At 72.2% G+C, this 55099-nt stretch carries 55 protein-coding genes, 2 tRNA genes and 1 riboswitch (2 of these 58 running past the window's edge); of the genes, 25 read left to right on the forward strand and 32 right to left on the reverse strand.

From position 1 onward, the window contains the following. Positions 1 to 184 carry the end of an amidase gene (locus P2424_RS10775; RefSeq protein WP_276475547.1) on the forward strand. Its footprint begins 1229 nt before the window's first position, so only the last 184 of its 1413 coding nucleotides appear in the window; the start codon falls outside the window, past its left edge; the stop codon is at positions 182 to 184. A gap of 52 nt (positions 185 to 236) precedes the next feature. On the opposite strand, the gene P2424_RS10780 is transcribed toward P2424_RS10775, so the two are convergent. Next, the gene (locus tag P2424_RS10780) at positions 237 to 758 is read right to left on the reverse strand and encodes a DUF3830 family protein (protein ID WP_276475548.1); all 522 of its coding nucleotides are present in this window, start codon (positions 756 to 758) and stop codon (positions 237 to 239) included. Positions 759 to 882: 124 nt separating this feature from the next. Here P2424_RS10780 and ehuB point away from each other — a divergent pair, with 124 nt between their 5' ends. The 5 genes from ehuB to P2424_RS10805 all read left to right on the forward strand — a co-directional run bounded on the left by ehuB (position 883) and on the right by P2424_RS10805 (position 5140). Then, positions 883 to 1809: an ectoine/hydroxyectoine ABC transporter substrate-binding protein EhuB gene (ehuB, locus tag P2424_RS10785; RefSeq protein ID WP_276478917.1), complete on the forward strand. Its 927-nt coding sequence runs from the start codon at positions 883 to 885 to the stop codon at positions 1807 to 1809. Next, positions 1806 to 2561, forward strand: coding sequence for an ectoine/hydroxyectoine ABC transporter permease subunit EhuC (gene ehuC / locus P2424_RS10790; protein WP_276475549.1), 756 nt, complete (start codon positions 1806 to 1808; stop codon positions 2559 to 2561). Before ehuB ends, ehuC begins: the two co-directional genes overlap by 4 nt. Beyond that, positions 2558 to 3208, forward strand: a complete 651-nt coding sequence (ehuD, locus tag P2424_RS10795; RefSeq protein WP_276475550.1) for an ectoine/hydroxyectoine ABC transporter permease subunit EhuD — start codon at positions 2558 to 2560, stop codon at positions 3206 to 3208. Before ehuC ends, ehuD begins: the two co-directional genes overlap by 4 nt. Next, the gene (ehuA, locus tag P2424_RS10800) at positions 3198 to 4022 is read left to right on the forward strand and encodes an ectoine/hydroxyectoine ABC transporter ATP-binding protein EhuA (RefSeq protein WP_276475551.1); all 825 of its coding nucleotides are present in this window, start codon (positions 3198 to 3200) and stop codon (positions 4020 to 4022) included. Before ehuD ends, ehuA begins: the two co-directional genes overlap by 11 nt. Positions 4023 to 4432: 410 nt before the next feature. Continuing rightward, positions 4433 to 5140 carry an IclR family transcriptional regulator C-terminal domain-containing protein gene (locus P2424_RS10805; protein ID WP_276478918.1) on the forward strand — a complete coding sequence of 236 codons (708 nt, stop codon included), beginning with the start codon at positions 4433 to 4435 and terminating at the stop codon, positions 5138 to 5140. 97 nt (positions 5141 to 5237) lie between these two features. Here P2424_RS10805 and P2424_RS10810 read toward each other — a convergent pair. Together P2424_RS10810 and P2424_RS10815 are read right to left on the reverse strand one after the other, a co-directional pair. Next, positions 5238 to 5311: transfer RNA gene (locus P2424_RS10810), tRNA-Lys, on the reverse strand. Positions 5312 to 5414: 103 nt separating this feature from the next. Then, positions 5415 to 6425: a DUF3533 domain-containing protein gene (locus tag P2424_RS10815; protein WP_276475552.1), complete on the reverse strand. Its 1011-nt coding sequence runs from the start codon at positions 6423 to 6425 to the stop codon at positions 5415 to 5417. A 146-nt stretch (positions 6426 to 6571) separates the two neighbouring features. Between P2424_RS10815 and P2424_RS10820 the strand changes: the two genes are divergently transcribed. From P2424_RS10820 to P2424_RS10830, 3 genes are all read left to right on the forward strand, one after another. Next, the gene (locus P2424_RS10820; RefSeq protein WP_276475553.1) at positions 6572 to 7702 is read left to right on the forward strand and encodes a winged helix DNA-binding domain-containing protein; all 1131 of its coding nucleotides are present in this window, start codon (positions 6572 to 6574) and stop codon (positions 7700 to 7702) included. 250 nt (positions 7703 to 7952) lie between these two features. Then, positions 7953 to 9971, forward strand: coding sequence for a glycosyltransferase family 2 protein (locus tag P2424_RS10825; RefSeq protein WP_276475554.1), 2019 nt, complete (start codon positions 7953 to 7955; stop codon positions 9969 to 9971). After that, on the forward strand, positions 9968 to 11992 hold the full coding sequence (locus P2424_RS10830; RefSeq protein ID WP_276475555.1) for a kelch motif-containing protein: 2025 nt from the start codon (positions 9968 to 9970) through the stop codon (positions 11990 to 11992). Before P2424_RS10825 ends, P2424_RS10830 begins: the two co-directional genes overlap by 4 nt. 15 nt (positions 11993 to 12007) lie before the next feature. Here the strand turns inward: P2424_RS10830 and P2424_RS10835 are convergent, their stop codons facing one another. Together P2424_RS10835 and P2424_RS10840 are read right to left on the reverse strand one after the other, a co-directional pair. Then, positions 12008 to 13063: a glycoside hydrolase family 6 protein gene (locus tag P2424_RS10835; protein WP_276475556.1), complete on the reverse strand. Its 1056-nt coding sequence runs from the start codon at positions 13061 to 13063 to the stop codon at positions 12008 to 12010. 142 nt (positions 13064 to 13205) lie between these two features. Further along, positions 13206 to 13985: an HAD-IIA family hydrolase gene (locus tag P2424_RS10840; protein WP_276475557.1), complete on the reverse strand. Its 780-nt coding sequence runs from the start codon at positions 13983 to 13985 to the stop codon at positions 13206 to 13208. A 225-nt stretch (positions 13986 to 14210) separates the two neighbouring features. Between P2424_RS10840 and P2424_RS10845 the strand changes: the two genes are divergently transcribed. Then, positions 14211 to 15287, forward strand: a complete 1077-nt coding sequence (locus P2424_RS10845) for a Gfo/Idh/MocA family oxidoreductase (protein WP_276475558.1) — start codon at positions 14211 to 14213, stop codon at positions 15285 to 15287. A gap of 79 nt (positions 15288 to 15366) precedes the next feature. Here the strand turns inward: P2424_RS10845 and P2424_RS10850 are convergent, their stop codons facing one another. From P2424_RS10850 to P2424_RS10860, 3 genes are all read right to left on the reverse strand, one after another. Further along, the gene (locus tag P2424_RS10850; protein WP_276475559.1) at positions 15367 to 17091 is read right to left on the reverse strand and encodes a protein kinase; all 1725 of its coding nucleotides are present in this window, start codon (positions 17089 to 17091) and stop codon (positions 15367 to 15369) included. Between the two features lie 211 nt (positions 17092 to 17302). After that, positions 17303 to 18169, reverse strand: a complete 867-nt coding sequence (locus P2424_RS10855) for a fumarylacetoacetate hydrolase family protein (RefSeq protein ID WP_276475560.1) — start codon at positions 18167 to 18169, stop codon at positions 17303 to 17305. A 206-nt stretch (positions 18170 to 18375) separates the two neighbouring features. Then, the gene (locus P2424_RS10860; RefSeq protein WP_276475561.1) at positions 18376 to 19836 is read right to left on the reverse strand and encodes a DUF445 domain-containing protein; all 1461 of its coding nucleotides are present in this window, start codon (positions 19834 to 19836) and stop codon (positions 18376 to 18378) included. Between the two features lie 354 nt (positions 19837 to 20190). Between P2424_RS10860 and P2424_RS10865 the strand changes: the two genes are divergently transcribed. Beyond that, a complete protein-coding gene (locus P2424_RS10865) occupies positions 20191 to 21489 on the forward strand; it encodes an SGNH/GDSL hydrolase family protein (RefSeq protein WP_276478919.1) in 1299 nt (432 codons plus the stop codon). A 37-nt stretch (positions 21490 to 21526) separates the two neighbouring features. On the opposite strand, the gene P2424_RS10870 is transcribed toward P2424_RS10865, so the two are convergent. From P2424_RS10870 to P2424_RS10880, 3 genes are all read right to left on the reverse strand, one after another. Further along, positions 21527 to 22468 carry an ATP-binding cassette domain-containing protein gene (locus P2424_RS10870; RefSeq protein WP_276478920.1) on the reverse strand — a complete coding sequence of 314 codons (942 nt, stop codon included), beginning with the start codon at positions 22466 to 22468 and terminating at the stop codon, positions 21527 to 21529. Positions 22469 to 22605: 137 nt separating this feature from the next. Continuing rightward, entirely contained in the window at positions 22606 to 23370 is a 765-nt protein-coding gene (locus P2424_RS10875; protein WP_276478921.1) for an ABC transporter permease, read from the reverse strand. A gap of 103 nt (positions 23371 to 23473) precedes the next feature. Then, positions 23474 to 24280: an ABC-2 family transporter protein gene (locus P2424_RS10880; RefSeq protein WP_276475562.1), complete on the reverse strand. Its 807-nt coding sequence runs from the start codon at positions 24278 to 24280 to the stop codon at positions 23474 to 23476. A 218-nt stretch (positions 24281 to 24498) separates the two neighbouring features. Between P2424_RS10880 and P2424_RS10885 the strand changes: the two genes are divergently transcribed. Then, positions 24499 to 27384, forward strand: coding sequence for a transglycosylase domain-containing protein (locus tag P2424_RS10885; RefSeq protein WP_276475563.1), 2886 nt, complete (start codon positions 24499 to 24501; stop codon positions 27382 to 27384). Between the two features lie 167 nt (positions 27385 to 27551). Next, positions 27552 to 27620, forward strand: a riboswitch (guanidine-III (ykkC-III) riboswitch). Between the two features lie 29 nt (positions 27621 to 27649). After that, positions 27650 to 27970: a multidrug efflux SMR transporter gene (locus P2424_RS10890; protein WP_276475564.1), complete on the forward strand. Its 321-nt coding sequence runs from the start codon at positions 27650 to 27652 to the stop codon at positions 27968 to 27970. Between the two features lie 76 nt (positions 27971 to 28046). Here the strand turns inward: P2424_RS10890 and P2424_RS10895 are convergent, their stop codons facing one another. After that, positions 28047 to 28349, reverse strand: coding sequence for a co-chaperone GroES (locus tag P2424_RS10895; RefSeq protein ID WP_051271644.1), 303 nt, complete (start codon positions 28347 to 28349; stop codon positions 28047 to 28049). A gap of 73 nt (positions 28350 to 28422) precedes the next feature. After that, positions 28423 to 28773 (reverse strand): DUF3618 domain-containing protein, encoded by a 351-nt coding sequence (locus tag P2424_RS10900; protein ID WP_276475565.1) that lies wholly within the window; start codon positions 28771 to 28773, stop codon positions 28423 to 28425. Positions 28774 to 28990: 217 nt separating this feature from the next. On the opposite strand from P2424_RS10900, the gene bcp reads away from it, so the two are divergent. The 3 genes from bcp to P2424_RS10915 all read left to right on the forward strand — a co-directional run bounded on the left by bcp (position 28991) and on the right by P2424_RS10915 (position 31210). Then, entirely contained in the window at positions 28991 to 29467 is a 477-nt protein-coding gene (bcp, locus tag P2424_RS10905; RefSeq protein ID WP_276475566.1) for a thioredoxin-dependent thiol peroxidase, read from the forward strand. Positions 29468 to 29528: 61 nt separating this feature from the next. Continuing rightward, on the forward strand, positions 29529 to 31037 hold the full coding sequence (locus P2424_RS10910) for an MFS transporter (RefSeq protein ID WP_276475567.1): 1509 nt from the start codon (positions 29529 to 29531) through the stop codon (positions 31035 to 31037). A 91-nt stretch (positions 31038 to 31128) separates the two neighbouring features. Further along, positions 31129 to 31210, forward strand: a tRNA-Leu gene (locus P2424_RS10915). A gap of 13 nt (positions 31211 to 31223) precedes the next feature. Here P2424_RS10915 and rdgB read toward each other — a convergent pair. The 4 genes from rdgB to P2424_RS10935 form a co-directional block, all read right to left on the reverse strand. Then, positions 31224 to 31838: an RdgB/HAM1 family non-canonical purine NTP pyrophosphatase gene (rdgB, locus tag P2424_RS10920; RefSeq protein ID WP_276475568.1), complete on the reverse strand. Its 615-nt coding sequence runs from the start codon at positions 31836 to 31838 to the stop codon at positions 31224 to 31226. Positions 31839 to 31871: 33 nt separating this feature from the next. After that, complete coding sequence (locus tag P2424_RS10925; RefSeq protein ID WP_276478922.1) at positions 31872 to 32195, reverse strand: hypothetical protein; 324 nt, start codon at positions 32193 to 32195, stop codon at positions 31872 to 31874. 195 nt (positions 32196 to 32390) lie between these two features. Next, positions 32391 to 33116, reverse strand: a complete 726-nt coding sequence (rph, locus tag P2424_RS10930) for a ribonuclease PH (RefSeq protein WP_276475569.1) — start codon at positions 33114 to 33116, stop codon at positions 32391 to 32393. Positions 33117 to 33202: 86 nt separating this feature from the next. Beyond that, complete coding sequence (locus tag P2424_RS10935) at positions 33203 to 33493, reverse strand: PTS glucose/sucrose transporter subunit IIB (RefSeq protein ID WP_272944204.1); 291 nt, start codon at positions 33491 to 33493, stop codon at positions 33203 to 33205. A 192-nt stretch (positions 33494 to 33685) separates the two neighbouring features. Between P2424_RS10935 and P2424_RS10940 the strand changes: the two genes are divergently transcribed. Both P2424_RS10940 and P2424_RS10945 read left to right on the forward strand, forming a co-directional pair. Next, positions 33686 to 34987, forward strand: a complete 1302-nt coding sequence (locus P2424_RS10940; protein WP_276475570.1) for a PTS transporter subunit EIIC — start codon at positions 33686 to 33688, stop codon at positions 34985 to 34987. 226 nt (positions 34988 to 35213) lie between these two features. Then, positions 35214 to 36455, forward strand: coding sequence for a PTS transporter subunit EIIC (locus tag P2424_RS10945; RefSeq protein ID WP_276475571.1), 1242 nt, complete (start codon positions 35214 to 35216; stop codon positions 36453 to 36455). Between the two features lie 51 nt (positions 36456 to 36506). Here the strand turns inward: P2424_RS10945 and P2424_RS10950 are convergent, their stop codons facing one another. Further along, on the reverse strand, positions 36507 to 37268 hold the full coding sequence (locus tag P2424_RS10950; protein WP_276475572.1) for an MBL fold metallo-hydrolase: 762 nt from the start codon (positions 37266 to 37268) through the stop codon (positions 36507 to 36509). A 229-nt stretch (positions 37269 to 37497) separates the two neighbouring features. Here P2424_RS10950 and P2424_RS10955 point away from each other — a divergent pair, with 229 nt between their 5' ends. After that, positions 37498 to 37917, forward strand: a complete 420-nt coding sequence (locus P2424_RS10955) for a type II toxin-antitoxin system PemK/MazF family toxin (RefSeq protein ID WP_276475573.1) — start codon at positions 37498 to 37500, stop codon at positions 37915 to 37917. A 49-nt stretch (positions 37918 to 37966) separates the two neighbouring features. Here the strand turns inward: P2424_RS10955 and P2424_RS10960 are convergent, their stop codons facing one another. The 7 genes from P2424_RS10960 to clpS all read right to left on the reverse strand — a co-directional run bounded on the left by P2424_RS10960 (position 37967) and on the right by clpS (position 43114). After that, a complete protein-coding gene (locus tag P2424_RS10960) occupies positions 37967 to 38917 on the reverse strand; it encodes a cysteine synthase (RefSeq protein WP_276475574.1) in 951 nt (316 codons plus the stop codon). Further along, a complete protein-coding gene (locus P2424_RS10965) occupies positions 38917 to 39228 on the reverse strand; it encodes a MoaD/ThiS family protein (RefSeq protein ID WP_276475575.1) in 312 nt (103 codons plus the stop codon). Before P2424_RS10965 ends, P2424_RS10960 begins: the two co-directional genes overlap by 1 nt. A 134-nt stretch (positions 39229 to 39362) precedes the next feature. Then, complete coding sequence (locus tag P2424_RS30980) at positions 39363 to 39473, reverse strand: putative leader peptide (RefSeq protein WP_019357021.1); 111 nt, start codon at positions 39471 to 39473, stop codon at positions 39363 to 39365. A 101-nt stretch (positions 39474 to 39574) separates the two neighbouring features. Beyond that, positions 39575 to 40000 (reverse strand): M67 family metallopeptidase, encoded by a 426-nt coding sequence (locus P2424_RS10970; RefSeq protein ID WP_276475576.1) that lies wholly within the window; start codon positions 39998 to 40000, stop codon positions 39575 to 39577. Between the two features lie 135 nt (positions 40001 to 40135). Continuing rightward, complete coding sequence (locus P2424_RS10975; RefSeq protein WP_276478923.1) at positions 40136 to 41494, reverse strand: amino acid permease; 1359 nt, start codon at positions 41492 to 41494, stop codon at positions 40136 to 40138. A gap of 598 nt (positions 41495 to 42092) precedes the next feature. After that, positions 42093 to 42803 carry a DUF2017 domain-containing protein gene (locus tag P2424_RS10980; RefSeq protein ID WP_276475577.1) on the reverse strand — a complete coding sequence of 237 codons (711 nt, stop codon included), beginning with the start codon at positions 42801 to 42803 and terminating at the stop codon, positions 42093 to 42095. Continuing rightward, the gene (gene clpS / locus P2424_RS10985; RefSeq protein ID WP_019357017.1) at positions 42803 to 43114 is read right to left on the reverse strand and encodes an ATP-dependent Clp protease adapter ClpS; all 312 of its coding nucleotides are present in this window, start codon (positions 43112 to 43114) and stop codon (positions 42803 to 42805) included. Before clpS ends, P2424_RS10980 begins: the two co-directional genes overlap by 1 nt. A 180-nt stretch (positions 43115 to 43294) precedes the next feature. Between clpS and P2424_RS10990 the strand changes: the two genes are divergently transcribed. Together P2424_RS10990 and P2424_RS10995 are read left to right on the forward strand one after the other, a co-directional pair. Next, a complete protein-coding gene (locus P2424_RS10990; RefSeq protein WP_276478924.1) occupies positions 43295 to 44614 on the forward strand; it encodes a nicotinate phosphoribosyltransferase in 1320 nt (439 codons plus the stop codon). A 175-nt stretch (positions 44615 to 44789) separates the two neighbouring features. Further along, positions 44790 to 45383 (forward strand): isochorismatase family protein, encoded by a 594-nt coding sequence (locus P2424_RS10995; RefSeq protein ID WP_276475578.1) that lies wholly within the window; start codon positions 44790 to 44792, stop codon positions 45381 to 45383. Between the two features lie 154 nt (positions 45384 to 45537). On the opposite strand, the gene P2424_RS11000 is transcribed toward P2424_RS10995, so the two are convergent. After that, positions 45538 to 45804 (reverse strand): hypothetical protein, encoded by a 267-nt coding sequence (locus P2424_RS11000; protein ID WP_276478925.1) that lies wholly within the window; start codon positions 45802 to 45804, stop codon positions 45538 to 45540. Positions 45805 to 46739: 935 nt separating this feature from the next. Between P2424_RS11000 and P2424_RS11005 the strand changes: the two genes are divergently transcribed. Beyond that, positions 46740 to 47075, forward strand: a complete 336-nt coding sequence (locus P2424_RS11005; protein WP_276475579.1) for a hypothetical protein — start codon at positions 46740 to 46742, stop codon at positions 47073 to 47075. 104 nt (positions 47076 to 47179) lie between these two features. Here P2424_RS11005 and P2424_RS11010 read toward each other — a convergent pair whose 3' ends face one another. Together P2424_RS11010 and P2424_RS11015 are read right to left on the reverse strand one after the other, a co-directional pair. Next, positions 47180 to 47989, reverse strand: coding sequence for an RDD family protein (locus P2424_RS11010; RefSeq protein WP_276475580.1), 810 nt, complete (start codon positions 47987 to 47989; stop codon positions 47180 to 47182). A gap of 217 nt (positions 47990 to 48206) precedes the next feature. After that, a complete protein-coding gene (locus tag P2424_RS11015) occupies positions 48207 to 49823 on the reverse strand; it encodes an RDD family protein (protein WP_276475581.1) in 1617 nt (538 codons plus the stop codon). Between the two features lie 554 nt (positions 49824 to 50377). Between P2424_RS11015 and P2424_RS11020 the strand changes: the two genes are divergently transcribed. Then, complete coding sequence (locus tag P2424_RS11020) at positions 50378 to 50788, forward strand: SsgA family sporulation/cell division regulator (protein ID WP_276475582.1); 411 nt, start codon at positions 50378 to 50380, stop codon at positions 50786 to 50788. Positions 50789 to 50909: 121 nt separating this feature from the next. Here P2424_RS11020 and P2424_RS11025 read toward each other — a convergent pair whose 3' ends face one another. Beyond that, positions 50910 to 51173, reverse strand: coding sequence for a hypothetical protein (locus P2424_RS11025; RefSeq protein WP_276479182.1), 264 nt, complete (start codon positions 51171 to 51173; stop codon positions 50910 to 50912). Positions 51174 to 51251: 78 nt separating this feature from the next. Between P2424_RS11025 and P2424_RS11030 the strand changes: the two genes are divergently transcribed. Further along, positions 51252 to 51707 carry a helix-turn-helix domain-containing protein gene (locus tag P2424_RS11030; RefSeq protein ID WP_346660077.1) on the forward strand — a complete coding sequence of 152 codons (456 nt, stop codon included), beginning with the start codon at positions 51252 to 51254 and terminating at the stop codon, positions 51705 to 51707. Between the two features lie 70 nt (positions 51708 to 51777). Here P2424_RS11030 and P2424_RS11035 read toward each other — a convergent pair whose 3' ends face one another. After that, complete coding sequence (locus tag P2424_RS11035; protein WP_276475583.1) at positions 51778 to 53145, reverse strand: FAD-linked oxidase C-terminal domain-containing protein; 1368 nt, start codon at positions 53143 to 53145, stop codon at positions 51778 to 51780. A 92-nt stretch (positions 53146 to 53237) separates the two neighbouring features. After that, entirely contained in the window at positions 53238 to 54398 is a 1161-nt protein-coding gene (gene hppD, locus P2424_RS11040) for a 4-hydroxyphenylpyruvate dioxygenase (protein ID WP_276475584.1), read from the reverse strand. A gap of 150 nt (positions 54399 to 54548) precedes the next feature. On the opposite strand from hppD, the gene P2424_RS11045 reads away from it, so the two are divergent. Beyond that, a complete protein-coding gene (locus P2424_RS11045) occupies positions 54549 to 55028 on the forward strand; it encodes an Lrp/AsnC family transcriptional regulator (protein WP_276475585.1) in 480 nt (159 codons plus the stop codon). A 30-nt stretch (positions 55029 to 55058) separates the two neighbouring features. Here P2424_RS11045 and P2424_RS11050 read toward each other — a convergent pair whose 3' ends face one another. Then, positions 55059 to 55099, reverse strand: partial view of a S16 family serine protease gene (locus tag P2424_RS11050; protein ID WP_276475586.1) — the end only. It continues 784 nt past the right edge of the window; only the last 41 of its 825 coding nucleotides appear in the window; the start codon falls outside the window, past its right edge; its stop codon occupies positions 55059 to 55061.

Raw genomic sequence — 55099 nt, forward strand, 5'->3', positions numbered from 1 at the left:
CTCCTACCCGTTCAACATGACGCAGCAGCCGGCCGCTTCGGTGCCGTGCGGGACGGACGGGGCCGGGCTGCCGGTGGGTGTGCAGCTCGTCGGTCCGCGGCACTCCGACGCGCTCGTGCTGGGTGCCTCGCACGCCCTGTACGAGGCGGGAGTCGCGGCCGGGGTGCCCTCCGTGCTGGGCTGAGCGCGGTCGGCTGGTCCCGTTGGGGGGTTGCGCCCCCCAACGGGTGTGTTCCTCAGGCTCGGCGGAAGTTGAGGGTCTCGCCGACGGCGCCCGAGCGCCAGAGGTCCTGGCAGGCCTCGGCCATGGAGTCGAGGCCCTCGACAATCTGCCCCCAGACGATGCCGGGCACCCAGCCGGCGTCGCCGTTGATCAGCAGATTGTTGCGCTCGTAGAACAGCGCGAGGTCGATGACGGTGGCCCGGCCGGCGTGTGCGGCCTCGGTGCCCTGCTGTTCCGCCGCGGCCTCGTACCCGTATCCCGGGGTCGCCAACTGGGTGTTGGAGAAGGTGAAATAGCAGAGGTCACCTGGGATGGGGGTAATGGTCGGATTCTCCAGCGGCGGCTCCTGGGGGGCGAACGGGGGAATAAGGGCGTAGATCTCGTTGCGCGCGTACTTCGCGTGGTAGACGTCGCCGCCCAGCGGCAGCGCGTCCCACACCGCCGCACACGTGATGGGTGCGCGGTCGTCGAGCAGCTTTGCCGTGCAGCTCACTCCCCGCTTGTCCAACGACACTTCAATGAAGCGCTCAGCCATCGTGCCTCCGCACAAGGGTGGTCATTTACCTGCCAATGGTGACTCAGACACCAGCTTCAGCGCGACCCCATAACGGCTTGAAATTATCCGCATATCTTCAGCCTGGCTGGGTATGCGCGCGCCCATGGCTCCACCACAGAGGAACAACACGGCAGGTGCCGGGAGACGTTTGAGCCGTCGAACGCTGCTCGGCGGGGCGGCGTCCTTGGGTGCGGTGAGCGCGCTCGGCGCAACGACCGCATGCAGTCGGGTGTCCAGCGCGGACGCCGAGGACGGGGGAGATCTTCTGGAGCGGCTGAAGGCCCAGGGCACGGTGAAACTGGGCCTCGCCGGCGAACAGCCCTACAGCTACATCGACAAGGACGGCGAGCTGACGGGCACCTCGCCCGAGATCGCCAGGACCATCTTCAAGCGGCTGGGCGTTCCGAAGGTCCAGCCCTTCCCGACCGAGTTCAACTCGCTGATCCCGGGTCTCAACTCGCAGCAGTTCGACGTGGTCGCGGCTGGTATGTACATAACGCCCGAACGATGCAAACAGGTCCTGTTCGCCGACCCCGAGTACGAGATGCGCGACGCGTTCATCGTGCGCAAGGGGAACCCGAAGAACCTGCACAACTACGAGGACGTCAAGAAGAGCGGCGCGAAGTTGGCGACCGGAACCGGCTATGCCGAAATCGGCTACGCGGCCGAGGTCGGCATCAAGGAGTCGGAAATTCTGCTGCTTCCGGACCAGCTGGCCGGACTCCTTGCCGTGGAACAGGGGCGTGCCGATGTATTCACCGGCACGGCGGTCACCGTGCGGAATGTGGTCAGGCAGACCAAGAGCAAGAAGGCGGAGTTCACCGAGGCCTTCACTCCGAAGCTGGACGGAAAGCCCGATCTGGGCACCGGCGCGTTCGCCTTCCGCTCGGTCGAGACGAAGCTGCGGGACGCCTTCAACCGCGAACTGCACAAGATGAAGGAGAGCGGCGAGCTCTTCCGGATCATGAAGGGCTTCGGCTTCATCAAGGAAGAGATGACCGACATGACCGCGAAGGAGCGCTGCGCATGACGGACCTCACCGCAGGGCTGTGGGAGCTGCTCCTCAAGGGCGTCTGGGTCACCGTCCAGCTCACCGTCTTCAGCGCGGCGCTGGGCGCGTTCGTCGCCTTCGTGATCGGGGTGGCCAGGACCAACCGGCTGTGGATCGTCCGGTTCCTCTCCGGCCTCTACATGGAGATCTTCCGGGGCACCTCCGCCCTGGTGCTGATGTTCTGGATGTTCTTCGTGCTGCCGGTCGCCTTCGGCTGGCAACTGGTGCCGATGTGGGCGGCTGTGCTCGCACTGGGCCTCTCGTACGGCGCCTACGGCTCGGAGATCGTGCGTGGCGCGCTCGCCGCGGTGGCGCCGGCCCAGCAGGAGGCCGGGATCGCGCTGAGCTTCTCGCCCTGGCAGCGGCTGGTGAAGATCCAGCTTCCGCAGGCGTGGCCCGAGATGGTCCCGCCCGCCAACAACCTGCTGATCGAGCTGCTCAAGGGCACCGCGCTGGTGTCCGTGCTGGGCGTCGGCGACATCACCTTCGGGGCCGCGCTGGTGCGCAACGCACTCGGCGAGAGCGCTCCCGTCTACACGATCATCCTGGTCATGTACTTCATCCTGGCCTTCCTGCTGACCCGTGTGATGCGCGCGGTGGAGCGGAAGGCGAAGGCGGGCATCGGCCAGGCCCCGGAGAAGGGCCGAGGAGTGCTGCGCAAGCTCACCGTTCCCCGGCAGGCGGACGCGCCCTCGAGCGACCTGTCCAAGAGCGCGGGAGGTGCCCGATGAAGTGGGACTGGTCGGCTGTCGGCGACTTCATGCCGCGCTTCTGGGACGGCGTGCTGGTCACGCTCCAGGCGCTGGTGCTCGGCTCGCTCATCGCCTTCGCCCTCGGGCTCATCTGGGCGATGGCCCAGCGCTCACCGCTGAAGGCGGTGCGCTGGCCGGTGATGGTGGTCACCGAGTTCGTCCGCAACACCCCGCTGCTGGTGCAGCTGTTCTTCCTGTTCTACGTACTGCCGGAGTGGGGGCTGACGCTCTCCGCGCTCACCACCGGCATCGTCGGCCTCGGGCTGCACTACTCGACCTACACCGCCGAGGTCTACCGGGCCGGCATCGACGGTGTCCCGGTGGGCCAGTGGGAGGCGTGCACCGCGCTGAGCATGCCGCGCGGCCGCACCTGGAGCGCCGTCATCCTGCCGCAGGCGATCCGCCGCGTGGTGCCCGCGCTGGGCAACTACGTGATCGCGATGCTGAAGGACTCGCCGATGATCGCGGTGATCGGTGCGCTCGAAATGCTCGGCCAGGCACGGCAGTTCACCTCCGTCACCTTCCTGCCGACCGAGCCGATCACCGTGGTCGGTATCGCCTTCATCGTCATCGCCTACCCGGCATCCCTGCTTACGAGAGCCCTGGAGCGTCGCCTTGTCCGCTGAGAAGAACCCGAGCACGGCCGCGAACGGCGGTACGAAGCCCGCTGCCGAGGGCAGTGAGCTGATCAAGTTCGACAACGTCACCAAGCGCTACGGCAGCAACGTGGTGCTGGACAACCTCTGCTTCGACGTGTCACCCGGCAAGCACGTCACCCTCATCGGCCCCTCCGGCTCGGGCAAGACCACGATCCTGCGGCTGCTGATGACCCTGGTGAAGCCGGACGAGGGCACCATCAAGGTGGCGGGCGAGTACCTCTCGCACGAGGAGCGGAACGGCAAGCTGGTGCCGGCGGGCGAGAAGCACTCGCGCGAGGTCCGCAAGAACATCGGCATGGTCTTCCAGCAGTTCAACCTCTTCCCCAACATGAAGGTGCTGCGGAACATCACCGAGGCCCCGGTGCACGTGCTGGGGCTGAGCAAGGACGAGGCCGAGCAGCGCGCCCGCGAGCTGATGGAGATGGTCGGTCTGACCGACCACATCGACAAGTACCCCAGCCAGCTCTCCGGCGGTCAGCAGCAGCGGGTGGCCATCGCCCGCGCGCTGGCGATGCGCCCGCAGGTGCTGCTGCTGGACGAGGTCACCTCTGCCCTCGACCCGGAGTTGGTGGCCGGGGTGCTGGACGTGCTGCGGGACATCGCCCACTCCACCGACATCACCATGCTCTGCGTCACGCACGAGATGAACTTCGCGCGTGACATCTCCGACGACGTGCTGATGTTCGACGCGGGCCGGGTCATCGAGTCCGGTGCGCCGGAGAAGATCTTCACCGACCCCGAGCACGAGCGCACGAGGGAGTTCCTCAGCGCCGTACTCTGAGCGCACCGGTGCTCCGCTCCGCGCGGAGCACCTGCCCTCGGGACCGAGCCCGCGCCGCCCGCGGCGCGGGCTCGGCTGCGTGGAGCAGCCGTGGCCGCGGAGCGGTCCGGGGAACAGGGCGCCACAAGCTGGGCGGCGGCGCCGGCGACGGCACGCCAGGGGGCGCGTGAGAGGGCGCATCAAGGGGGCGCATTCAGCCGTGCGGCATATGCCGATCACGGCAACGGACCCGTACCCGTGCCATGTTGGCCGCTATCGTGGGATATCAAGCCGTGACCACACGAACTGGTAACGGTACAAACGGTCACAACCTCCAGGGGGACACCGTGTCACTGCTCCAACCACCAGGAGGCCCGCCCGAGGAGTCGGGACGGGAACCGGTCACACCCCTCGGCTCGGTACAGCACGCCCTGCGGGTGCTGGAGACCGTCTCCCGGCACCGGAACGGTGTCACCGAGGAGGTGCTCGCCCGCCGCGCCGAGCTGCCCGCCGACCGGCTCGACCAGCTGCTGCGGATGCTGTGCCGCGAGGGCTATCTGACCCGGCTGGAGGACGGCTCCTATGTCGTCGGCGAGGCGCTGATGCTGCTGAGCTCCGGCATGGACCGGAGCCAAGCGCTCCGGGCGCGGCTCCAGAGCACCCTGGACGAGCTGCGGGACACCGTCGGCGCCGCCGTCTACTTCGGCCGCTACCGGGACGGGGAGCTGGAGAGCGCCCAGGTCGCCGACGGCCCCACCACCCCGGCGGTCAACCAGTGGGTGGACTTCCGCTCGGCAGCGCACGCGACCGCGCTCGGCAAATGCCTGCTCAGCCAGCTCGACCACGATCGCCGCCTGGACCATCTCTCCCGCCACCGGACGCCGCGGCTCACCTCGCGGACGATCACCGATGAGCGGCTGCTCCTGACGGCGCTCGACCGGCAGCCGTCGACCGTCCCGGTGCTGGATCTCCAGGAGTACGCCGTCGGCACGGTCTGCGCCGCGGTACCCGTGACGGCGGGCTCCGCGGTGAGCTGTCTGGCGCTCTCCCTGCCCGTCGCCCAGGCGCACCGGCTGCGCAGAGCCGCCGAGATGCTGAGCCAGCGGGCCGCGCCGGTGATGCTGTCGCTGGCGATCTGACCGCCCCGGACGCCGTCCGGGCCGACCCGTGCCCGGCACACCCCGGAACGCAGAAAAGCTGCGGCTCCCCGACAATCGGGGAGCCGCAGCCGATCTGTGCGCCGCCAGGGACTCGAACCCCGGACCCGCTGATTAAGAGTCAGCTGCTCTAACCAACTGAGCTAGCGGCGCCCGTCGCCGTTTCCGGCCGACGGAAGAAATACTACCCCCTCGCCAGGGGTGCTGATGACCAGCTCCCGGCCGGCGGCCGGCCCACGCGGCCCTGGAGCCGGGGTCAGAGCGGGAGGGTCAGGCCGGGCTCCCGGCGCCGCACCGACCCGGCCATCAGCAACGCCGCGCCCGCCACCGCCCAGACCGCCATGACCAGCAGCGGAGTGCCCAGCGCGTGACCGGAGAAGTACACGATGTCCCGTACCGCGCTCGTCCCGGCACCGGTCGGGATCCACTCGCCGACAGCCCGCCAGAAGGGCGGGAGCAGGTGGCGCTGGAAGGCACCGCCGGCGCTCGGGTTGCCGAGCACGACGAAGACGAGCACCGCGACGCCGATACCGACCACCCCCAGGAACGCCTCCAGGGCCAGGGTGCACGCCGCCGTGCCGAAGACCAGCAGCGCACCGACCCACCACAGCGCCAGGAAGTGCCCCGGCAGCGCGTGCAGCACCGGGTCGACGATGATCGCTCCGCCCAGCCCGGAGAAGACGGCGTACACCGCTGTTCCGACCAGCCGCAGCGCCCCGAGCCCGGGCCGCGCGGGGCGGGTGCCGGCCGCCACCCCCATCAGCGAGGCCAGCAGATAGCCGCCGACCAGCCAGCCGACGATCAGGTAGAAGGCGGTCAGGCTCTCGTAGTCCTGCGGCCCCGAGGGCGCGATGTCCACCACCTTCAGCCGCCGGCCCTGCTCGTCGGCCACCCGCTCACCGACCCGGCGCAGCGCCTGGGCCTGCGGGCCGCCCGCGCCGGATGCCACCAGCAGGGTGTCCGCGTCGCCGCGCGGGTTCATCAGGTAGGCGCCCTCGGCATTCCGGTCCAGGATGCGCGCGCGGGCGGCGTGCTCGTCCTCGACGGCGGTGACGGACAGCGGGTCCCCGGGAAGCCGGTCGAGCCGTTCGGCGGCCTGCCCGGGCGCGACGACGGCGACCGGGATGCCCTGCGGCCGGGGGTGGTGGAAAGCACCGATGTAGGAGACGAGGAAGCCCAGTTGGACCAGGAGGACGCCCAGCGCGAGCACGAGCGTGCCGGGAGAGAGTGCGCTGCGGCCTCCGGCGCCGGGGGTGGCATTATACATGGACTCATTCCCCTATGGGTGCTCTCTTGCGTAGTTGTCCCCATCAATACCGCATGACCCGGCCCGTTCCCCCGTGTTGGGCTTCCGGGCGCGCCGCACCCCGCACCGCATGGCGCGGCCCCGCGCCATCGGCGAGACTCGACGCCATGCCCGCTCTCCTGACGCGGCCGGCCCTGAGCCGCGCCCTGCTCGCCCGTCAACTCCTCATCGAACGCGCCCGGATGCCGGTGCGGGACGCCGTCGAGCACTTGGTCGGCATCCAGGCCCAGGCGCCCAGACCGCCGTACTTCGCGCTGTGGAGCAGGCTGGCGGACTTCGACCCGCAGGAGCTGTCGCTGCAACTGGAGGGCCGCGGGCTGGTCCGGCTGAGCACCCTGCGCGGCACCGTCCACCTGGTCAGCGACCGGGACGCGCTGGAGTTGCGGGCGCTCACCCAGCCGCTGCACGAGAGCGCAGTGCGCACGAACTTCGCCAAGCACCTCGGCGGCGAGGACCCCCGCCAGGTGGCGGAGGCCGCCCGGGAGCTGCTCGCCGAGCGACCGCTGACCAGCAGCGAACTGGGCAGCCGCCTCCAGGAGCGCTGGCCCCACCTGGAGGCCCGCCCGCTGTGGATGACGGCCCGCTATCTGCTGCCGCTGGTGCAGTTGCCGCCGCGCGGGCTGTGGGGGCGCTCCGGGCAGCCGGTGATGGACACCGTCGAACGGTGGCTGGGGCGGTCGCCGGCCACCGAACCCGGTGTGGAGACGGTGGTGCTGCGCTACCTCGGCGCCTTCGGCCCGGCCTCCGTCCGGGACGCGCAGACCTGGTCCGGACTGACCCGGCTCGGTGAGGTCCTGGAGCGGCTTCGGCCGCAGCTTCGGGTTTTCCGGGACGAGGCGGACCGGGAACTGTTCGATCTGCCCGACGCGCCGCGGCCCGACCCCGAACTTCCCCTGCCGGTCCGCTTCCTGGCCGAGTACGACAACATCGTTCTCTCGCACGCCGACCGCTCCCGCCTGCTGGACGAGCCCGTCCGCCGCACCCTCGCCGGCCGGAACGGGCAGGTGCCCGGCACCTTCCTGGTGGACGGCCGGGTACGGGGCATGTGGAAGGCGGACATCTCCCGCAAGGCCGCCGCCCTCACGCTCACCCCGTTCGAGCAACTGGACGAGGAGGCGGAGCAGGCGCTGACCGAGGAGGGGGAACGGCTGCTGGAGTTCGCCACCGACAGTCGCCCCGGCCCGTACACGGTCACCTTCGCCGCCCCCGCCCAGCCCGGCGCCGCCTCCGCACGATGACCACGGATCGATGACGCTTCCGTCACATCCGGTGGCCCCATAACACCCCAACGGCACGAAACCGCCCGTGCCGCCCTTGCGTTCGTGTGCCGAGTTGTAGAACCTGACGTGCGTTCACCGAGCGGTCCGTACCGTGCACGGGAACACGGGGACACGGAGACCGAGCGACACCGCGCGCCGCGGGGCGGGGGCCAGGGCGCGGCATCGGCACGAGTGCACGCCCCTGCCGGGGCGTGCGGGGGAACGACACATGACCACGCCACCCGAGGGCGCCCGGCATCCGCAGCCGCCGGAGCACGAGAACCAGGATCCGACGCGCACGGCGCAACTGCGCATACCCCGGCCGGCCGCCCGGGCCGAGGACCCCGCGGCGCGGCACACGCCCGCACCGTCCCGTACCCGCGCGCGCCGGCCCTCCCCGCACCCCTGGGAGCGCGCCGCGCCCCGCTACGACTACGAGCACTACAGCCGGCTGGCGGGCCCGCTGCGGCAGCCCGACCCGGCGGTACCCCACCGGGTGCGGTACCGCAGCCTGCTGGCCGACGAACCACACCGGTTCCGCGCCGGGTTCCTGCTGTGCCTGGCACCGCTGCTGTCGGCCGCGCTGCTGGTCTGGCTGATGCAGCCGGACCACTGGACCCGCCGCGACCCGGGTGAGGTCTCCGACCTCGTCCTCAAGCTCGATGTGGTCATGCTCGTCTCGATCGGGCTGATCGAACTGTTCCGCACCCTCAACGTGCTCTCCAACGCGCACGCCACCCTGGTGGCCCGGGACCCGATACCCGTGGTGCCCGAGGCCGGCACCCGCGTCGCCTTCCTCACCTCGTTCGTGCCCGGCAAGGAGCCGATCGGGATGGTCACCAGGACCCTGGAGGCGGCCATGCGGGTGCGGCACCGCGGCACCCTGCACGTCTGGCTGCTCGACGAGGGCGACGACCCCGAGGTCAAGGAGGTCTGCCGGCGGCTGGGGGTGCACCACTTCTCCCGCAAGGGCATCGCGCGGTGGAACACCGCCGAGGGCGCCTTCCGCGCCAGGACCAAGCACGGCAACTACAACGCCTGGCTCGACGCACACGGCGACGACTACGACTTCTTCGCCGGCGTCGACACCGACCACGTGCCCCTGCCCAACTATCTGGAGCGGATGCTGGGCTACTTCCGCGACCCGGACGTCGGCTTCGTCATCGGCCCGCAGGTCTACGGCAACTACGACAACTTCGTCACCAAGGCCGCCGAGAGCCAGCAGTTCCTCTTCCACGCCCTCATCCAGCGCGCCGGGAACCGCTACCGGGCGCCGATGTTCGTCGGGACCAGCAACGCCGTCCGCATCACGGCGCTGAAGGCCATCGGAGGGCTGTACGACTCCATCACGGAGGACATGGCCACCGGCTTCGAGATGCACCGTCGCCGCAACCCGGCCACCGGCAACACCTGGCGCTCCGTCTACACCCCCGACGTACTCGCCGTCGGCGAGGGCCCCAACGCCTGGACGGACTTCTTCACCCAGCAGCTCCGCTGGTCCCGCGGCACCTACGAGACGATCCTCAAGCAGTACTGGCGCGGCCTGGGCAGCATGCCGCCGGGCAAGATGTTCAACTACACGCTGCTGATGCTCTTCTATCCCGCCTCGGCGCTGAACTGGATCCTGGCCGCGCTCTCCTGCGCGCTCTTCCTGGGCCTGGGCGCCTCCGGCGTGCAGATCGACCCGGCCATCTGGATGGCGCTGTACGGCAACGCCACCGCGCTGCAGATCGGGCTCTACATCTGGAACCGGCGGCACAACGTCTCCCCGCACGAGCCGGAGGGCTCCGGCGGGCTGGCCGGGATGCTGATGTCCGCGCTGTCCGCACCGATCTACGCACGCTCCCTCTTCGACACGGTGCTGCGCCGCAAGAGCAAGTTCGTGGTCACGCCGAAGGGCGACTCGGCCAGCCCCGACACGCTGTTCGGCACCTTCCGGGTGCACCTGTTCTTCATCGCCGTCTTCGGAGGCTCCCTCCTCGGCTCCCTCTTCCTGGGACACGACCATCCGGCGATGCTCACCTGGGCCGCGCTGGCGCTGCTGATCACGGCGGCACCGATCGTGGGCTGGCGGTCGACCGTGCGCGCCGAGAAGCGCCGCAGGGCGCGCAGGGCCCGGCGGCACGCCTCCGGAGCCCGGACCGCGGCGGCTGCTCCGGCCGCCCCCGCGCCCACGTCGGCACCCTGGCCCATGCCCACCCACGACCAGCATCCGCACCACACCGCGTTTGGGGGACAGGAAGGATGACGAACCGACGGAGCCGCCGCCGCGCCGCGAGTGCCGGGAAGCGGCGGGCCCGGCGCATAGCCATCGGCACGGCGGTCGTGCTGCTCGTCGCCGGGTTCAACGGTCCGGCGCTGTACAGCTTCGCCTCGGCCAAGTACCACGACTACGAGATCAACCAGCCCGAGTACAAGGCCGCGAAGGGCCACTGGCAGATCGTCGACATCCCCGAGAAGTTCCGGATCAACACGATCCACGCGGCTCTGCTGCACACCGGCAAGGTGCTGCTGGTGGCGGGCTCGGGCAACGACGCCAAGAACTTCAAGGCCAAGAGTTTCCGCACGGTCCTGTGGGATCCGGTGCGCAACACCTTCAAGAACATCCCCACCCCCAACGACCTGTTCTGTTCGGGGCACAACCAGCTTCCCGACGGCAAGCTGCTGGTCGCGGGCGGCACCCAGCGGTACGAGACGCTGGAGGGTGACGTGGAGAAGGCCGGGGGGCTGATGTTCCTCTACAACGAGAACCCCGACAGCGGGAAGACGATCAAGGAGGGCACCCGCTTCACGGGGCGGAAGAGCGGCAAGACCTTCGTCGCCCAGCACACCGTGCTCCTGCCGCGGGCCAAGAAGCGGAAGGACCCGGAGACCGGCGAGGTCGAGACCGTCCACAGCGTCACCCGGGTCTACGCCGAGGCTGCGAAGAAGGGCCGGAAGTACCAGACGGGCACCGAGGACCAGTACCGGGTGCACGGCCTGGAGGGGGCCTGGAAGCAGAACGTCTACGGGGTGGCCCAGAAGATGTCCTTCGACAAGAAGGATTTCCAGGGCATCAAGGACGCCTACGAGTTCGACCCGGTGGCCGAGCGCTACATCACGGTCGACCCGATGAACGAGGCCCGCTGGTATCCCACCCAGCTCACCCTCCAGGACGGCAGGGTGCTGACCGTCTCCGGGCTGGACGACATCGGCCAGGTCGTCCCCGGCAAGAACGAGATCTTCGACCCCGAGACGAAGAAGTGGCACTACCTGCCCAAGACGCGGTTCTTCCCCACCTACCCGGGGCTGCACCTGGTCGGCCAGAACCGGGTCTTCTTCAGCGGCACCACCGCCGGGTACGGCCCGGCCGACAAGGGCCGCACGCCCGGCATCTGGAACCTGGAGACCAACAAGTTCACCGAGATCCCCGGCATGAGCGACCCGGACGTGCTGGAGACGGCGATGTCGGTGCCGCTGCCTCCCACCCAGTCGCGGAAATTCATCGTCCAGGGCGGAGGCGGCGTCGGCGAGTCGGACAGGACGACGGACAGGACGCGCATCGTGGACCTCTCGTCCGACACCCCGCGGTTCCGCGACGGGCCCGACCTCTACGACAAGGTCCGCTACCCCAGCAGCGTGATCCTGCCGGACGACACCGTGCTGACCACCAACGGATCGGGCCGCTACCGGGGCAAGAGCGACAGCAACGTGCTCAAGGCCGCGATCTACAACCCGAAGACCAACAAGTTCACGGACGCCGCCGCTCCGCTGGTCGGCCGCAACTACCACTCCGGCGGGCTGCTGCTGCCGGACGGCCGGGTGATGACCTTCGGCTCGGACTCGCTGTACGCGGACAAGGCCAACACCAAGCCGGGGGAGTTCGACCAGCGCATCGAGATCTACACACCGCCCTATCTCCACCAGGGCAAGGACCAGCCGCAGCTGCGCAACGCCGACGCGGACGCCGCCGAGAACCTCGCACCGGGCGACCGCGTCTCCTTCCGCAGCAAGGACGCGGCCTCCTTCGAGCGGCTGCGGATGGTGCGGCCCGGCTCGTTCACCCATGTGACGAACGTGGAGCAGTCGTCGGTGGCCCTGAAGATGAACACGTCCCGGGACGGCACGGTGACCACGACCATCCCGGACGACCCGTCCCTGGTCACCCCCGGCTGGTGGATGGTCTTCGGGGTGGACGCGGACGGCGTGCCCTCCGAAGCCCAGTGGGTGAAGGTGGGCATCGACCCGGATGCCGCGCACACCACGGTGACCACGGGCGACCCGGAGTAGAACCCCGCCGGCCGGCTACGACCGGTGCCCGTCCTGCTCGTCGGTGTTGCGGGCCAGCTCCAGGGCGTACTCCGGCCACCAGGTGCCGGCCTTCGGGCCGCCGCGGCACTCGCCGTCCGACTCCCCCGGGCGCTTGATCCACAGGTAGGCGTCCACCAGGTCGTGCCCGGTCCTGGTGGTGGGCGGTTCGCCCAGGGCCCGTCCGGGCGGGTTGCACCAGCTCTCCTCGCCGCCGCGCAGCGGCCCGTTGCCGTTCCGGCTGGTGTCGACGACGAAGTGCTTGCCGCCGACCTTCGCCGACAGCCGCTTGCCGTGGGCGACATTGGAGGCGGTGGTCTGGAAGTTGGAGACGTTCAGCGCGAAGCCGTCGGCCTTCTCGATCCCGGCGCGGGTGAGGGGCCCGGCCAGCGCACCCGGGTCGCGGACCCAGTCCGGATTGCCGGCGTCCAGGTAGACCGTCGTGCGGGGCAGCCGCTTGAGCCGGGTGACGGCGTCGGCCAGGAGCCGGTAGCGCTCCGCGCGCAGCTTCGGCGCGGCGCACGCGCCCGAGACGGTGTGCGCGAGGGCGTCCGGTTCCACGATCACCGTGGCGGCCCTGCTCCCGATGCCCTCGGCGACCTCGTCCAGCCACGCGCGGTACGCCGCGGCGTTCTCGGCTCCGCCCTTGCTGTACTGCCCGCAGTCGCGGTGCGGCACGTTGTAGAGGACCAGCAGCGCCTCCCGGTCCGCGGCGGTGGCGGCTCCGGTGACGCGCGCCGCGTGACCGCGCGGGTCCGCCGGGCCCAGCCAGTCGGCCACCGGCTGCCCGGCGATCTTCCGCAGCTCGCGGGCCCGCGCCGATTCGCCGTCCTGGGCGTCGGAACGGGCCTGCCGCGCGGCGTTCCCCCGTGGGTCGACCCAGTAGGGGACGACGGACCTGGGGCGCTGCCGCACCTCGGGCCCGGCGCCGTCCTGGGCGTCCCGGGCGTCCGGCGCCGAGCAGCCGGCCAGCAGCAGGACTCCTGCCAGTGTGCTCCCCGCGGCCCCCCGGGCACGCGCGAGCGGCGCGCGACTCCGGGCGCTGCCGTACATCCACTCCCCCTCGGCTGTGCTGCAGGCGTCGGCCGGGTCGCCGGACAGCGGCGAACCGCCGCGGGACGGGCCGCAGACCGGCCGCAGCGTCGGCCCATCGTGTCACAGAGGACACCGCGCACCGCCGTACTCCGGCGCCGGGTCAGACCCGGTCGACGAGGTCCGCGATGGAGTCGACGACGCTGGAGGGGCGGTAGGGGTACCGCTCCACCTCGTCCGGCCGGGTCAGCCCGGTCAGCACCAGGAAGGTCTCCAGCCCGGCTTCCATACCGGCCCGGACGTCGGTGTCCATCCGGTCGCCGATCATGGCGCTGGTCTCGGAGTGGGCGCCGATCGCGTTGAGCCCGGCGCGCATCATCAGCGGATTGGGCTTGCCGACGAAGTACGGGTGCTGGCCGGTGGCCTTGGTGATCAGGGCGGCGACCGACCCGGTGGCGGGCAGCGCGCCCTCAGCGGAGGGGCCGGTCTCGTCCGGGTTGGTGGCGATGAAGCGGGCGCCGTCGTTGATCAGCCGGATGGCCCGGGTCAGCGCCTCGAAGCTGTAGGTGCGGGTCTCGCCCAGGACGACGTAGTCCGGGTCGGCGTCGGAGAGGACGTAGCCGATGTCGTGCAGGGCGGTCGTCAGTCCGGCCTCCCCTATGACGTAGGCGGTGCCCCCGGGGCGCTGGTCGTCCAGGAACTGCGCGGTGGCCAGCGCGGAGGTCCAGATGTTCTCCGTCGGCACGGTCAGCCCGATGCGGGCCAGCCGGGCGTGCAGGTCCCGGGGGGTGTACATCGAGTTGTTGGTGAGCACCAGGAACGGCCGCCCCGACTCCTTGAGCCGCTTGATGAACGAGTCGGCGCCGGGAACGGGGATTCCCTCGTGCATCAGCACACCGTCCATGTCGGTGAGCCAGGACTCGATGGGCTTGCGCTCTGCCACGGATGGACTCCTGCCAGGTCGTGGTGGTCCGGCCGGCGGAGGAGTGTGCCCGGGTACGCCGGAGCACGGAACCGGCCGCCGCGCTCAGCGTAGCGGCAGCGGCCGGTGCAGGTCAGCCGGGGCGCAGGCGCTCCGGTGCCGGAGAGCGGCGGAGAAGCATCTGCGGGCGGCGGAAGCGGGCGCCGGGTGCGTGCTCCGGGCGGCGGGCTTTGCGAGGGTGGGGGCATGAACCGCATGGACACCACCGCCACCCCGCTCCGCGTCGGACTGCTCGGCTTCGGGCTGGCCGGATCGGTCTTTCACGCCCCGCTGATCGCCACCACGCCGGGGCTCGTGCTGGACACCGTCGTCACCTCCGACCCGGAGCGCCGCAAGCGTGCCCGGGAGGCGGGCGCACCGGGTGACGAGGTACGGACGGTCGCCTCGGCCGACGAGCTGTTCGCGGACCCGGACCGGCTCGATCTGGTGGTGGTCGCCACCCCGAACCGCACTCATGTGCCGCTGACGCACCGCGCCCTGGACGCGGGACTGCCGGTCGTGGTGGACAAGCCGCTGGCACCCACCGGCGCCGAGGCCCGCGAGCTGGCGGCGAAGGCCGAGTCCCGGGGGCTGCTGCTGGCGCCGTTCCAGAACCGGCGCTGGGACAACGACTTCCTCACCCTGCGCTCGCTGCTGGCCGAGGACGCGCTGGGCGAGGTGTTCCGCTTCGAGTCCCGGTTCGAGCGCTGGCGGCCCCGGCTCAAGGGCGGCTGGCGCGAGTCGGGCGCCCCGGAGGAGGTGGGCGGGCTCCTCTACGACCTGGGCAGCCACGTCGTCGACCAGGCGCTGACCCTCTTCGGCCCGGCCGCCTCCGTCTACGCGGAGTCGGACGTGCGGCGGGCGGGCGCCGCCGCGGACGACGACACCTTCATCGCCATCACCCACGACAGCGGCGTCCGCTCCCACCTGTGGATGAGCGCCACAGCGGCCCAGCTCGGTCCCCGCTTCCGGGTGCTGGGCAGCCGCGCCGCGTATGTGAAGTACGGCCTCGACCCGCAGGAGAGCGCGCTGCGCGAGGGCGCGCGCCCGGCCGAGGGTGCGCCGTGGGGGGTGGAACCGGAGGACGCCTGGGGCACGCTGGGTGCGCAGGACCCGCCCGGCGCCCTGCGCACCGTGCCGACGCTGGACGGCGACTACCCGGCCTTCTACGACGCGGTCGCCGGTGCGCTGCGCGAGGGCACGCCGCCGCCGGTGACCGCCCACGAGGCGGCCGCGGCCCTCCAGGTGCTGGAGACCGCGCGGTCCTTCGCGCGGGGCGGCTAGGCAGCGCGCCCGCGAGCCGGAGGTACCGTCGGGGCGTCCCCCGCGGGCGGCGGACGGAACTGCTGTGCCGCCCGGTTGGTCAGCGCCGGGTGCACGCCCAGGCGAGCGTGCGGCCGCCGCCCGCACGTCCCCGCGCCGCCTGCTCGGCCGCGGCCCGCGTCCGGCCGTGGCCGCCCCAGTAGCGGTGGTTGTTCGGGTTGTGGACGACGGCGCCGCAGCCGTTGGCGAAGGAGACGAGGACCTTGCAGCCGGGGCCGGAGCAGTGGGACATCGCGCCCTGCTCGGCGGCGCTGCGGGAATTGTGGTCCCAGGACCTGCCGTTGCTGCCGTCGTGCCCCACGGCGATGGCCCCGTAGTAGTTCCGGGGCGGGGCGGAGGTCCGCTCAGGAGCGGGAGCGTCGTACGTGGGACGGGACGCGGCGTCGGTCTCCGGGGTGTCGTCGTCGGTCGGCCTGGTGTAGGTCGGTGTGCGGGTCGGCCTGGTGTCGGCCGGGTCCGTACCACCTGTTGTCCCGGAGGTGAGGCGGCCCGGAGTCGCGTCGTGGTCGGTCAGCAGCCGGCTGGCGGAGACCGTGGGCGTCGCGTCGGAGATCGTGTCCGAGTCGGAGGGCTCGTCCTTGTCGGACAGCAGCAGTGCCGCGAGTACCACGGCGCCGATGGCGACGGCGATGCCCGCCAGGTTGCGGCCCGGTTTCGAGCCGCCCGAGTCGGGGGCCCTCGTCGGGCCGGTGCCCGGGCTCTGGTTGCGCCCGGGAGTGGGCGGCCGGTTGTTCCCCGGCTCGTTCGTCCGCGCGCCCGCTGCCTGCCGCCGGTCCCCGGACCGCCCGTCCCGGGTCGCGCGCCTGGTGTGCCCCGGGACGTCCGAGGTCCAACTGCGGGTGACTGTCTCGGCCTCGGCCTGGTCGGCGGCTCGCTGGAGGCGGCTGCCTTCTTCGGCGTACTGGTCGATCAGCGAGGTCCAGCCGCTCGGCAGGGCCCGGGAGCTTCTCCGCGCGAAGCGCCGGATGAGCTGTTCGGCGGTCGGCCGGTCCTCGGGCCGCACCGCGAGGCAGTCGCCGACCACCCCGGTGAGGCCCGCGGGCAGGCCGTCCAGGTCGATCGCCGCCCGCCGTACGTGGTTGAACTGCTGCAGCGGCTCCTGGGTCTCCGGGTACGGCAGCCGCCCGCAGGTCACGTAGTAGAGGGTGACGCCGAGCGCGTAGATGTCGGAGGCGAAGGTGCTGGCCTGCCCATCGGCCTGTTCCGGCGCGGCGAAGGCGATGGTGCCGAGGGTGAACCGGGTACTGGTGAGGTCACCGGCGTGCGAGATGCCGAAGTCGATGACTCTCGGCCCCTTCGCGGTCAGCAGGATGTTGAGCGGCTTCACGTCCCGGTGCACGATGCCCTTGCCGTGCAGCTCCGCGAGTGCCCGCAGGATGCCGGGGGCGATGCGGCGCACCGGCTCCTCGTCGCCGAGCGGCCCCTTCTGCACCACGAGGGCTTCGAGTGAGGGTGCCGGCACGTACTCCATGGCCATCCAGGGCCGCTCGGCCTCGACATCGGAGTCGAGCACCCGGGCGGTGTACGTACTCCGGACGCGGCGGGCGAGCCTGGTCTCACGGCCGAAGCGCTTGCGGGCCTCCTCGGTCACCCCGCCCGGGGCCAGCAGTGTCTTGACGGCGACGATCCGGCCGGTGTCGGGGTGCCGGCCGAGGTAGATCACCCCCATACCGCCGGTGGCCAACTGGCCCAGCAGCCGGTAGGGCCCGAGCCGGCGCAGCTCGCCACTGAGCGCGAACACCCCCATCCCGAACGGCTCTGTCACTGTCCCGCCCCCGTCCCCCGTGCCCTTTGTTCCGGACGTGGGCATGTTCTCACGCAACTGGCCCCGTATGAGGTCGTGTTCGGGTCGTGAATCGGCCGCGGGCTGGGCGGTCCGGGCCGTCCCGGCCGGACGGTCCGGGCGGTCGCACGATCCGCGCGTCCGGGGCTGGCCGGCTGGCCCCGGGCCGGGGCCAGCCCCGGACGCGGAACGGCTAGGCCGACGTCATGACCTGGCGCTGCCGGCCCAGGCCCGCGATCTCCAGTTCGACGACGTCGCCGTCGCGCAGGTAGGGCTTGGGCTCCGGCATGCCCATCGCGACGCCCGCCGGGGTGCCGGTGGAGACGATGTCGCCGGGGTGCAGGGTCATGAAGTGGCTCAGGTGGCGCAGCACTTCGGCGACCGGGAAGATCTGGTCGGAGGTGCTGCCGTCCTGGCGCAGCGTGCCGTTCACCCACAGCCGCATCGCCAGCGCCTGCGGGTCGGGGACCTCGTCGGCCGTGACCAGCCAGGGGCCCAGCGGGTTGAAGGTCTCGCAGTTCTTGCCCTTGTCCCACTGCCCGCCGCGTTCGAGCTGGAAGGCGCGTTCGGACACGTCGTTGCCGACCGTGTACCCGGCGACGCAGGCCAGCGCCTGCTGGTCGGTCTCCAGGTAGCGGGCGGTGCGGCCGATGACGACGGCCAGTTCGACCTCCCAGTCGGTCTTCCGGCTGCCGCGCGGGATCAGTACCGGGTCGTGCGGGCCGACGACCGTGTCGGGCGCCTTCATGAAGACGATGGGTTCCTCGGGCACCGGGGCGCCGGTCTCCCGCGCGTGGTCGTGGAAGTTCAGCCCGATGCACACGATCTTGCCGATGCGGGCCAGCGGCGGCCCGATGCGCGGCCCCTCGGGTCCGGCGGCCGCCACCGGTCCGGGCAGCCCGGCGGCGGCGGCCGCGCGCACCCGGTCGAGCGCGGCGGGGTCCGCGAGCAGTTCGGGGTCGATGTCGGGGACGACCCCCGACAGGTCGCGCAGGGTTCCGTCCTCGTCCAGCAGCGCGGGGCGCTCGGCTCCCGCAGGTCCGACGCGGAGCAGTTTCACGTCGCTCTCCCTCCCAGGCGAATCAGCAGATCGTCCAGGAGGGCGTTCAGAACCACAAGAGAGAGTTCACGTACTGGACCGTAGCATCCGTAATAAGGAAGTAGCCTGGCGTTTCGCGGCACTGAATCCGGTATTTCGTCATTGCGATGTCCAGGCGGACCGCGTCCCGCGCTGCACGGACGACGCGCCCCGGAGAGCGGGCGGGCCTACGCCCCCGCCAGCCGGGCCACCGTGTGGATGGCCAGCCCGGCCAGCGAGCCGACCACCGTGCCGTTGATCCGGATGAACTGCAGATCCCGGCCGATATGGGCCTCGATCTTCCGCGAGGTGTGCTCGGCGTCCCAGCTCGCGACCGTCTCCGAGATCAGCGAAGTGATCTCGTCCCGGTAGGTGGTCACCAGATGCGCGGCGGCGCCCTCGATCCAGCCGTCCACCTTCGACCGCAGCCGGCCGTCGGCCGCCAGCCGGCCGCCCAGCGACAGCAGCGCCGCCCGGGCCCGGACGCGCAGCTCACTGCGCTCGTCCTCGGCGGCGACCACCAGCATCGCCCGCACGGCACCCCACACCGAGGCGATCAGCTCCTGCACCTCGGCACGGGCCAGCGTCTCGTTCTTCAGCCGTTCCACCCGGGCGCGGGTGTCCGGGTCGGTCTGCAGGTCGGTGGCGAAGTCCCGCAGGAAGCGGTCGACGGCGCCCCGCGCGGGATGGTCGGGCATGTCCCGCATCTCCGTGACGAAGCGCAGCAGTTCGCGGTACACCCGCTCACCGACGCGCCGGTCCACGAACTTCGGCGTCCAGCCCGGCGCGCCTCCCGCGACCGCACCCATCACCGAGTCGCCGTGCTCGTGCAGCCACTCGGCGGCCCGGGTACACACCAGGTCGACCACGCGGCGGTGGCCACCGTCCGCGACGATCCGCTCCAGCATCGCACCGAGCCCCGGCGCCACCTCCTTGGCGGTGGCGCGGCGCGTGATCGCCTCGCTGACGACGGCCTGGACGTCCGCGTCCCGCAGCACGGTGAGCGCCCCGCGCAGCGCGGTGGCCAGCTCGGCCGTCACCCGGTCGGCGTGCTCGGGGCGGGCCAGCCAGGCACCGAACCGGCCGCTGATCCCGACCGCGTGCAGCCGCTCGCGCACCACGTCGGCGGAGAGGAAGTTCTCCCCCACGAAGTCACCGAGGCTGCGGCCGAGCTGGTCCTTCTTGGTCGGAATGATCGCGGTGTGCGGGATGGGCAGCCCCATCGGGTGCCGGAAGAGCGCCGTGACCGCGAACCAGTCGGCGAGCGCACCCACCATCCCGGCCTCGGCGGCCGCCGCGACATAGCCGCTCCAGGGTCCGGCTCCGGCATGCTCCGCCCAGGTGGCCGCCGCGAAGACCCCGGCCATCAGCAGCAGCGCCCCGGTGGCGATGGCCTTCATCCGCCGCACCCCGCGGCGGCGCTCCTCGTCGGCCGGGGTGAGCCCCCCGGCCCCGCCCGGCCCTCGCGGTCCCGGCGCGCCCGAAGCGCCCGTGTCCGCTCCCCCCGGGGCACCCGCAGCGCCACCCGAGTGGCCCAACGCCGAGCCTCCCGTTGCCGAGACGCCGCGCTCGGCGGGCCGGCCGCGTGTGATCGCTCTCACGTGGGCCTCCTCGTGATCGGGGTGCTCGCCCTCGGTCGCCCGCTCCATCCGCTCCGCCCTCCCCCTGGATCGTCCCTGGCCACGCCCCGCATACCGGCGGGACATCGGGGAACCCTCGCCACCGCCCGCGCACCGGATCACCGCCCGGTACGGGGAAGGACATTCTCCCTCCCCCGGCCGTGCGTGGAACGGAGCGAGGCTCTGCCGCGTCTGTGTGGGCGGCAGTGAAGAACACCAGGAACCAGCAAGGTGGTGCCGGGGGAACCGACCCGTCGAGGGCCCGCCCGGCGTACGGCCCCCAGCAGGGCGCCGCACCCCGATCGTGGGATCATGGCACCGCCGACCGACCGGAGCCGCGGGCTCCGTGCAGCCCGAGGAGAACGAGCGCGCGTGACCAGGAACATGGGCTATGCCCTGCTCGCCGGACTGGCGGCGCTCGTGGTCCTCGTCTCGACCGCGATATTCATCGGGGCCGGCAACCGGGACAACGGACGGGGCGAGGATTCGCCGCGGGCACGCAACTCGGCCGCCCCCGCCTCCTCCGGAAACTGGGTCGGTACGTGGGCGGCGGCGCCCGCAGCGGCCGAACCGCACAGCCGGGACGGCTTCGCGCACATGTCGATCCGCAACGTCGTGCACACCTCGGTGGGTGGCACGGGCGCCCGGGTGCGGCTCTCCAACCTGTTCGGCAACCGGCCGCTGACCATCACGCACGCGAGCGTCGCGCTGGCCGCGGCTCCCAGCAACCCCACGGCGGCGGCCGGCAGTATGCGCCGGCTCCGGTTCGGCAACAAGACCTCGGTCACCATCCCGGCCGGTGGCGAGGTCACCAGCGACGCGGTGCGGCTGAACGTGCCGCACGCGGCGGACCTGCTGGTCACCACCTACTCCCCCACCCCCTCCGGGCCGGTCACCTACCACCCCTACGCACGGCAGACCAGCTATGTGGCCGCGGGCGACCGGGCCGAGGAGACCTCGGGCACCGCCTTCAACCAGCAGAGCCCGTACTGGCGTTACCTCACCGGGGTGGACGTGTGGAGCTCCGAGACGCAGGGCGCCGTCGCGGTGCTGGGCGACTCGATCACCGACGGCATCACCTCCAGCCCCGGCGCCAACCGGCGCTGGACCGACTTCCTGGCCGAGCGGCTGCGCACGGAGCGCGACGCACCCCGGCTGAGCGTCCTGAACGCGGGCATCAGCGGAAACCGGGTACTGGTGGACGGCAGCAAGTACTCGCCCAACAACGGGCCGAGCGGACTGACCCGGATGAACCGCGACGTGCTCTCCCGTACCGGGCTGAAGGTCGTCGTCGTCGAGATGGGGCTCAACGACATCATCAAGCCGCCGCGGCAGCGCGATCCGCAGCGGATCGTGAACGGGCTGCGGGACCTGGTGCGCCAGGCGCACACCCGCGGGCTGCGGGTCGTCGGCGCCACGCTCACCCCCTTCGGCGGGCACCGGGGCTACACCCCGCGCATGGAGGCCGTGCGGCAGGGTGTCAACGCCGAGATCCGGAAGGGGAAGGTGTTCGACGCCGTGGTCGACTTCGACGCGGCCCTGCGCGACCCGGCCCACCCCGAGCGGCTGCGCGCGGCGTACGACTCGGGCGACCATCTGCACCCGAGCGACAACGGGTACCAGGCCATGGCCCAGGCGATGGACCTGCAGAGTCTGAAGGGGGCACGGCCGGCGAGCCTGTGAGGGCCGGCGGACGGCGGCCCGCCGGTGGAAGAACGGGTCAGCCCCCGTACATCCGCGCGATCACGTCCTCGATGGCCGGTTCGCGGAGGGAGAGGTCCACCAGCGGGTACTCCGCCGCGAGCCGGGAGACCAGCGGCGCGGCGCTGGCGGCGGCGGGAAAGGCCAGCCACTGGCGCGGACCCTCGGTGCGGACGGTGCGGGCTCCTTCCAGATCCGCTATCGGCGGGATCTCGTACTCCAGGTCGACGACCAGAGTGCGCTCGCCGCGGCCGGCTTCCTGGAGTCCGGCGAGCGAACCGTCGTACAGCAGCCGGCCCTGGTCGATGACCACGACCCGCTCGCACAGGTGCTCGATGTCGCTCAGGTCGTGCGTGGTCAGCAGCACGGTGGTCCCCAGCTCCGCGTTGAGCGTGGTCAAAAACCGGCGCACGCGCGCCTTGCTGACGACGTCCAGGCCGATCGTGGGCTCGTCCAGGTAGAGCACGTCGGGGTCGTGCAGCAGCGCCGCGGTGATGTCGCCGCGCATCCGCTGGCCGAGCGAGAGCTGCCGCACGGGTACGTCCAACAGGTCGCCCAGTTCCAGGAGTTCCACGCAGCGCGCCAGGTTCTCCTCGAAGCGGGCGCGCGGGATCCGGTACATCCGGCGGACCAGCGCGTAGGAGTCGCGCAGCGGCAGGTCCCACCAGAGTGTGGTGCGCTGCCCGAAGACGACGCCGATGCGCCGCACCAGCCGGGTGCGCTCCTGCCACGGATCCACCCCGGCCACCCGCAGCCTGCCGGTGGAGGGCGTGAGGATGCCGGTGAGCATCTTGATGGTGGTCGACTTGCCGGCGCCGTTGGGCCCGATGAAGCCGACCATCTCACCGCGCCGGAGCGCGAAGGAGATGCCGTCCACCGCCCGTACCGAAGTGGCCGTGCGGCGCAGCAGGCCGCTGCGGCGGCGCACCGTGAAGGTCTTGGTCAGGTCCCGTACGTCGATGAATGCGGCGTCCGTACCGTCCGCGCCGCCCGCGGCCGCCGCGTCACTCGTGCCGTCCGTGCCGTCGGCCGTTCCCGCATCGCTCACCGCACTCGCGTCCTTCCTGATCTTCGGGGCTCCCGGGGCTCCGGGGCCGGTCAGCTTCCCGTGCTGCGGTAGGAGCGCAGCCCCGCCCGCCACGCCGCACCCGCCACGGCGCAGCACAGCAGCGCGACGGCGGGGGCGGCCAGGTCGAGCCCGTCCGGCAGGCCCAGGGGGTCGTCCCGGCCCAGCACCCGCAGCGCCGGGAGCCAGTTGACGAAGGCCAGCGGCACCACGAACGTCACGCCGCGCACCAGCTCCCTGCCGAAGACGGTGGGCGGGTACTGGAGCAGCGTCGTACCGCCGTAGGTGAAGGCGTTCTGCACCTCGGAGGCGTCCTGCGCCCAGAACTGGAAGGCGCCGCCGACGACGAACACGCAGCCGAAGATGACGGTGCCGCACACCACCATGGAGACCAGCAGCGCGACCCTGCCCGCGGTCCACTCCAGCTCCAGCCGGGAGATCGCCCAGCCCAGCACCAGGGAGCCCTGGAGGATCCGGCCCAGCCGGCGCAGCGCGAACCGGTCGGCGGCGAGCTGGCCGAGGACGGGCACCGGGCGGGTCAGCAGGACGTCCATGGTGCCGTCGCGCACCCGCCGGCCGACCCGCTCGGCCGAACCGAGCAGCAGGTCCGACAGGCCGAAGGCGACGGCGGAGGTGCCGTAGAGGAAGGCGACCTCGGGCAGGGTGAAGCCGCCCAGCGCGTCCACCTGACTGAACATGATCATGATGGCGGCGAAGTCGAGGGCGGTCGTGGCGAAGTTGGCCGCCAGCATGATCGCGAACGAGGTGCGGTACGCCATCGTCGAGCGCACCCACATCGCGGCGATGAAACAGTAGGCCCGCACCGCCCAGGCCGCGCGGCCCAGCGCGGCGCCGAGCGCCCCGCCGCCGGCCCCGGCGAAGAGCGGTCGCCGGTCGGCCTCAGCCACCCTGGACCACCACCTTGCGGGTCGCGACGGCCTGCAGGAGGCGTCCCCCGGCCAGCAGCACCACCGCCCACCCGGTCTGGAAGGCGAGCCCGGCCGCCGCGCCGCCGGGGTGGGTGCCCAGCAGCACGTCGGCGGGTACCTGGAGCATCGCGGCCCACGGCAGCAGCCGTGCCACGTCGCCGAAACCGCCCGGGAAGACGGACAGCGGCAGCAGCATCCCGGAGAAGAAGACGCTCAGCAGCCCGGACAGCGCGCCGAGCCCGGTCGCGTCCAGCAGCCAGAATCCGCACAGCGCGAAGAGGTAGCGGACCGCGAAGCTGACCACGATCGCCAGCAGCACCGCGGCCAGGAAGCACAGCCACGTACCCGGGGAGGCGGGCAGCGCCAGGTCGAAGACGAGGGAGCCGAGCGCCAGCGGCAGCACGCCGCGGCCGAGCAGCTGGAAGAGGGCCCGCCCCAGGTCGGCGGCGAGCCACCAGGTCTGCAGGTCGACCGGGCGGTAGAGGTCGATGGCGACGTCGCCGGTCCTGATCCGCTCCTGGAACTCGTCCTGGAAACCGCCGCCCATCAGCGCCGCGGCGGCCAGCAGCGCCTGCCCGGTCCAGACGAAGGTCAGCGCCTGGCTCTGGTCGTATCCGCCGAGGTGGGGGCGCTCGTGCCACAGGGCCAGGAACGTATAGGCGAGAATGAAGCCGAAGACGGTGTTGGTGAAGACTCCGGCCGCCGTGGCGACGCGGTAGGTGGCATAGCGACGGAAGCCGCTCAGGGCCACGGCGAAATGGAGACGGAGCAGATGCATCCTTTCTGGCTCCTCCACCGTCTCTTCCATAGCACTGCCGTGCGAACACCGCATGTGGACGAAGCCGATGAGCCTAGTCCACGGGCCGGGTGGGCGACCATCGAATATCCACCGGGCCGGGCTACCGCCCCGCGGCCGTTCTCCGGTACGGCGGGTGCGAAAGTGTTCTACGGGGCGTACGAGCATCGCCCGCCATTGGACGAGGAGTCCCTGCAGACATGAGTGACGAGCCGAACCGCGACGCCGACGGCCGGGAGCCGGAGTCGGACGGCCCGCCAGCGCAGACCCCCCGGCGGCAGCCGGGCCCGGCCGAGGCCGAGAGCACCGCGGCCGCCGAGGGGAGTGCGGGGACCCCGCCGGAGCGCCCGGCGGCCGACGCGCGCCCGGGGCAGCCCGCGGCGGGCACCGACCCGAAGGCCGCGGCGCCGGAGCCGGACGCGCGGGACGAGCAGCCGGGCGCCCCGGACGAGGAGCCGGAGGCGCCCGCGGAGCCGCCGGCCGCCGCGGACGGAAAGCCGGCCGCCGCGGACGGAAAGCCGGCCGCCGCGGACGAGGAGCCGGCCGAGGCACCGGGGGGTTCCATATCCGCGGCGGAGCAGTCCGCCCGTTCCGGGTACCCCGCGACACCCGAGGCGTCCGCGTCGCCCCGGGAGCCGGAACGAGACGGACAGTCCGCTCCGGCGGGGGCGTCCGACCCGCCCGAGAAGCCCGCACCGCCGTCACCGGCCGACCCGGCCGCGACTGCCGCCGTTCCCCTGGGGCAGGGCCCGGCCGGGGACGGTCCCGCATCCGAGGAGAGCGGCAGTCTCATGGCGAACACCCCCGAGGCGGAGCAGGGCAAAGCCGCCAAGAAGGCCAAGAAGGCCGCCAAGAAGCAGAAGCGCCGCCGCACCGGATGGCGCAGGCTGCTGCCCACCTGGCGGATGGTGCTCGGCGGCTTCCTGCTGGTCGTCCTGGCGGTGTCGGGTGCGCTCGTGGCCGGATACCTGCTGGTGAGCATTCCGGCCCCGAACGACGCCGCCGCGGCGCAGACCAACGTCTACCTGTACGCGGACGGCAGCCAGATCGCCCGGGACGGCGACATCAACCGGGAGAACGTCACTCTCGGCAAGGTGCCGAAGACGACCCAGCACGCGGTGCTGGCCGCCGAGGACCGCGACTTCTACCACGAGTCCGCCGTCGACCCGCAGGCGATGGCCCGCGCGGGCTGGAAGATGATCACCGGCGGCGAGCGGCAGTCCGGCTCGACGATCACCCAGCAGTACGTGAAGAACTACTACCTGAGCCAGGACCAGACGGTCACCCGCAAGGCCAAGGAGTTCTTCATCGCGCTCAAGCTGGACAACGAGGTCAGCAAGAACGACATCCTGCAGGGCTACCTCAACACCAGCTACTTCGGCCGGAACGCCTACGGCATCCAGTCGGCCGCGCACGCCTACTACGGCAAGGACGTCAACGAGCTGACCACCGGCGAGGGCGCCTACCTGGCCGCGCTGGTCAACTCGCCCAACGCCTACGACACCCGCGCCCACCCGGAGAGCAAGGACCGCGCCGTCGCCCGCTGGAACTACGTGCTGGACGGCATGGTCAAGGAGGGCTGGCTGAGCAAGAGCGACCGCATGGGCATGAAGTTCCCCGAGCCGCACAAGGTCAAGCCGCCCCGGAACCTGTCCGGCGAGCGCGGCTACCTCGTGGACGCGGTCAAGAACTACCTGATCGGCAACGAGATCATCGACGAGCGGCGGCTGGCGGCCGGCGGCTTCCGGATCACCACCACGTTCCAGCCGAAGAAGCAGAAGGCTATGCGGGACGCGGTCGACGACGAACTGATGGCGAAGCTGGACCGGAAGAACCGCAAGGTCGACAGCTACGTCCGCGCGGGCGGCGCCTCGGTCGACCCGAAGACCGGCAAGATCGTCGCGATGTACGGCGGCATCGGCTACACCAAGCAGTACACGAACAACGCGACCCGCCGGGACTACCAGGTCGGGTCCACCTTCAAGCCGTTCCTGTTCACCTCGGCCATCCAGAACCGGTCCACCACCCAGGACGGCCGGCTCATCCGGGCCGACACCGTCTACGACGGCACCAACAAGCGCGAGGTGGTGAGCGACGGACGCGGTACGGGATACGCGCCCGCCAACGAGGACCAGCGCTCCTACGGGAAGATCCCCGTCTCGACCGCGATGGACAAGTCGGTCAACAGCGTCTTCGCCCAGATGGGGATCGACGTCGGCCCCAAGAACGTCAAGGAGACCGCCATCGACCTGGGCATCCCCGAGGACGCGCCCAACCTGACCGAGAACGGCTCCATCGCGCTCGGCGTCACCACGGCCTCGGTGCTCGACATGGCGGAGGCATACGCCACGCTGGCCAACCACGGCAAGCACGGCCACTACAGCATGGTGGAGAAGGCCACCCGCGGCGGTGAGGTCATCAACCTGCCCGACCCCGACCCCGTGCACGCCGTCCCCCGGGAGGCCGCCGACTCCACGACGGCCACGCTGCGCAGCGTCGTCCAGGGCGGCACCGGTACCGCGGCCCAGGCCGCCGGGCGTCCGGCCGCGGGCAAGACCGGCACCGCCGAGGAGGACAAGGCGGCCTGGTTCGCGGGCTACACCCCGGACCTGTCCACCGTCGTGGCGGTGATGGGGCAGAACCCGAAGACGGCCGTGCAGGAACCGCTCTACGGAACGGGCGGCCGGCCCCGGGTGAACGGCGGCGGCTTCCCGACCCAGATCTGGGCCGCCTACACCAAGAAGGCGCTGGAGGGCCGCCCGGCCAAGGACTTCGATCTGGACACGGCCGGGAAGGGGAACGTGTCGCCCAGCCAACCGCCGTTCAGCACGGACCCGTCGGGTCAGGCTCCGTCGGACCGGCCGAGCGACGAGCCCTCGCGGCCCGAGGAGCCGAGCGACCGGCCGTCGACCCCGTCGACGCCGCCCTCCAGGCCGCCGTCCACCCCGCCCTCGAGCCCCCCGGCCACCGGCGGCGCCGACGGCGGTGGCAGCGGCGATCCCGGCGGCGGGGACGGCGCCGTCGGCGGGAACGGGAACGGCGGCCCCGGGGGCGACGGCGCCTCCGGGGACCCCGGCGGCCTCTGAGGCGGCACTCCCCCGGGAGCTCGTGGCGCGACACGCACCGGCCCCCGGGGGCGGATGATCCCGTGACCGGCGGCGGTGACCCGTCGCCGGCGGTGCCCGGCCGCCCCGCGGTCCGCCGCGGGTGAGCCGGGCCACCACCCCCGGGCGCCCGGTTTGCTACGGTCCCGGGACCGGCCCGATTTCCCGGGCCGGTCCCGACGAGACGCGCCGTACCGGGCCCGGAAAGACGACGCACCCCCGCAGTCGAACTCACGGAGGTGCCGTCATGGCCTGGATCCTGCTCGTCGTCGCCGGTCTCGTCGAAGTGGCCTGGGCGATCGGCCTCACCTTCACCGAGGGCTTCACCCGGCTGTGGCCCAGCGTCCTGACCGCCGCCGGGTTCGCCACCAGCATGGTGCTGCTGGCCCTCGCCGTGAAGTCCCTGCCGATCGGTACCGCCTACGGCGTCTGGGTCGGCATCGGCGCGGCGGGCGCCGCCCTCGTCGGCATGCTGGTGCTGGGCGAGCCGGTGACCCCGGCGCGGATCTTCTTCATCGCGCTGCTGCTGGTGGCCGTGGTCGGCCTCAAGGCGACCTCGGGCCACTGACTGCGGGCGCGGCCGGGGGCCCGGACCGCCGACCGGGGTCGGGCCACCGACCGGGGCCGAGGGCGGTCCGGCGGTCCTAGAGGTACAGACCGGTGGAGTCGTCGGTGTCCTGGAGGCGTTCGGCGGCCACCGCGTGCAGATCGCGTTCGCGCATCAGGACGTAGGCGACTCCCCGCACCTCGACCTCGGCGCGGTCCTCCGGGTCGTAGAGCACCCGGTCCCCGGGCTCCACCGTGCGCACGTGCTGGCCGACGGCGACCACCTCGGCCCAGTCCAGCTTGCGTCCCACGGCTGCCGTGGCGGGGATCACGATGCCGCCGGAGGAGCGGCGCTCGCCCTCGCCGGTGTCGGTCCGTACGAGCACGCGGTCGTGCAGCATCCGGATCGGCAGCTTGTCATCGTGCGCGGAGGCGGGGGTCTTTGGGCTCACCGGGAGACCGTATCTCAGCGCCTCACTTGCGGGCCCGGCGAGCCCGCCGCCCGCCGGGCCTGCGCCGGGAGGAGAGGGTCAGGACGCCACCGACCAGGACAGCGGTCAGCACCGCGGCCGGTACCACCCGCTCCAGCCGCGGGGCGCCGTCCTCGCTGACGAACTGGGCCCGCACGTCGGACACCGCGCGGTTGGCGACCACGTACGCACGCCCCGCGGTGCGGTCCACCGCGGCGGCGGCGCGCGCCTTGGCGTCGCCGACGATGGTCTTCGGGTGGACGCGTACGGCGATCTCGTCCAGCGCGACGGCGAGTTCCTGCCGCCTGCGGATGATGTCCGCCTCGATGTCCGCGGGGGTCCTGGCTTCCGGCACCGAGCTGCCTCCGTCGCTGTCAGTCCTGCGTCCTGCCGTGTGTCAGCGGCCATCCTGTCAGCTCGCCGGGCCCGCCGCCCCACGGCACCCCCGATCGGCGGCCTCCGGCTACGCTCGGGCAGGGTCGGCCCCGCCGCCACCGCGGAGACGTACCGCATGTGCAGGTGAGTACCGCGGCGGCCGCCGGAGGAAACCCACAGGAGACGAAGGAGCCCCGATGAGCGCACGACTCGAGCCCGGCGACACCGCCCCCGCCTTCACGCTGCCGGACGCCGACGGCAAGGAGGTGTCGCTGGCCGACCACCGGGGCCGCAAGGTGATCGTCTACTTCTACCCGGCGGCGCTGACCCCCGGCTGCACGAAGCAGGCCTGCGACTTCACCGACAACCTCGAACTGCTGGCCGGTCAGGGATACGACGTCATCGGCGTCTCCCCGGACAAGCCGGAGAAGCTGGCGAAGTTCCGGGAGCAGGAATCGCTGAAGGTCACCCTCGTCGGCGACCCCGGCAAGGAGACGATGGAGGCGTACGGCGCCTTCGGCGAGAAGAAGCTCTACGGCAAGACCGTCACCGGGGTCATCCGCTCCACGGTCGTCCTGGACGAGGAGGGCCGGGTCGAGCGGGCGCTGTACAACGTGAAGGCCACCGGGCACGTCGCCAAGCTGCTCAGGGACCTGGCGCTGGCTTCGGAGTGATCGTGCGCCGCCTCCCGAAGCGGTCCGTATAGGGAGGTCGAGCGGGTGGTACCCATGGGGAATGAAGCACGAGGACCAGCCCCCGGATCCGGCCGCGCTCAAGCGGCACCGGTACCTTTTCCGTGCCGTGCGCCGCAGACGGGATCCGAAAGTCCGCCTCAGCGACATCACCGTGACGGACGAACCGACGGTCAAACGTGCCACCAAGGCCGCCGCTGTCGGTAATGCCATGGAGTGGTTCGACTTCGGGATCTACGCGTATCTCGCGGTCACCATCGGCAAGGTCTTCTTCCCCGGCGGCGGCAGCACCCAACTGCTGGCCTCGTTCACCGCCTTCGCGGCCTCCTTCCTGGTGCGGCCGCTGGGCGGACTGTTCTTCGGTCCGCTCGGCGACCGCATCGGGCGCAAGAAGGTGCTCGCCCTGACGATGGTGCTGATGGCGGCGGGCACCTTCTGCATCGGGCTGATCCCCTCCTACTCCTCCATCGGCCTCGCCTCGCCGGTACTGCTGCTGCTGTGCCGGCTGGTGCAGGGCTTCTCCACCGGCGGCGAGTACGGCGGCGCCGCCACCTTCATCGCGGAGTACGCGCCGGACCGACGCCGCGGCTACTTCGGCAGCTTCCTGGAGCTGGGCACCCTCACCGGCTACACCGGGGCCGCCGCACTGGTGCTGGTGCTGAACACCGCGCTGGGCGACGCCTCGATGCTGCAGTGGGGCTGGCGTATCCCGTTCCTGGTGGGCGGGCCGATCGGGGTCGTCGGCCTGTATCTGCGGATGAAGCTGGACGAGACCCCGGCCTTCCGGAAGCGCGTCGAGCAGCTCGCTCCCTCCCCCGAGGCGGGCGCGGCGGAGGCGAGCGAGCCGAGGCTCTCGGGGAACGTGCCGCAGAAAGAGTTGAAGTCCATCTTCTCCGAGCAGTGGCGCACGCTCCTGCTGTGCGTCTGCCTGGTGGCCGCCTACAACGTCACGGACTACATGCTGCTCTCGTACATGCCGGCCTATCTGACCGACTCCCTCGGGTACGAGAACTCCATGGAGCTGATCGCGGCCATCATCACGATGGTGGCGATGGCGGCGGTCATCCAGCGGATCGGGCACCTCAACGACCGCTTCGGCCGCAAGCCCGTCCTGATGGCGGGCATGGTGGGCTTCTTCGTGCTGACCGTCCCGGTCTTCGCCCTCTTCCAGCAGGGCAGCTTCGCCGCGGTACTGGTCGGGCTGCTGGCGCTCGGCGCCTGCCTGGTGTGCCTGCTGGGCACGATGTCGGCGACGCTGCCCGCGCTCTTCCCCACCGATGTGCGCTACGGCTCGCTCTCCATCGGCTACAACGTGGCGACCTCGCTGTTCGGCGGCACCGCGCCCGGTGTGATGACCTATCTGGTCGACAGCACCGGGGACAAGCTGGCCCCGGCCTACTACGCCTCCGGTGCGGCGCTGCTCGGCATCATCGCGGTGGCCCTGATGAAGGAGACGGCCCGGCGGCCGCTGGCCGGCTCACCCCCCTCGGTCAGCACCCCGGAGGAGGCCCGCGCGCTGGCCCGGGCCGAGAACCACGAGCCCACGTTCTGACCGCGCCGGGCGGCGGCGGGCGCCGGCCCGGTACCGCATGCCCGCCCCCGGCCCGGCGCCCGGCCAGGCGGGCGCAGTACGATACGTCCGCGCGCGAGTGCCGGAATTGGTAGACGGGACGGCTTTAGGTGCCGGTGTCTTCGGACGTGGGGGTTCGAGTCCCCCCTCGCGCACTCTGAGGGGGTCTCAGTCCGAACCGAGCAGTTCCCGGACGGCGGGGGCCAGTGCGCGGAACGCCTCGCCGCGGTGGCTGATCGCGTTCTTCTCCTCCGGTTCGAGTTCCGCGCAGGTCCGGGACTCGCCCTCGGGCTGCAGGATCGGGTCGTAGCCGAAGCCGCCGTCGCCCGCGGGGGCGTGCCGGAGGGTGCCGCGCAGCCGCCCGCTGACGACGCGTTCGCTGCCGTCGGGCAGCGCGAGGGCGGCCGCGCACTCGAAGTGGGCGGCGCGGTGCGCGGTGTCGATGTCGGCGAGCTGGGCCAGCAGCAGGTCCAGATTGGCGGCGTCGTCCCCGTGCCGGCCGGCCCAGCGTGCCGAGAAGATACCGGGTGCTCCGCCGAGTACGTCGACACAGAGCCCGGAGTCGTCCGCGACGGCGGGCAGCCCGGTGGCGCGTGCGAGGGCGTGCGCCTTGAGGAGCGCGTTCTCCGCGAACGTCACCCCCGTCTCCTTGACGTCGGGCACCTCGGGGTGGGCGTCCGCGCCCACCAGGTCCAGTTCGAGGCCCGCGTCGGCGAGGATCGCCTTCAGCTCGACGACCTTGTGGGCGTTGCGGGTGGCCAGGATCAGGCGCTGGGTGCTCATGGCCACCCAGTATCTCCCTGCCGGGGGCGCGGTTCAGCCGGGGGTGCAGACCTGTGTCAGCTCGTCGGCCGCGTCGGTCACCGGCCCGGTCCGCGGGGTGCGCCCGGCCTCCACGTCGGAGCGGACGCTGTCGGCCGCCTTCTGCAATCGGGAGACGGACTCGGCGATGTCGCCGTCGTCCGTCTCCTCGGATATCGCGTCGAGGTTCTTGTCGATCCGGTCCAGGGCCTGCTTCGCCTGGGCCGGGTCCTCGCCCGCGTCGGAGACGGCCTGCCGAAGGTCGTCCACGGAGCGGGCGACGGTCACCGCCGTACCCGCGCAGTCCAGTGTCCGGTCGACGGCCGAGCAGCCCGCCATCGCCGGTACGGTCAGCACGACAGCCGTGACGGCAGCCGTTGTCAGAGCAGTCCTCCTGCGTGACACCTCAGCGTCCCCTCCCCGAGACTGGTCGGGCCGCACGGTTCGACACGTGCGGCCCGCACCCCGTCAGACGCGTAAAGCAGGGGCAAAGTTCCCCCGCCCGTCCGGATTTCCGGGCCTTGGCCCTCCGGTTCAGCGTCCCAGCGCCGTGCGCTGCGCACCGTCGAGCTGGGCGCAGCCGGCGACCGCGAGATCGAGCAGCCCGTTGAGCTCCTCGCGGGCGAAGGGCTCGCCCTCGGCGGTGCCCTGCACCTCCACGAAGCGCCCGTCGCCGGTGCAGACGACGTTCATGTCGGTCTCGGCGCGCACGTCCTCCTCGTAGCGCAGGTCGAGCATCGGCACGCCGTCGACGATGCCGACGCTCACGGCGGCGACGGTACCGGTCAGCGGCTTCACCTTGGCCTTGACGAGCTTGCGCTCCTGCGCCCAGGCGATCGCGTCGGCCAGTGCGACGTAGGCGCCGGTGATGGCCGCGGTGCGGGTGCCGCCGTCCGCCTGGAGGACGTCGCAGTCGAGCACGATGGTGTTCTCGCCCAGCGCCTTGTAGTCCACGACGGCCCGCAGCGAGCGGCCGACGAGGCGGGAGATCTCATGGGTGCGGCCGCCGATCCGGCCGCGCACGGACTCGCGGTCGCCACGCGTGTTGGTGGCACGCGGCAGCATGGCGTACTCCGCGGTGACCCAGCCCTCGCCGCTGCCCTTGCGCCAGCGGGGCACGCCCTCGGTGAGGCTGGCGGTGCACAGCACCCGGGTGTCGCCGAAGGAGACCAGGACGGAGCCTTCGGCGTGCTTGCTCCAACCGCGCTCGATCGTGACGGGTCGCAGCTCCTCGGCCGTACGGCCGTCGATACGTGACATGGGGGCGAGCGTATCCCCGGCCGGGGGCCCGGGCCGAACGCGGCCCCGGGCCGCCGGGCGGCGGGCGGGCCCGGCCGGGGGGCGGCTCACATCATGTCTTCGATCTCCGCTGCGATGGGGTCGGCGTCGGTGCCGATGACGACCTGGATCGCGGTCCCCATCTTGACCACGCCGTGGGCGCCCGCGCTCTTGAGGGCGGCCTCGTCGACGAGGGAGGGGTCACCGACCTCGGTGCGGAGGCGGGTGATGCAGCCCTCGACCTCTTCGATGTTCTCGAGCCCGCCGAGTCCGGCGACGATCTTCTCAGCCTTGCTGGCCATGTCCTTCTCCTGTGTTCCCGCCCGGTGGACGCTGTGGCGTTGCTGGCATCGGTGGATCTTTTGTCACGTTAGCCCACGATCAGCCCAGCTTTGCGCGCGCCGGTGCGCTCTCTGGCGAATGATGACGCTTACTGGTGCCGCGAGGGCGTCCACCGCCGTACGACGGTCTCCCGAAGCCAGTAGTGGTCTACACCAGTATGCGTCAGTCGCCCGGCCGGCGGACGGGCGGCCGACCAGTCAGGAGGGGCCGTGAGCGCCAACGCCGCAGCCGGGCCGGGGAGGAAGTGGACCTCCGGATTCTTCCAGGGCCTGCAGAAGATGGGCCGCAGCCTCCAGCTCCCCATCGCCGTACTCCCGGCCGCGGGCATCCTCAACCGGCTCGGCCAGCCGGACATCTTCGGCGACGACGGGCTGGGCTGGACGGATGTGGCCAAAGTCTTCCTCGGCGCGGGCAGCGCGCTGCTCGACTCGGCGCTCGGTCTGCCGCTGCTGTTCTGCGTGGGCGTGGCCATCGGCATGGCCAAGAAGGCGGACGGCTCGACCGCGCTCGCCGCCGTCGCCGGCTTCCTGGTCTACTACAACATCCTCCAGCAGTTCCCCGACTGCCCCTCCGGCACCAGCTACGACGCCGAGCTGGGAACCTGCCTGGCCAAGGACAGCACCGCGGCCGGGGCCGCCTCCTTCCAGAACCCGGGGGTCTTCGGCGGCATCATCGTCGGACTGCTGACCGCGTGGTTCTGGCAGCGCTTCCACCGGGTGAAGCTCGTGGACTGGCTGGGCTTCTTCAACGGCCGCCGACTGGTGCCGATCATCATGGCCTTCGTCGCACTGGTCTTCGCGGTGCTGTGCCAGTGGGTGTGGCCGCCCGTCGGCGACGGGCTCACCAGCTTCTCGAAGTGGATGTCGGACCTGGGCGCCTGGGGCGCGGGGATCTTCGGCATCGCCAACCGGGCACTGATCCCGATCGGGATGCACCAGTTCCTCAACACCTTCATGTGGTTCCAGTTCGGCAGCTACAAGAAGCCGGACGGCGAGATCGTGCACGGCGACATCAACCGCTTCCTGGCCGGCGACCCGGACGCCGGGCAGTTCCTCACCGGGTTCTTCCCGATCATGATGTTCGCGCTGCCCGCCGCCGCGCTGGCCATCACGCACGCGGCCCGGCCCGAGCGCCGCAAGGTCGTCGGCGGTCTGATGCTCTCGACGGCGCTGACCTCGTTCGTCACCGGCGTGACCGAGCCGATCGAGTTCTCCTTCCTCTTCGTGGCCCCGGTGCTGTACGTCATCCACGTCCTGCTGACGGGCGTCTCGATGGCCCTCACCTGGGGGCTCGGCGTGCACGACGGCTTCAGCTTCTCCGCCGGGCTGATCGACTACGTCATCAACTGGAGCCTGGCCACCAAACCCTGGCTGATCATCCCGATCGGACTGTGCTTCGCGGCGGTCTACTACGTGATCTTCCGCGTCGTGATCTCCGCGTTCGACCTCAAGACTCCCGGGCGGGAGCCGGAGGAGATCGCGGAGGAGATCGAGAAGGACATCACCCGGTAGCGGCGCTCCGCGCGGAGCCGGCGCCCGACCGCGGCGCCGGCGCCTGCCCGCCGTCGGCTCCGGCGGCCGCGGGCAGGTGCCGGACGTTGCCCAGATCACCCGGAAGAGACCGTTCCGCCATGCGCCGGGGCCGTGCTACTAATGGTCTACACCACTATGTGGACTAGACCACCAGCGGGCTGCCTCCTCCCTGTGCAGCACCCGCTCCACCTGGAGGAACACCCCCATGAGCACGGACACCGCTGCTCCCGCGAAGAAGCGGGGCTCCGGACTGTTCCAAGGACTGCAGAAGGTCGGACGCAGCCTGCAGCTGCCCATCGCAGTCCTCCCCGCCGCAGGCATCCTCAACCGGCTCGGCCAGCCCGACGTCTTCGGCGACGAGGGACTGAAGTGGCACGACGTCGCCGCCGCGTTCGCCGGCGCGGGCGGCGCCATCTTCGACAACCTGCCGCTGCTGTTCTGCATCGGCGTCGCCATCGGCTTCGCCAAGAAGTCCGACGGCTCCACGGCGCTCGCCGCCCTCGTCGGCTTCCTCGTCTACAAGAACGTCCTGGAGGCGTTCCCCGTCCACGAGGCCGTGGTCAAGGCGGGCGAGGACACCCCCGCCGTCTACAACGACCCCGGAGTGCTCGGCGGCGTCCTGATGGGACTGATAGCCGCGGTCGTCTGGCAGCGCTACCACCGCACCAAACTGGTGGACTGGCTGGGCTTCTTCAACGGCCGCCGGCTGGTGCCGATCATCATGGCCTTCGTCGGCCTCGTGGTCGGCGTGGCCTTCACCCTGGTCTGGGGACCGATCGGGGACGCCATCACCGCGTTCGGCGAGTGGATGACCGGGCTCGGCGCCACCGGCGCGGGCATCTTCGGCCTGATCAACCGGGCGTTGATCCCGGTCGGCATGCACCAGTTCCTCAACACGGTCGCCTGGTTCCAGCTCGGTGACTTCACGAACGCCTCCGGGGACGTCGTGCACGGCGACATCGCCCGGTTCTTCGCGGGCGACCCGAGCGCGGGCCAGTTCATGTCCGGCTTCTTCCCGATCATGATGTTCGGACTGCCCGCCGCCGCGCTGGCCATCGCGCACTGCGCCAAGCCGCACCGCCGCAAGGCCGTGACCGGCATGATGGTCTCGCTCGCGCTGACCTCGTTCGTCACCGGCATCACCGAACCGATCGAGTTCACCTTCATGTTCATCGCACCGGTGCTGTATGTGGTGCACGCGGTGCTCACGGCCCTCTCGATGGCGGTGACCTGGCTGCTCGGGGTCCACCACGGCTTCAGCTTCTCGGCGGGCTTCATCGACTACGCCATCAACTGGAGCCTGGCCACCAAACCCTGGCTGATCATCCCGATCGGACTGTGCTTCGCGGCGGTCTACTATGTGATCTTCCGCTTCCTGATCGTGAAGCTGGACATCAAGACCCCGGGCCGCGAACCGGACGACGAGGTCGAGGACCTGACCAAGTGACACGCGCCGGCGTGCCGCGCGGCCCCCGCCGCCGCGGCACGCCGGCCGGCTTCAGAACTCGTACACCGCACCGGCCCGGGCCATCTCCACCGGCCCGGCGAAGACCGCCTTCGCGTCCCGCAGGTTGATCTGCGGATCCGTCCACGGCGGTACATGGGTGAGCACCAGCCGCGCGGCACCGGCCCGTGCCGCGACCTCCCCGGCCTCCCGTCCGTTCAGATGGAGGCCGGGGATCTGCTCCTTGCCGTCCGTGAACGACGCCTCGCACAGGAACAGGTCCGCGTCCCGCGCCGCCAGTTCGAGTGCCGGACAGGGCCCGGTGTCACCCGAGTACGTGAGGACCCGCCCGCTCTCCCGGTGCTCGATGCGGAACGCGTACGCCTCCACCGGATGCTCGACCCGCTCCGTGCGCACCCGGAAGGGTCCCGCCTCGAAGCTGCCGCCGGGCGCGAGCGTGCGGAAGGCGAAGACCTCGCTCATCGACGACTCGGACGGGGTGTCGGCGTAGGCGGTGGTGAGCCGCTGCTCGGTGCCGGGCGGGCCGTACACCGGGAGGGGAGCGCAACGGCCGCCCTCGTGACGGTAGTAGCGGGCCACGAAGTAGCCGCACATGTCGATGCAGTGGTCCGCGTGCAGATGGCTGAGCGCGATCGCGTCGAGGTCGTAGAGCCCGCAGTGGCGCTGCAGCTCACCGAGCGCGCCGTTGCCCATGTCCAGGAGCAGCCGGAAGCCGTCGGCCTCGACGAGATAGCTCGAACAGGGCGATTCCGTGGACGGGAACGACCCGGAACAGCCGACGACGGTGAGCTTCATGGAGCGGGAACCTCCGTTGACGGCTGCGGGAGAAGTCCCCATCTGGTTGACGAGGGGACTTCCGAGCGTAAGCCGCGCGGGTCGGGTCGGCTCCTCGATGCGGCGGTGGTGTGGGCGGAATCACCAGCCCGGGGTAGCGTCGTTCCCCGGGCGGTCCCCGCGCAAACGCCGCACGGTGTCGGGAGGGACACCCCGAAGACCTCGCAGGCGTGGCGGAGGCGGAACGGACATGGACACCAGGTGGTGGCTGGCGCTCGGCGGCGTCGTGCTGCTCGCATTCGTGGCGGCGCTCGTGGACGGCCGGGGACGGCTGGGACCCCGCAGCCCCGCGGAACCGGGCGGGCGGGGCAGGAAGCCGCGGGCCGAGCGGGCGGCACCACGCCCCCGGCCCGGGGAGATCTGGCGGACCAGCCTGCCGGACGGCAGCGAGCCGCTCTTCCTCGTCCTCGCGGTGCGCACGGACGGCGCCCGGCTGGCCCGGCTCACGCCGGAGCCCACCGCGCTTCCCGTCCTCCCGGAGGACGCCGCGGCCGGTCCCGCCTATCTGGAGCCGGAGAGCCTGGCCGAGGCCGGGCTCGGCCGGCTCCGCACCCGCTGCGGCGAGGTCGACCCGGACACCTGGGAGCGGGTCCGGCACCTGGCCGGCTGACCGGGTGCCGAAAACCGGGACCGGCCCCGGGCAGCCGGGGGCCGGGCCGCTACGCCCAGAGCTGGCCCTGGACGGCGGCGACCGCGTCCTCGTCGGACTCGGCGGTGTACAGGCCGGTCGACAGATACTTCCAGCCGCCGTCCGCCACCAGGAAGACGATGTCGGCGCTCTCCCCCGCCTTCACGGCCCGGCGGCCCACCCCGATCGCGGCGTGCAGCGCGGCGCCGGTGGAGACACCGGCGAAGATGCCTTCCTGCGCGAGGAGTTCCCTGGTGCGGGTCACCGCGTCCGCGGAGCCGACCGAGAAGCGCGTGGTGAGCACCGACTCGTCGTAGAGCTCCGGCACGAAGCCCTCGTCCAGGTTGCGCAGCCCGTACACCAGGTCGTCGTAGCGCGGCTCGGCTGCCACGATCTTCACGTCCGGGCGGTGCTCGCGCAGATAGCGGCCCGCTCCCATCAGGGTGCCGGTGGTGCCGAGACCCGCCACGAAGTGGGTGACGGACGGCAGGTCGGCGAGGATCTCGGGGCCGGTGGTGGCGTAGTGCGCGCCCGCGTTGTCCGGGTTCCCGTACTGGTAGAGCATCACCCAGTCCGGGTGCTCGGCGGCCAGTTCCTTGGCCACTCGGACGGCCGTGTTGGAGCCGCCCGCCGCGGGCGAGGAGACGATCTCGGCGCCCCACATGGCCAGCAGCTGGCGGCGCTCCTCGCTGGTGTTCTCCGGCATCACGCAGACGATGCGGTAGCCCTTGAGCCGGGCCGCCATGGCCAGGGAGATGCCGGTGTTCCCGGAGGTCGGCTCCAGGATGGTGCAGCCGGGCCGCAACCGGCCGTCCTTCTCGGCCTGTTCGACCATGTGGAGCGCCGGACGGTCCTTGATGGAGCCCGTGGGGTTGCGGTCCTCCAGCTTCGCCCAGATCCGCACCTGGTCGGAGGGCGAGAGGCGGGCCAGCCGCACCAGCGGGGTGTTGCCGACCGCCTCGAGCGGGGAGTCGTAGCGCATCAGCGCATGTCCAGCCGGCGGCCCGCCGGCCGCGCACCGGAGCCCCCGGCGACGGCCGGGAGGATCGTGACGCTGTCGCCGTCGCCGAGCCGGGTCGAGATGCCGTCGAGGAAGCGCACGTCCTCGTCGTTGAGGTAGACGTTCACGAACCGGCGCAGCTCGCCGCCGTCCACCAGGCGCGCCTGGATGCCGGTGTGGCGGCTCTCCAGGTCGGTGAAGAGCTCGCCGATGGTGGCGCCCGAGCCCTCGACGACCTTCTGGTCGCCGGTGTAGGTGCGGAGGATGGTCGGAATGCGGACCTCGATGGCCATGAGAGAGCTCCCGTCGGAGAGGAAAGAGGGCTGGCTGTTCGGCGTGCGGATGGCTGCGCGCGCATGCTCCGTACCGCGGGCAGGGGGAATGACGGGGCCCGGGCGCGCACTGCGGCACCGGTGGGGGCGCCGCGTCAGGACAGCGGACAGATCGCGCTGGCGAGGCGGCACAGGTCGACGTGCAGGCGCGCCACGAGCACACTGCCCGGGGCCTTCTCGAATGCGCTCACGTCGGGGACAACCATGGGCTCATCGTAACGATTCCCGGACGGGAAATCGGATGCCGGTTTCATGATGCGGACGGAACCGTCTCAGAATGGTCGGGGACAGGGCGTTGAGCAGGTACTCAGTAGCTCTCGACGACCACGACCTCTTCCTCGGTCACCTCGCCGTCCACGATGCGGAACGAGCGGAAGGAGAAGGGACCCTCCTCGTTGCCGCACTCGGCGGTGGAGACGAGCACGTAGTGCGCACCGGGCTCGTTGGCGTAGGAGATGTCCGTCCGCGAGGGGTATGCCTCGGTCGCGGTGTGCGAGTGGTAGATCACGACCGGTTCCTCGTCCCGGTCGTCCATCTCGCGGTAGAGCTTGAGCAGGTCCGAGGAGTCGAACTCGTAGAACGTCGGCGAGCGCGCGGCGTTCAGCATCGGGATGAAGCGCTCCGGGCGGCCCTTGCCGACCGGTCCGGCGATCACGCCGCACGCCTCGTCCGGGTGGTCCGCGCGGGCGTGGGCGACGATCCGGTCCTGCAGCTCCTGGGTGATGGTCAGCATGGGGGCAAGGATAAGCACGCGACCGGCGGCACCCGCCGGAGAGGGCTGCCGGTCAGGAGCCGTCCGGCGGGCGGGCCCGGGGCGCGCGGGGGCGCGGCAGCGGTGCCGGGCGCCGGTGACCCGCTGCGGGGTCGCTCAGGGCTGCTCCGGCTGTTCGGCCGGGGGCACGGGCGGAGCCTGCCGGGCGAAGACGTGCGGGGTGCGGGCCTTGACCACGAAGTACGAGACGGTCAGCAGCAGCGCCCAGATCGGTGCGGCGTAGAGCGAGACCCGGGCGTCCGGGTCGAAGCCCATCAGTGCGATCACCAGGAAGATGAAGGCCAGGGCCGCGATGCCGGTCCAGGGCGCGCCGGGCATCCGGAAGTCGGAGCGGCGCAGCTCGCCCCGGTCGGCACCGGCCCGGTAGCGCAGCTGGGAGCAGAGGATCATGATCCAGGCCCACATGCCGGAGATGGTGGCGAAGGAGACGACGTAGTCGAACGCCTTGGACGGCCACTCGTAGTTGATCCATACGCCGACCGACATCAGCGCGGCCGAGGCGGTGGTCCCGACGAACGGCAGACCGGTACCGGAGAGCCGGGTGAACAGCCGCGGGCCCTGGCCGTTGAGTGCCAGGTCGCGCAGCATCCGGCCGGTGGAGTACATCCCCGAGTTGCACGAGGAGAGCGCCGCGGTCAGCACCACGAAGTTGACGACGGCCGCCCCCGCGGGCAGTCCGATGCGCTGGAACGCGGCGACGAACGGGCTGGTGCCCGGCTCGAACGCGGTCCAGGAGACGACCGAGAGGATGACGACCAGCGAGCCGATGTAGAACAGTGCGATCCGCCAGGGCACGGTGCGGATCGCCCGGGGCAGCACCTTGGCCGGGTCGGCGGCCTCGCCCGCGGTGACGCCGACCAGTTCGACGGCGAGGAACGAGAACATCACGATCTGCAGCGTCATCAGGGTGCTCCCGACGCCGTTGGGGAAGATCCCGTCGTGCTGGTAGAGGTTGCCGACCGACGCGGTGTCACCGGCCTGCGAGAAGCCCAGTGTGAGCACTCCGAGGCCGATCAGGATCATGCCGACGATCGCGGTCACCTTGATCATCGAGAACCAGAACTCCAGCTCCCCGAAGAGCTTCACGGAGATCAGGTTGATGCCGTAGAGGGCGACGGTGAACACCAGTGCGGAGATCCACGGCTGGACGCTCCACCAGTAGTTCACATAGGTCGCGGCGGCCGTCACCTCGGTGATGCCGGTGACGACCCAGAAGAGCCAGTAGGTCCACCCGGTGACGAACCCCCAGTAGGGTCCGAGCAGTTCCCGTGCGTACTCGGAGAACGAGCCGGAGACCGGGCGGTACATCAGCAGTTCGCCCAGCGCACGCATGATCACGTAGATGACGGCGCCCGCGACGAGATACGCCAGGATGATGCTGGGCCCGGCCTTGTGGATGGACTTGCCCGCGCCCAGGAAGAGCCCGGTTCCGATGGCTCCGCCGATGGCGATCATCTGGATCTGCCGGCCGCCCAGCCCCCGCCGGTAGCCCTCCGGCGAGCCGCCGGAGGCAGCGCCCCCGGCGCCGTCCGCCGCGGTGCCGGATGCCGGGTCCGGTACCGGATCATGGTCCTCGACCTCGGAGGTCATCTGGTGCGCCTTTCGCCGTACCGGTCCGGCCCGCTGCGGATCGCGCCCGATCCCCGGCCGGGGTCGTCCGGGCAGGCGGCCGGCCCGCGGTGCGCCGCTGTGCGGCAGGGGCGGCACCCGGGGCCGCAGCCGGACGTGGGAGGCGTACCACGCGGAGCGGCCGGCGACGCAGGACGCACGGCGCGGCGGTGACGGAGACGGCGGCGGTACGGGAGGCGGCGCGGCGGACCGCCCCGGCGATCGCCTCGTAGGGCGCGCGGCGGCGGCGTGCGGCACGGTGGCCGTGCGGCAGCGGCACGAATACCCGACCGGGTGAACGGCGCGGAGGCCAGCGCACGTCATGGCCATGCCATACCAGGTGACCGCCCCGCGCCGTGCCATGCCGCGTCACGAGCCCTCGAGCGCGCTCCGGCGACCCCGCACGGGGGGAGGGCCGCCGGAGTGAAGGTTCCGCCGGAGCGGTTCAGTCGGTGCCGGTGCCCGGCAGCAGCGTCTCCACCAAGGTCTCCTGCAGCCCGCCCAGCCACAGGTAGGCCATCACCATGGGCTTGCGCTCGTCGGTGTCGGGCAGCCGGTAGAGCTCGTCGTCGCTGTCGTCGCTCACCTCGAGGCGGGTGCCGATGGCCAGCCGCAGGTCGTTGAGCGCGCCCAGCCACTGCTGGGACTGCTCCGGGGTCAGGGTGAGCACGGCGCCCCGCTCCCCCGGCGTCAGCCCGTCCAGCGCCCGCACCACCGCGAGTCCGGCCTCCCTCTTGTGGGCCCGCAGGTCGTTCTCGGTGTAGCGGCGGAACTCCGCGGCGGCGGCCCGGTCCTGCTCGGCCCGCGCGGCCTCGCCACTGCCGGGCTCCAGGTCCTCGGCGGGCGCGGCATCCGGCCCGGGACCGTAGGCGTCGGGGAAGAGCCGGGCCAGCACCGGGTCGGCGGGCGGCTCGCTGGGCCCCTCGGCGAACGGCGGCCAGGAGACCGCCTCGATGCCCGCCAGCTCCTCCTCCATGCTGCCGCCGCCGGTCGCGCCGGAGGTCCCGGCCTCCTGCGGGGGCGGGTCGGCGGGTTCGCTGCCCGGGCCGATCAGCTCCAGGAGCTGCACCGCGAGGCTGCGCAGGATCGAGATCTCCACCTCGTCCAGCGCGATGGCGGCGCCGCCGTCGCCGGTCGGCTCGAAGTGCCCGGCCATCAGCGGTCCTGGGTGAGCGTGGCCCACAGGCCGTAGCCGTGCATGGCCTGCACGTCGCGCTCCATCTCCTCGCGGGTCCCGCTGGAGACGATGGCGCGCCCCTTGTGGTGGACGTCGAGCATCAGTTTCTTCGCCTTCTCCTTCGAATAGCCGAAGTACGCCTGGAACACGTACGTCACGTAGCTCATGAGGTTGACCGGGTCGTTGTGCACGACGGTCACCCAGGGCACATCCGGCTCGGGAACCTCTACGGGTTCCTCGGTGGTCTCCGGGCGCTCGATCTCCGTGGGGGCGACACTCACGGGTCCCATGCTGCCACTCGGCACCCGGGGGCGCCCAAACAGCTCCCCCCGAGTCCCGTATATCGTCAGGCTGACGAGATCCGGGGTACGCTCGCAGCGACCGACCCGAACACACGAGGTGAGGCAGCAGTGCTGGATTCCCCAGGGGGGCAGCCCCCGCACGACTCCCGGCAGGAACACGCCCGGCGGATGGAGACGGGGCTGCCGGTGGAGGTGCCCTCCACCGCGCTCTTCACCGACCAGTACGAGCTGACCATGCTGCAGGCCGCGCTGCGCGCCGGGACGTCCGGACGCCGCTCCGCCTTCGAGGTCTTCACCCGCCGGCTGCCCGAGGGCCGCCGCTACGGTGTCGTCGCGGGTACCGGGCGGGTGCTGGACGCGGTGGAGAACTTCCGCTTCGACGGTCAGCTGCTCGACTTCCTGCGCGAGACCCGCGTGGTGGACGAGCCGACCCTCGAACGGCTGGCCGACTACCGCTTCGGCGGCGACATCCTGGGCTACCCGGAGGGCGAGGTCTACTTCCCCGGCTCCCCGATCCTGCGCGTGGAGGGCACGTTCGCCGAGTGCGTGCTGCTGGAGACGGTGATCCTCTCCATCCTCAACCACGACTCCGCCGTGGCCGCCGCGGCCTCCCGGATGGCGGTGGCCGCAGCCGACCGCCCGCTGATCGAGATGGGCGCCCGCCGCACCCACGAACTCGGAGCCGTGGCCGCCGCCCGGGCCGCCTACGTCGGAGGCTTCGACACCACCTCCGACCTGGCCGCCGGCTTCCGCTACCGGATCCCCACCGTCGGCACCAGCGCCCACGCCTTCACCCTGCTGCACGACACCGAGCGGGACGCCTTCACCGCACAGGTCGACTCCCTGGGCAGCGGTACGACGCTGCTGGTGGACACCTACGACGTGGCCGAAGCGGTGCGCACCGCGGTCGAGGTCGCCGGCCCGGAGCTGGGCGCCGTCCGCATCGACTCCGGGGACCTGCTGCTGGTGGCCCACCGGGTGCGCCAGCAGCTCGACGACCTGGGCGCGCACCGGACCCGGATCGTGGTCACCAGCGACCTGGACGAGTACGCCATCGCCTCGCTGGCCGCGGCCCCGGTGGACGCCTACGGCGTGGGCACCCAACTGGTCACCGGCAGCGGCCACCCGACCTGCTCGATGGTCTACAAGCTGGTGGCCCGCGCCGACTCCGACACTCCCGGGGCACCGCTCCGACCGGTGGCCAAGCGTTCGACCGGCGGCAAGACCTCCATCGGCGGGGCCAAATGGGCCGCCCGGCCGGTGGACGCGGACGGAACCGCCACGGCGGAGATCGTGGGCACCGGCGAGGTGCCGCCCGAGCTTGCCGGACACCTGCTCCAGGAGAAGCTGGTCGACCAGGGCACCGTCGTCGGCCGCGAGCCCCTGGACGCCGCCCGCGACCGCCACCGGGCGGCACGCGCCCGGCTGCCGGTGTCCGCGACCCAGCTCTCCCGCGGTGAGCCGGTACTCCCCGTCGAGCACGTGTAACCCCCGGTACGGTGATCCGCGGCAGCGGCGTCCGCACACTGCCGCCGGGCCACGCGAGTGTCTAGTCTCGGAGGTGACGGGCGGCGGCGCCCTCTCACGTCCGCCGAGGGCACCCGCCCCGCCACTCCCCGGTCCCGCCCCTCCCAGTCGACCCACCAGCCGAAAGGTGTGCACCATGCACCGGGCACTGATCGTCGTGGACGTCCAGAACGACTTCTGCGAAGGCGGCAGCCTCGCCGTCGCGGGCGGCGCCGACGTCGCGGCCGCCATCACCGACCTGGTCGGGGACGCCTCCGCCGGTTACCGCCATGTCGTGGCGACCCGGGACGCGCACATCGACCCCGGCGAGCACTTCTCCACCGACCCGGACTACCGGCACTCCTGGCCGCCGCACTGCGTGGCGGGCACCGAGGGCGTGGGCTTCCACCCCAACTTCACGCCGGCCGTCGCCTCCGGCGCCATCGAGGCGGTCTTCGACAAGGGCGCCCACACCGCCGCCTACAGCGGTTTCGAGGGCGCCGACGAGAACGGCGTCCCGCTGGCGGACTGGCTGCGCCGGCGGCAGGTGACCGAGGTGGACGTCGTCGGCATCGCCACGGACCACTGCGTGCGCGAGACCGCGCTGGACGCGGCCCGCGAGGGTTTCCGCACCCAGGTGCTGCTCGACCTGACCGCGGGCGTCGCCGAGGAGACCGTCCAGCGGGCGCTGGACGAGCTGCGCGCAGGGGGCGTGGAGCTGACCGGCAAGCCCGTGGTCGCCCCGGCCTAGAGCCGCTCACCGGGGCTCGGGGCCCGCGCCCCTGCCCGGGCTCCGGGGGTGTACGGAGCGTCCCGAGCCGACGGACCCGGCCGCGGGCGGCTGCCGCCCCGGCCTCCGGCCCGTGAAGGAGCCGGAGGCCGGGGCGGGACGCAGGACGCGGGGGTCAGGCCGGGGTGACGCGCAGCAGGGCCGCGATGGGGCGCCAGGAGTTGCGGTCGTCGTCCGGGACGGCACGCCAGACCAGCCCCTCGGGGTGGTGCAGCACCGCCGTGACCTCGTCCGCGGTGGGCGGTTCCGTGTTGCCGCGCAGGTAGATCGCCCGCAGGCCGAGGTTCCGCAGCCTGGTCAGTGCGCGGGCGCGGTTCCCGGCGTGCACCAGCACCCGGACGCGCTGCTCCTCGCTGGGTCTGCGCACCACAGCCTCACGCACCGTGTGCGGTTCGTCCGCGAACGCCGACCAGCGCCGCGAGGCCGGCAGCAGCCCGGAGCGTCCCGGGGCGGGCGCGACGGCGGAGCGAGGGGCTCCGCTTCCGCTCCCGCTCCGCGCACCCGGGGCGGCGGCGCCGGCGCCGGCACTGTGCGGCTCGCGCGGCACCGGAAGCGTCAGCGCGACGATCACGCTGCCGTCCGGAAGCCTGACGAATCCGCCTCCTGACATGATCACCATCTCCCCCGTGAGACTCGTTCGGGTCGGTCGATACGGGGACGCGCCGAGGCATCCCCACCATGCATCTAAACGCGATCGAGCGCCGATCGCCAGGGGGTAACGGATGATCATGTTTTGACCTGCAACGATGCAAACAAATTCATACCTGGGTTGCACGGCCGTCGATCACCTGTACCCGACCACCCGTTTGTGGATCTTCAGAGCCCCCTGACCGTCCGTAACTGTGCCATCTTGTTGACCCTTTTGCGGAATTCCATGCGGTTTGTCGCGGCTGGTTGAAGGGGGGACTACTTTCGACGTCGCCATTGGCTCAACCGGTGGCGAGGGGGAGACGTGACCCGAATGCCCGGCTAAACGGAATCTTCAACTCCCCATCAGATAGCGGGTGCGAACATCGGTACGGGAGCATGCGCCGCGCATCGGGCCGTCCTCCGCCCCGCGTGCCGGACGCGAGCGGCGCGCGACCCTCGCAAGCCCCCTCAACCGTCCGCCAGTTGGGACAACCGGAACCTCGTGCGCCAGTGCGCCCCCCGTGCAACGACGGCGTGGGTCAGCTCACGCTTGCCGTGCTTTCCGCAAGGGCATGCCGGACCGTAGAGTCGTTCGATGGCGCCCCGTTTGTACCGAGGCAACCCGTTGCGCACATCGACCTGTTCATCCGTTCAGACCGTGCCCACACCCCCGAGGACGGATCCGCCATGCCGCGTCCGCACCCCGCCCAACTCGTCTACGGCTCGGCCACCGTCATCTGTGCCACGCTCACCATGCTGCTGCTCTTCGAGACGCGTTCGAGCGCCTGGATCGCCGTGATCGCGCTCGCATCCCTCGCACTTGGCCTGCTGGTGGCCGTGACCGTCCCCGCCGCCGGACCAACGCGGCGGCGGCGCCGGACCGTTGCCCGCGTCCCCGCGTCCGTCGGCTCCCGCGCGCCGGCCCGGCCCGATCCCGCCACGCGGACGGCCGCCACCACCGCCGCGCGGACGACCGCCGCGTCGGCTCCCGCCGCGACAGCGGGCCTGGGGGCGCGCAACTGACCGTGCTCGCCGCCCTCTCCGGATCCCCCGGCCGCCGCGCCGGGGGCTCCCCGAGCGCACCGGCCCGGGCCCGGACCGCGGAGCGCTCCGGGACGGCGGAGCCGTCAGTCCGCCGCGACCACCACCGTGCGGGCCGCCTTGTCGTGCAGGCACTGCTGATAGGGCTTGTCCCAGGTGCAGAACAGCACGTTCACCAGCCAGAACAGCGAACCCACGCAGGGCACCAGCGGAGGGATCTGGTAGACGGCCGCCCGTAGCCACCCCGGACTACCCGCCGGTACGGCACCGTTCTGCAGCATCGCGACCCGGACGCGCATCAGCTTCTTGCCGACCGTCTGCCCCGAGTTCGTCAGCATCAGCCCCTCGTAGAGGAAGTAGACGAGGGTGTAGCTGAGCTGCGGCCAGTAGTCGATGCCGGTGTCGGTCGAGTAGCCGCCCTCGACCACGCCCGCGATGATGCCGATCGGGATGGCGACCAGTAGCGCGTCGATGATCCGCGCCACCAGGCGCTTGCCCCGCGACGCCAGCGGCGCCATTCCCGCGAGCGGGTCCGCGGCGCCCGTCGGTCCCCCGTACGGGTTGTCGTAGGGGCTCCCGCCACCGCCGCCCGGCCCGCCACCGTAACCACCGCCGTAGCCGCCGCCGTAGCCGTCTCCGGGGCCGCCGCCGTAGCCGTCTCCGGGGCCGCCGCCGTAGCCGTCTCCGGGGCCGCCGCCGTAGCCGTCTCCGGGGCCGCCGCCGGCCGGAGGCGGCGGCGGATTGCCGTACGGCGTGCCCGGCCCGCCCGGCGGCGGAGCCCCGGAGCCGGGCGGCTCCTGCCCCGGCGGCTGTCCGCCCGCGGCGGGGCGCGGCGGCTCCTGCCCCGGCTCCTGCGGCTTCCGGAACGGATCGTTCTCCGGCTGGTCCGTACTCATGGCCCGAGTGCACCGCCCCCGGGTGCGCACCGCATCCGGGGCGGGCTGTTCGGGGGACGGAGAGGTCCGTCCGCCTCCGGCCCGAGCCGAACGGCGGCGGCCCTCCGGCTCCCGAGCGGCCCTGCCTCGGGGGAGGCCGCGGCTCAGCGGATGCCGAGCCGCGCAGGCCCCCGCGCCGGCAGGCCCTGCCCCCGCCCCTGCTCCGGCGCCCCGGCGGTCACAGCCTCAGCTCGCCGCTGCCCGCGCGCCCCTTGGCGACGAACGTCCCGGCCGCCTTGTCGTGCCAGCACTGCCGCCAGGGCCGGTCGAACAGGCACCACGCGGCGTTGACCACGCCGACCACCAGCAGTCCCAGCACCCCGTGCACCAGCCAGCGCAGCACGGCCTTGCCGAACGAGGGCTTTCCGTAGCCCTCGATGTTCACCACCGAGAGCCCGAACAGCTTCTTGCCCAGCGTGCGGCCCCAGCGGGCGGTCGGCAGCACCTCGTAGACCAGCCCGAAGACCAGCACGGCCGCCAGGACCAGCGCCAGATAGCCGCCCGTCGTGCCGTCGACGAGCCATACCCGCTGGGTGACGCCCGCCTGCTCCACGGCCTCCACCTTGGCGTCGATGTGGTCGATCGTCCGGTCCACGAACGGGAACGCGGCCCCCGCGGCCACCCCGAGCGTCAGCACGAGGTCGACCAGACGCGCACCGAGCCGCATGCCCAGCGACCCGGGCCGGGCCTCCTGTTGGGCGACCCGCGCGAACGGGTCGTCGGCGGGCGGCCGCCACGGAGTGACGGCGTCCTGCCCCGCGGGCTGCGGCCCGCCGGGCGACCCGGTCGGCTGCGACCAGGAGGGCGCGGCCGACTCCGGCAGCCGACCGGACTGCCGGCCGGCCGCCTGGTCCTGCCCCGGCCCGGGCACCGGAGCGAGCCCCGCCGGCGGTCCCTGCTGCGCGGGGAGCGCCACCGGGCCCGCACCGAGCGCCGTCTGCTGCCCGGGGCGCTCCGCCACGGCCCCGGCCGCCCCCTGCGCGGGGGCCGGGCGGCCGGAGTCGGGGGTCCGGCCGGGGGCGGGCGCGGGAGCGCCGCCGCCGGCGCCGGACGGGTTCGGCGCGCTCCGGTCGGGTGCATATCCGCCCGGGGAGGGGCGGCCGCTCTCCGGTGCCTGGCTCTGCGCCGGAATCGCCGCCGCACCGCCGGGAGGCGCGGACGCCGGGGCGGGCGCGGACTGCTCGGGCAGGTTCACGGCCGTCGGCACCGGACGGTCGGGGGCCGGATCCGGCACCGGAGCGGCGCCGGATGCCCCGCCCTCCGCCGGCGTGTCGGGAGCCGGCGCCGACGAGGCAGCCGGCGGGGCGGCGGCGTCCGCTGCCGGGGCCGGGCGGGCGGGCGCCCCGGCCTGCGGGGCGCGGTCGCCGGTACGGAGTACCTCGGAGCGGCGCAGTCCGACCGTCTTCTCCCGGCCGCCCGGCTGCGGAGCCTCAGGTGCCGGGCCCGGTTCGCGTTCGGTGCGCTCCGCCGCCCGCGCGTCGCCGCCCCAGTTGCCCCTGGGGTCGGCTGCGGGGGGACCGAAACCGCCCTGTGGCGGACCGGAGTGCCCCGGACCGGACTGCGGCGGGGCCGCCGGTCCGGGCGGTCCGCCGGACGCCGCGGGCTCCGGGCCCGGCGCCGGCCGCTGCGGACCGGGCCCGCTCCCGTCGCCGCCCTCGTCCAGGAAGACCGGGCCGGTCTCGTCCGCCGTCGAACGGCGGGGGCTCGGCGGGCCCGCCGGGCCTTCCTGGCCGCCGGTGGCGGGCGGGGCGGGAGCCGCCGCGGGCGAGGACGCCACGGGCGGCGGCGCGGGCATGGGTTCACCCTCACGTGGCTCGGGGCGACTGGTCCCGGGCACCCAGGACGAGCCGTTCCAGTAGCGGATGTATCCGGGGATGGACGGATCCGGATAGTACCCAGCACGGGGCACCTCACCATGAGTACCGGAGGGTCCCACAGCCCCCAACTCCCCTCACGCACGAAGCATTCGACCGGGCCGCGGTGGTGCGGCCGCACGGCCCGCCGCTCGCGGCGCGGCGGGCTCCTCCTCACCGTCCGGGAAGGACGGTAAGGAGGACAGTAACGAAGAAGACCGCGCGGGGAGGAAGCAGTCGCCGGGTGGCCCGCCTTCGAAGGACCCGCGGGCCACCCGCCGCCTGCGGTCCGACCAGGCGGAATCGCCCCCGGTCGCACTCCCGGAGCACCTTCGACGGCCCCAGGGAGGTCACCCGCGCGGGGTGCCCGGCGAAAAACTTCCGCGAACCCGTGTAAGAAACCGCGCTCTGCTGCCTCTTGTCCGGTGCGGGCCGCTTTCCGGCGGCCCGCACCGGGGATCCGGGGATCCGGGGAGCACACGAAAGGGCGCACAGTATGCACACCGTCGTCGAACGCGAAGTGGAGACGAGGCTCGTCCTCGCGCCGGAGCTCAGCGTGGCCGTACCGGCCCGGCTCAGCTACCGCACGGACGACCCCTACGCCGTCCACATGACGTTCCATATCCACTCCGCCACGCCCGTCCGCTGGACGTTCGCCCGCGAACTGCTCGTCGAGGGGGTGGTGCAGCCGTGCGGGGACGGCGACGTACGGGTGTGGCCGACCTCCGTGGCGGACCGCGACGTGCTCTGCCTGGCGCTGAGTTCACCCAACGGTGACGCGCTGCTGGAGGCGCCGTCCCAGGTGGTGTCCGACTGGCTGGAGCGGGTGCTGCGGGCGGTCCCGCCGGGCAGCGAGTCGGAGGCCCTGGGCCTGGACGAACAGCTGACCGGACTGCTGGAGCAGTGACCCGGTCGCGCCGGGGTGACCGGCGCGGCCGCGGCCGCCCGCCCGCGCGGGAAGCCTGGCGGGCGGCTGCCGGGCGCCCCGTCCCGGCGGGCCGGTCCGCCGGGACGGGGTGGGTGGGGGCTCAGGCGGCGGGCTCCGTCGACCGGACCGCCGGGCCGACCGGGCCGGCGGGGGTCGCGGGCTCCGCGAGGGCCGGTGGCGAGGCCTCCGGGTGGGCGGGGGCGGCCGGGGAGCGCCGCGTCCGGCACAGCAGGGCGGCCAGCGCGCCCGTGAGCATCAGTCCGGCGGCCACGTACAGGGCACGGTCGGCCCCGTGGGCGAGGGCCTGCGCGGGATCGGCACCGGGCGCGGTGGTGGACACCGCGAGGGTGAGCGAGAGTCCCATGGACGAACCGAGGTACCGCGCGGTGTTGTTGGCCCCGGAGCCCATGGCGGTCCGGTCTGCGGGGACGAGCGGTGGACCATGCTGGTCGTGCGCGACGCCTTCTACGGCGTGCGCCGCTACAGCGACTTCCTCGCGCACCTGGACATCCCGCGCGCCGTACTCTCCACCCGGCTGCGCACCCTCACCGAGTCCGGTGTCATGGAGCGGCGCCGGTACGAGGCGTCCCCGCCCCGGGACGAGTACGTCCTCACCGAGCCGGGCCGCCGCCTGTGGCCGGCCCTGTTCGCGCTGCTCACCTGGGGGCAGCGGTTCGCCTCCCAGGGCGCCCCGGCGCGGCGGCTGTACGCGCACGCCGAGTGCGGGCAGGAGTTGGGCCCCGGCGGCGGGTGCGCGGCCTGCGGAACGGCCGCCGTGCCGCCGCAGGACGTGGAGGTGCGCCCCGCTCCCGGCACCGACGGCCCCACGGCCCGCCAGGACGCGGTCAGCCGCGCCCTGCTGCGCCCGCACCGGCTGCTGGAACCGCTGGAGCTGTAGGCCGCCTCATCAAGGCCCCGTCCACCGGCGGCACCCGGCGCTCGACGCCCGGACCGCCCTCGGCCGGTCCTCAGAACAGCTTTCCCGGGTTCAGAATCCCGGTGGGGTCGAAGGCGGCCTTGACCGCCCGGTGGAGTTCGAGGCTCACCTCGCCCAGCTCCCGCGCCAGCCAGTCCTTCTTCAGCAGCCCGACGCCGTGTTCCCCGGTGATCGTGCCGCCCAGCCGCAGACCCAGTTCCATGATCGCGTCGAAGGACTCCCGCGCCCGGCGCGCCTCGTCCTCGTCGGCGGCGTCGAAGCAGACGGTGGGATGGGTGTTGCCGTCCCCGGCGTGCGCGCAGACGCCGATGGTCAGTCCGTACCGCTCGGCGATCTCCGCGGTCCCCTCCAGCATCTCGGCCAGCCGGCTGCGCGGTACGCACACGTCGTCGATCATCGAGGTGCCCTTGACCGCCTCCAGCGCGGTCAGGGCGGCCCGCCGCGCCTGCAGCAGCAGTTCGGACTCGGCGGGGTCGGCGGCCGGCACCACCTCGCTCGCGCCCGCCGCCGTGCACAGCTCTTCCACGGCGTGCAGCTCCGGGGCGGGGTCGGGGGTGTCGAAGGCGGCGAGCAGCAGCGCCTCGGTGGTCTCGGGGAGCCCCATTCTCGTCATCTCGTTGACGGCGCGCAGCGTGGTGCGGTCCATCAGCTCCAGCAGCGCGGGGGTGTGGCCCGCCGCCATGATCCGGCACACGGCGTCGCAGGCCGCGGCGGTCGAGGGGAACTCCGCGGCGAGCGCGAGCTGCCGGGGCGGCTGGGCGCGGAGTCCGAGGACGGCGCGGACGACGATGCCCAGGCTGCCCTCGGAGCCGACGATCAGCCTGGTGAGGTCGTAGCCGGCCACGCCCTTGGCGGTGCGGCGGCCGGTGGACAGCAGCCGTCCGTCGGCGAGCACGACATCGAGGCCGAGTACGTATTCGGCGGTGACTCCGTACTTGACGCAGCACAGGCCGCCGGAACCGGTGCCGATGTTGCCGCCGATGGTGCACGTCTCCCAACTGGAGGGATCCGGCGGGTAGCTCAGGCCGTGCTCGGCCACCGCGCGGGAGAGCCGGGCGTTGACGACGCCCGGTTCCACCACGGCGATCCGGTCGACGGGGTCGATCTCCAGGATGCGGTCCATCCGGACGAGGGAGAGCAGCAGACAGCCCTCCACCGCGTTGGCGGCCCCCGAGAGTCCCGTTCTGGCGCCCTGCGGCACCACCGGGACCTGCCGGGCGTGCGCGGTGCGCAGCACGTGCCGCACCTGCTCCACGGTGCGCGGCAGCACGAGCGCGGCCGGGCGGCCGGCGGGGCAGAAGCCGGCCGTGTCGGCGGCGTACGCGCGCAGGACGTCGGGATCGGTCTGCACCGCGTCGGCGGGGAGTGCGGACCGGAGCTGTTCGATGAGCTCGCTCATCCCCTCAGCGTCGCAGCGCACTTGCGCCCGGGGAAGCCCCGCAGCCCCCTGTGCTGGGGGCTTCCCCGCCCACCCGGCGCCCGCACGGCGGGCTACAGGTTGCCGCGGCGTTCCTGCTCCCTCTCGATGGCCTCGAAGAGCGCCTTGAAGTTGCCCTTGCCGAAGCCCATCGAGCCGTGCCGCTCGATGATCTCGAAGAAGACGGTGGGCCGGTCCTGGACCGGCTTGGTGAAGATCTGCAGCAGGTAGCCGTCCTCGTCGCGGTCGACGAGGATCTTCAGCTCGCGCAGCGTCTCGACCGGCACCCGGGTCTCGCCCGCCCACTCCCCCAGCGTGTCGTAGTAGGTGTCGGGGGTGTCCAGGAACCGCACACCGGCCGCGCGCATGCTCTTCACGGCGGAGACGATGTCGTTGGTGGCCAGGGCGATGTGCTGGACGCCGGAGCCGCCGTAGAACTCCAGGTACTCGTCGATCTGGGACTTCTTCTGGGCGACGGCGGGCTCGTTGATCGGGAACTTCACCTTGAGCGTGCCGTCGGCCACCACCTTGGACATCAGCGCGGAGTACTCGGTGGCGATGTCGTCGCCGACGAACTCCTTCATGTTGGTGAAGCCCATGACCCGGTTGTAGAACTCGACCCACTCGTTCATCCGGCCGAGTTCGACGTTGCCGACGCAGTGGTCGATGGCCTGGAAGAAGCGCCGCTCGGGGGGCTCGACGATCGGGTCCATGGCGGCGAAGCCGGGCAGGTAGGGGCCGTCGTACCCGGTGCGTTCGACCAGGGTGTGCCGGGTCTCGCCGTAGGTGGCGATGGCGGCCCGGACCACGACGCCGTGCTCGTCCTTGGTCTCGTAGGGCTCCTCCAGGCCGCGGGCGCCGTGCTCGACGGCGTAGGCGTAGGCGGCCCGGGCGTCCGGCACCTCGATGGCCAGGTCGACGACGCCGTCGCCGTGCGCGGCGACGTGGTCGGCCAGGAAGCGTCCCCGCTCGGTGGTGGGGCGGATGACGGAGGTGAACACGAAGCGGGCCGAGCCGGACTCCAGCACGTAACTGGCCGTCTCCCGGCTGCCGTTCTCCGGGCCGGCGTAGGCGACGGCCCGCATGCCGAAGGCCGTGGAGTAGTAGTGCGCTGCCTGCTTCGCGTTGCCGACGGCGAAGACGACCGCGTCCATTCCCTTGACCGGGAAGGGATCTGCCTGCCGTGCGGTCTCGGGGGTTGCCGGGTCGGTGGTCTTTCCGGATGCAGCAGTCATGGCGGCAGCGTCCCGCCAGTCCACAAGGTGCGCAATACTTTGCGTTTCAGCTGGGCAGATTGTTCAGTGGAACACGACACTGGTCGGACGATGTGTGCAATGTGTGCAGCACCTCCGCGCACTACGCCGACACTCACGGAGAGGCAACCCATGGGCATCGACCGACTGGACGGACGGCTGCTCGAACTGCTCGCCGAGGAGCCCCGGATCGGTGTGCTGGAGCTGTCCAGGCGGCTCGGCGTCGCGCGCGGCACGGCGCAGGCCCGGCTGGACCGGCTCACCTCGAGCGGCGCCATCCGCGGCTTCGGCCCGCAGGTCGACCCGGCGGCGCTCGGCTACCCCGTCACGGCCTTCGCGACGCTGGAGATCAGGCAGGGCCAGGGCGCGGAGGTACGGGCGCACCTGGCCGGCGTCCCCGAGGTGCTGGAGCTGCACACCACCACCGGCAGCGGCGACATGCTCTGCCGCCTGGTCGCCCGCTCCAACGCCGACCTCCAGCGGGTGATCGACCGGGTCGTGGGCATCGAGGGCATCGTCCGCGCCTCCACGGCCATCGTCATGGAGAACCCGGTACCGCTGCGCATCGTGCCGCTGGTGCGGCAGGCCGCGCAGGACTCCGCCGGGCGGTGACACCGCGGCGGGCCCCGCCGCTGCCCGCGGTCAGCAGGTGGGGACCCTGCCGTCGGTACGGATCTCCTCCA

The organism is Streptomyces sp. WMMB303 (assembly GCF_029351045.1).
GTDB lineage: Bacteria > Actinomycetota > Actinomycetes > Streptomycetales > Streptomycetaceae > Streptomyces.

Bases quoted from the DNA above. Each gene is read 5' to 3' on its own strand.
- P2424_RS10780 (WP_276475548.1), bottom strand. From the start codon at position 758: ATGGCTGAGCGCTTCATTGAAGTGTCGTTGGACAAGCGGGGAGTGAGC.
- ehuB (WP_276478917.1), top strand. From the start codon at position 883: ATGGCTCCACCACAGAGGAACAACACGGCAGGTGCCGGGAGACGTTTG.
- ehuC (WP_276475549.1), top strand. From the start codon at position 1,806: ATGACGGACCTCACCGCAGGGCTGTGGGAGCTGCTCCTCAAGGGCGTC.
- ehuD (WP_276475550.1), top strand. From the start codon at position 2,558: ATGAAGTGGGACTGGTCGGCTGTCGGCGACTTCATGCCGCGCTTCTGG.
- P2424_RS10815 (WP_276475552.1), bottom strand. From the start codon at position 6,425: ATGTATAATGCCACCCCCGGCGCCGGAGGCCGCAGCGCACTCTCTCCC.
- P2424_RS10820 (WP_276475553.1), top strand. From the start codon at position 6,572: ATGCCCGCTCTCCTGACGCGGCCGGCCCTGAGCCGCGCCCTGCTCGCC.
- P2424_RS10825 (WP_276475554.1), top strand. From the start codon at position 7,953: ATGACCACGCCACCCGAGGGCGCCCGGCATCCGCAGCCGCCGGAGCAC.
- P2424_RS10830 (WP_276475555.1), top strand. From the start codon at position 9,968: ATGACGAACCGACGGAGCCGCCGCCGCGCCGCGAGTGCCGGGAAGCGG.
- P2424_RS10835 (WP_276475556.1), bottom strand. From the start codon at position 13,063: ATGTACGGCAGCGCCCGGAGTCGCGCGCCGCTCGCGCGTGCCCGGGGG.
- P2424_RS10845 (WP_276475558.1), top strand. From the start codon at position 14,211: ATGAACCGCATGGACACCACCGCCACCCCGCTCCGCGTCGGACTGCTC.
- P2424_RS10860 (WP_276475561.1), bottom strand. From the start codon at position 19,836: ATGGAGCGGGCGACCGAGGGCGAGCACCCCGATCACGAGGAGGCCCAC.
- P2424_RS10865 (WP_276478919.1), top strand. From the start codon at position 20,191: ATGGGCTATGCCCTGCTCGCCGGACTGGCGGCGCTCGTGGTCCTCGTC.
- P2424_RS10875 (WP_276478921.1), bottom strand. From the start codon at position 23,370: ATGTGGGTGCGCTCGACGATGGCGTACCGCACCTCGTTCGCGATCATG.
- P2424_RS10880 (WP_276475562.1), bottom strand. From the start codon at position 24,280: ATGCATCTGCTCCGTCTCCATTTCGCCGTGGCCCTGAGCGGCTTCCGT.
- P2424_RS10885 (WP_276475563.1), top strand. From the start codon at position 24,499: ATGAGTGACGAGCCGAACCGCGACGCCGACGGCCGGGAGCCGGAGTCG.
- P2424_RS10890 (WP_276475564.1), top strand. From the start codon at position 27,650: ATGGCCTGGATCCTGCTCGTCGTCGCCGGTCTCGTCGAAGTGGCCTGG.
- P2424_RS10895 (WP_051271644.1), bottom strand. From the start codon at position 28,349: ATGCTGCACGACCGCGTGCTCGTACGGACCGACACCGGCGAGGGCGAG.
- bcp (WP_276475566.1), top strand. From the start codon at position 28,991: ATGAGCGCACGACTCGAGCCCGGCGACACCGCCCCCGCCTTCACGCTG.
- P2424_RS10910 (WP_276475567.1), top strand. From the start codon at position 29,529: ATGAAGCACGAGGACCAGCCCCCGGATCCGGCCGCGCTCAAGCGGCAC.
- rdgB (WP_276475568.1), bottom strand. From the start codon at position 31,838: ATGAGCACCCAGCGCCTGATCCTGGCCACCCGCAACGCCCACAAGGTC.
- P2424_RS10925 (WP_276478922.1), bottom strand. From the start codon at position 32,195: ATGGCGGGCTGCTCGGCCGTCGACCGGACACTGGACTGCGCGGGTACG.
- rph (WP_276475569.1), bottom strand. From the start codon at position 33,116: ATGTCACGTATCGACGGCCGTACGGCCGAGGAGCTGCGACCCGTCACG.
- P2424_RS10945 (WP_276475571.1), top strand. From the start codon at position 35,214: ATGAGCACGGACACCGCTGCTCCCGCGAAGAAGCGGGGCTCCGGACTG.
- P2424_RS10950 (WP_276475572.1), bottom strand. From the start codon at position 37,268: ATGAAGCTCACCGTCGTCGGCTGTTCCGGGTCGTTCCCGTCCACGGAA.
- P2424_RS10955 (WP_276475573.1), top strand. From the start codon at position 37,498: ATGGACACCAGGTGGTGGCTGGCGCTCGGCGGCGTCGTGCTGCTCGCA.
- P2424_RS10960 (WP_276475574.1), bottom strand. From the start codon at position 38,917: ATGCGCTACGACTCCCCGCTCGAGGCGGTCGGCAACACCCCGCTGGTG.
- P2424_RS10965 (WP_276475575.1), bottom strand. From the start codon at position 39,228: ATGGCCATCGAGGTCCGCATTCCGACCATCCTCCGCACCTACACCGGC.
- P2424_RS30980 (WP_019357021.1), bottom strand. From the start codon at position 39,473: ATGGTTGTCCCCGACGTGAGCGCATTCGAGAAGGCCCCGGGCAGTGTG.
- P2424_RS10970 (WP_276475576.1), bottom strand. From the start codon at position 40,000: ATGCTGACCATCACCCAGGAGCTGCAGGACCGGATCGTCGCCCACGCC.
- P2424_RS10975 (WP_276478923.1), bottom strand. From the start codon at position 41,494: ATGATCGCCATCGGCGGAGCCATCGGAACCGGGCTCTTCCTGGGCGCG.
- P2424_RS10980 (WP_276475577.1), bottom strand. From the start codon at position 42,803: ATGGCCGGGCACTTCGAGCCGACCGGCGACGGCGGCGCCGCCATCGCG.
- clpS (WP_019357017.1), bottom strand. From the start codon at position 43,114: ATGGGACCCGTGAGTGTCGCCCCCACGGAGATCGAGCGCCCGGAGACC.
- P2424_RS10990 (WP_276478924.1), top strand. From the start codon at position 43,295: ATGGAGACGGGGCTGCCGGTGGAGGTGCCCTCCACCGCGCTCTTCACC.
- P2424_RS10995 (WP_276475578.1), top strand. From the start codon at position 44,790: ATGCACCGGGCACTGATCGTCGTGGACGTCCAGAACGACTTCTGCGAA.
- P2424_RS11005 (WP_276475579.1), top strand. From the start codon at position 46,740: ATGCCGCGTCCGCACCCCGCCCAACTCGTCTACGGCTCGGCCACCGTC.
- P2424_RS11010 (WP_276475580.1), bottom strand. From the start codon at position 47,989: ATGAGTACGGACCAGCCGGAGAACGATCCGTTCCGGAAGCCGCAGGAG.
- P2424_RS11015 (WP_276475581.1), bottom strand. From the start codon at position 49,823: ATGCCCGCGCCGCCGCCCGTGGCGTCCTCGCCCGCGGCGGCTCCCGCC.
- P2424_RS11020 (WP_276475582.1), top strand. From the start codon at position 50,378: ATGCACACCGTCGTCGAACGCGAAGTGGAGACGAGGCTCGTCCTCGCG.
- P2424_RS11025 (WP_276479182.1), bottom strand. From the start codon at position 51,173: ATGGGACTCTCGCTCACCCTCGCGGTGTCCACCACCGCGCCCGGTGCC.
- P2424_RS11030 (WP_346660077.1), top strand. From the start codon at position 51,252: ATGCTGGTCGTGCGCGACGCCTTCTACGGCGTGCGCCGCTACAGCGAC.
- P2424_RS11035 (WP_276475583.1), bottom strand. From the start codon at position 53,145: ATGAGCGAGCTCATCGAACAGCTCCGGTCCGCACTCCCCGCCGACGCG.
- hppD (WP_276475584.1), bottom strand. From the start codon at position 54,398: ATGACTGCTGCATCCGGAAAGACCACCGACCCGGCAACCCCCGAGACC.
- P2424_RS11045 (WP_276475585.1), top strand. From the start codon at position 54,549: ATGGGCATCGACCGACTGGACGGACGGCTGCTCGAACTGCTCGCCGAG.